Origin of the sequence: Methylobacterium sp. ap11 (assembly GCF_900110515.1) — a bacterium.
GTDB lineage: Bacteria > Pseudomonadota > Alphaproteobacteria > Rhizobiales > Beijerinckiaceae > Methylobacterium > Methylobacterium ajmalii.
On the sequence record NZ_FOEB01000037.1, the window covers coordinates 1 to 40,526 of the forward strand.

34 protein-coding genes, 2 rRNA genes and 2 pseudogenes are annotated in these 40,526 nt (G+C 73.1%); 18 read left to right on the forward strand and 20 right to left on the reverse strand.

Annotation, left to right across the window (positions count from 1 at the left end; genetic code table 11):
• Both BMX97_RS30240 and BMX97_RS30245 read right to left on the reverse strand, forming a co-directional pair.
• Positions 1 to 132: ribosomal RNA gene (locus BMX97_RS30240) — 16S ribosomal RNA — on the reverse strand; the annotation flags it as partial.
• A gap of 445 nt (positions 133 to 577) precedes the next feature.
• Positions 578 to 1,510: a 2-hydroxyacid dehydrogenase gene (locus tag BMX97_RS30245; protein ID WP_091754832.1), complete on the reverse strand. Its 933-nt coding sequence runs from the start codon at positions 1,508 to 1,510 to the stop codon at positions 578 to 580.
• 347 nt (positions 1,511 to 1,857) lie between these two features.
• On the opposite strand from BMX97_RS30245, the gene BMX97_RS30250 reads away from it, so the two are divergent.
• The 3 genes from BMX97_RS30250 (at position 1,858) to BMX97_RS30260 (ending at position 5,263) form a co-directional block, all read left to right on the forward strand.
• Positions 1,858 to 2,526, forward strand: coding sequence for a haloacid dehalogenase type II (locus BMX97_RS30250; protein WP_091754833.1), 669 nt, complete (start codon positions 1,858 to 1,860; stop codon positions 2,524 to 2,526).
• Positions 2,527 to 2,858: 332 nt separating this feature from the next.
• Positions 2,859 to 4,319, forward strand: a complete 1,461-nt coding sequence (locus BMX97_RS30255) for an NAD-dependent succinate-semialdehyde dehydrogenase (protein ID WP_091754834.1) — start codon at positions 2,859 to 2,861, stop codon at positions 4,317 to 4,319.
• An 89-nt stretch (positions 4,320 to 4,408) separates the two neighbouring features.
• A complete protein-coding gene (locus BMX97_RS30260; RefSeq protein WP_091754835.1) occupies positions 4,409 to 5,263 on the forward strand; it encodes a GNAT family N-acetyltransferase in 855 nt (284 codons plus the stop codon).
• Between the two features lie 229 nt (positions 5,264 to 5,492).
• Here BMX97_RS30260 and BMX97_RS30265 read toward each other — a convergent pair whose 3' ends face one another.
• The 5 genes and pseudogenes from BMX97_RS30265 to cynS form a co-directional block, all read right to left on the reverse strand.
• Positions 5,493 to 5,990 carry an Lrp/AsnC family transcriptional regulator gene (locus BMX97_RS30265; RefSeq protein WP_280142829.1) on the reverse strand — a complete coding sequence of 166 codons (498 nt, stop codon included), beginning with the start codon at positions 5,988 to 5,990 and terminating at the stop codon, positions 5,493 to 5,495.
• A 278-nt stretch (positions 5,991 to 6,268) separates the two neighbouring features.
• Positions 6,269 to 6,529: pseudogene (locus BMX97_RS30270) on the reverse strand (CoA-binding protein); the annotation flags it as partial.
• Between the two features lie 72 nt (positions 6,530 to 6,601).
• Complete coding sequence (locus BMX97_RS34040; protein WP_244538725.1) at positions 6,602 to 6,856, reverse strand: hypothetical protein; 255 nt, start codon at positions 6,854 to 6,856, stop codon at positions 6,602 to 6,604.
• Positions 6,853 to 7,701, reverse strand: a pseudogene (locus tag BMX97_RS30275) (ABC transporter substrate-binding protein). The gene BMX97_RS34040 and the pseudogene BMX97_RS30275 overlap by 4 nt, the downstream one beginning before the upstream one ends.
• 345 nt (positions 7,702 to 8,046) lie before the next feature.
• Positions 8,047 to 8,535 carry a cyanase gene (gene cynS, locus BMX97_RS30280; protein WP_060849863.1) on the reverse strand — a complete coding sequence of 163 codons (489 nt, stop codon included), beginning with the start codon at positions 8,533 to 8,535 and terminating at the stop codon, positions 8,047 to 8,049.
• Between the two features lie 238 nt (positions 8,536 to 8,773).
• Here cynS and BMX97_RS30285 point away from each other — a divergent pair, with 238 nt between their 5' ends.
• Positions 8,774 to 9,241: a four-helix bundle copper-binding protein gene (locus tag BMX97_RS30285; RefSeq protein ID WP_091754837.1), complete on the forward strand. Its 468-nt coding sequence runs from the start codon at positions 8,774 to 8,776 to the stop codon at positions 9,239 to 9,241.
• 73 nt (positions 9,242 to 9,314) lie between these two features.
• On the opposite strand, the gene BMX97_RS30290 is transcribed toward BMX97_RS30285, so the two are convergent.
• Genes BMX97_RS30290 through BMX97_RS30315 form a run of 6 tightly spaced genes read right to left on the reverse strand, consistent with a single transcriptional unit; the run spans position 9,315 to position 16,154 of the window.
• Positions 9,315 to 9,992, reverse strand: a complete 678-nt coding sequence (locus BMX97_RS30290; RefSeq protein WP_091754838.1) for a class I SAM-dependent methyltransferase — start codon at positions 9,990 to 9,992, stop codon at positions 9,315 to 9,317.
• On the reverse strand, positions 9,989 to 11,083 hold the full coding sequence (locus tag BMX97_RS30295) for a glycosyltransferase (protein WP_091754839.1): 1,095 nt from the start codon (positions 11,081 to 11,083) through the stop codon (positions 9,989 to 9,991). Before BMX97_RS30295 ends, BMX97_RS30290 begins: the two co-directional genes overlap by 4 nt.
• Complete coding sequence (locus BMX97_RS30300; RefSeq protein ID WP_091754840.1) at positions 11,080 to 12,006, reverse strand: galactosyltransferase-related protein; 927 nt, start codon at positions 12,004 to 12,006, stop codon at positions 11,080 to 11,082. The genes BMX97_RS30295 and BMX97_RS30300 overlap by 4 nt, the downstream gene beginning before the upstream one ends.
• Positions 12,007 to 12,045: 39 nt before the next feature.
• A complete protein-coding gene (locus tag BMX97_RS30305; protein WP_091754841.1) occupies positions 12,046 to 13,194 on the reverse strand; it encodes a glycosyltransferase in 1,149 nt (382 codons plus the stop codon).
• A gap of 13 nt (positions 13,195 to 13,207) precedes the next feature.
• Positions 13,208 to 14,092, reverse strand: a complete 885-nt coding sequence (locus tag BMX97_RS30310; protein WP_177202405.1) for a glycosyltransferase family 2 protein — start codon at positions 14,090 to 14,092, stop codon at positions 13,208 to 13,210.
• Positions 14,082 to 16,154 (reverse strand): HAD-IIB family hydrolase, encoded by a 2,073-nt coding sequence (locus tag BMX97_RS30315; protein ID WP_091754842.1) that lies wholly within the window; start codon positions 16,152 to 16,154, stop codon positions 14,082 to 14,084. Before BMX97_RS30315 ends, BMX97_RS30310 begins: the two co-directional genes overlap by 11 nt.
• An 81-nt stretch (positions 16,155 to 16,235) precedes the next feature.
• On the opposite strand from BMX97_RS30315, the gene BMX97_RS30320 reads away from it, so the two are divergent.
• Entirely contained in the window at positions 16,236 to 17,273 is a 1,038-nt protein-coding gene (locus tag BMX97_RS30320; protein ID WP_348273144.1) for a glycosyltransferase family 4 protein, read from the forward strand.
• Positions 17,273 to 18,469: a glycosyltransferase family 4 protein gene (locus tag BMX97_RS30325; RefSeq protein ID WP_091754843.1), complete on the forward strand. Its 1,197-nt coding sequence runs from the start codon at positions 17,273 to 17,275 to the stop codon at positions 18,467 to 18,469. Before BMX97_RS30320 ends, BMX97_RS30325 begins: the two co-directional genes overlap by 1 nt.
• Here the strand turns inward: BMX97_RS30325 and BMX97_RS30330 are convergent.
• Positions 18,457 to 19,461: a glycosyltransferase family protein gene (locus BMX97_RS30330; RefSeq protein ID WP_091754844.1), complete on the reverse strand. Its 1,005-nt coding sequence runs from the start codon at positions 19,459 to 19,461 to the stop codon at positions 18,457 to 18,459. The genes BMX97_RS30325 and BMX97_RS30330 overlap by 13 nt on opposite strands.
• Positions 19,462 to 19,584: 123 nt before the next feature.
• Between BMX97_RS30330 and BMX97_RS30335 the strand changes: the two genes are divergently transcribed.
• The gene (locus BMX97_RS30335) at positions 19,585 to 20,220 is read left to right on the forward strand and encodes a hypothetical protein (RefSeq protein WP_091754845.1); all 636 of its coding nucleotides are present in this window, start codon (positions 19,585 to 19,587) and stop codon (positions 20,218 to 20,220) included.
• Positions 20,221 to 20,228: 8 nt separating this feature from the next.
• Positions 20,229 to 20,897, forward strand: coding sequence for a hypothetical protein (locus BMX97_RS30340; protein ID WP_091754846.1), 669 nt, complete (start codon positions 20,229 to 20,231; stop codon positions 20,895 to 20,897).
• A 13-nt stretch (positions 20,898 to 20,910) separates the two neighbouring features.
• On the opposite strand, the gene BMX97_RS30345 is transcribed toward BMX97_RS30340, so the two are convergent.
• The 5 genes from BMX97_RS30345 to pxpA form a co-directional block, all read right to left on the reverse strand.
• Positions 20,911 to 21,891, reverse strand: coding sequence for a 5-oxoprolinase subunit C family protein (locus BMX97_RS30345; RefSeq protein ID WP_091754847.1), 981 nt, complete (start codon positions 21,889 to 21,891; stop codon positions 20,911 to 20,913).
• Positions 21,884 to 22,747: a 5-oxoprolinase subunit B family protein gene (locus BMX97_RS30350; RefSeq protein WP_091754848.1), complete on the reverse strand. Its 864-nt coding sequence runs from the start codon at positions 22,745 to 22,747 to the stop codon at positions 21,884 to 21,886. The genes BMX97_RS30345 and BMX97_RS30350 overlap by 8 nt, the downstream gene beginning before the upstream one ends.
• An 18-nt stretch (positions 22,748 to 22,765) precedes the next feature.
• Complete coding sequence (locus tag BMX97_RS30355) at positions 22,766 to 24,127, reverse strand: acetyl-CoA carboxylase biotin carboxylase subunit (RefSeq protein ID WP_091754849.1); 1,362 nt, start codon at positions 24,125 to 24,127, stop codon at positions 22,766 to 22,768.
• Between the two features lie 5 nt (positions 24,128 to 24,132).
• On the reverse strand, positions 24,133 to 24,375 hold the full coding sequence (locus BMX97_RS30360; protein WP_091754850.1) for an acetyl-CoA carboxylase: 243 nt from the start codon (positions 24,373 to 24,375) through the stop codon (positions 24,133 to 24,135).
• A gap of 81 nt (positions 24,376 to 24,456) precedes the next feature.
• Positions 24,457 to 25,191: a 5-oxoprolinase subunit PxpA gene (pxpA, locus tag BMX97_RS30365; RefSeq protein ID WP_091754851.1), complete on the reverse strand. Its 735-nt coding sequence runs from the start codon at positions 25,189 to 25,191 to the stop codon at positions 24,457 to 24,459.
• A 123-nt stretch (positions 25,192 to 25,314) separates the two neighbouring features.
• Here pxpA and BMX97_RS30370 point away from each other — a divergent pair, with 123 nt between their 5' ends.
• On the forward strand, positions 25,315 to 26,220 hold the full coding sequence (locus BMX97_RS30370) for a LysR family transcriptional regulator (RefSeq protein ID WP_091754852.1): 906 nt from the start codon (positions 25,315 to 25,317) through the stop codon (positions 26,218 to 26,220).
• Between the two features lie 92 nt (positions 26,221 to 26,312).
• Here BMX97_RS30370 and BMX97_RS30375 read toward each other — a convergent pair whose 3' ends face one another.
• On the reverse strand, positions 26,313 to 28,517 hold the full coding sequence (locus tag BMX97_RS30375) for a TonB-dependent receptor (protein WP_244538728.1): 2,205 nt from the start codon (positions 28,515 to 28,517) through the stop codon (positions 26,313 to 26,315).
• A gap of 559 nt (positions 28,518 to 29,076) precedes the next feature.
• On the opposite strand from BMX97_RS30375, the gene sbnA reads away from it, so the two are divergent.
• From sbnA to BMX97_RS30420, 9 genes are all read left to right on the forward strand, one after another.
• Entirely contained in the window at positions 29,077 to 30,075 is a 999-nt protein-coding gene (gene sbnA / locus BMX97_RS30380) for a 2,3-diaminopropionate biosynthesis protein SbnA (protein ID WP_091754853.1), read from the forward strand.
• A 45-nt stretch (positions 30,076 to 30,120) separates the two neighbouring features.
• The gene (gene sbnB / locus BMX97_RS30385) at positions 30,121 to 31,131 is read left to right on the forward strand and encodes a 2,3-diaminopropionate biosynthesis protein SbnB (protein WP_091754854.1); all 1,011 of its coding nucleotides are present in this window, start codon (positions 30,121 to 30,123) and stop codon (positions 31,129 to 31,131) included.
• A gap of 21 nt (positions 31,132 to 31,152) precedes the next feature.
• A complete protein-coding gene (locus tag BMX97_RS30390) occupies positions 31,153 to 32,964 on the forward strand; it encodes an IucA/IucC family protein (protein WP_177202406.1) in 1,812 nt (603 codons plus the stop codon).
• Complete coding sequence (locus BMX97_RS30395) at positions 32,961 to 34,172, forward strand: MFS transporter (protein WP_091754856.1); 1,212 nt, start codon at positions 32,961 to 32,963, stop codon at positions 34,170 to 34,172. Before BMX97_RS30390 ends, BMX97_RS30395 begins: the two co-directional genes overlap by 4 nt.
• Positions 34,169 to 37,621: an IucA/IucC family protein gene (locus BMX97_RS30400; RefSeq protein ID WP_091754857.1), complete on the forward strand. Its 3,453-nt coding sequence runs from the start codon at positions 34,169 to 34,171 to the stop codon at positions 37,619 to 37,621. The genes BMX97_RS30395 and BMX97_RS30400 overlap by 4 nt, the downstream gene beginning before the upstream one ends.
• Entirely contained in the window at positions 37,618 to 38,400 is a 783-nt protein-coding gene (locus tag BMX97_RS30405; RefSeq protein ID WP_091754858.1) for an HpcH/HpaI aldolase family protein, read from the forward strand. The genes BMX97_RS30400 and BMX97_RS30405 overlap by 4 nt, the downstream gene beginning before the upstream one ends.
• Positions 38,397 to 39,611: a type III PLP-dependent enzyme gene (locus BMX97_RS30410; RefSeq protein ID WP_091754859.1), complete on the forward strand. Its 1,215-nt coding sequence runs from the start codon at positions 38,397 to 38,399 to the stop codon at positions 39,609 to 39,611. The genes BMX97_RS30405 and BMX97_RS30410 overlap by 4 nt, the downstream gene beginning before the upstream one ends.
• Positions 39,608 to 40,123 carry a ParB N-terminal domain-containing protein gene (locus BMX97_RS30415; RefSeq protein ID WP_177202407.1) on the forward strand — a complete coding sequence of 172 codons (516 nt, stop codon included), beginning with the start codon at positions 39,608 to 39,610 and terminating at the stop codon, positions 40,121 to 40,123. Before BMX97_RS30410 ends, BMX97_RS30415 begins: the two co-directional genes overlap by 4 nt.
• Before the next feature lie 320 nt (positions 40,124 to 40,443).
• A 16S ribosomal RNA gene (locus tag BMX97_RS30420) occupies positions 40,444 to 40,526 on the forward strand; the annotation flags it as partial.

Consider the following 40,526-nt stretch of genomic DNA (forward strand, 5'->3'; position numbering starts at 1 on the left):
ATTCCGAACCGAAGGGCACGTTCCCACGCGTTACTCACCCGTCTGCCGCTGACCCCGAAGGGCCCGCTCGACTTGCATGTGTTAAGCCTGCCGCCAGCGTTCGCTCTGAGCCAGGATCAAACTCTCAAGTTGAAGAGCTGATCATAGCTGATCACAATAGTAACGGAGGCTCACGACCGATCGGCGTTTCCACCTGATCGTGTGAGCACCGAAACGTCGGACCAGCATCATCCTACTCACGACCAGACCCGAAGATCCGATCCGCAGGGACGACGCCGTCCACGCTTCTCTTTCTCGTATGAACTTGTCAAAGAGCCGATCCGGTCGAAGCCGGATCTCGACCTTCTCGGAAACGGAAAGCAGCGCCGGGTTGCCCTGGCCCTTGCTTCGTCGTCTCTGGGGAGGTACGGCGCGGCGGCCAGTTCGTCGGCGCCCCGTCGGTGAGCGGCTGTCTAAGGGTAGCCGGCTCCCCTGTCAACACGGGGCCGGGGGGATCGCCGAGACGACGACGGCCCGGGAACGGGATCGACGGCACCGACGGCGTGCCCGACACCGTGGGGCGTCTCGAGGGCCTGCGCTAATAGCCCTGTCCGCGATCGATCGCATGGGGGATCGGCTCGCCGCGCAGATGTGCGCGCACGCCCTGTATCACCTGCCGGGCGGCGCCGGCGGGCTGGGTGGCGCTCGCGACATGCGGGGTCACCATCACGCGCGGATGCGAGAGGAGCGGATGATCGGCCGGTGCCGGCTCCGCCGCGAGGACGTCGAGGATCGCACCGCCGAGCCGGCCGCGGTCGAGCGCGGCGAGGAGGTCGGCCTCGACGACGTGGCCGCCGCGACCGGTATTCACCAGGCTGGCGCCGTCCGGCAGGCGGTCGAACAGGCGGTGATCGAGGAGCCCTCGCGTCGCCGGCGTGAGCGGCAGCAGGCAGACCAGGATGTCGGTGCCGGCGAGGAAATCGCCCAGGGCGGCGTCCCCCGCGAAGGTCTCGATCCCGGCGAGGTCCTTCGGCGTCGCGCTCCAGCCGCGGACCGGGAAGCCGAAACCCGCCACCGCCCGCGCCGCGGCCTGGCCGAGGACGCCGAGCCCCATGATGCCGACCCGGCGCATCGCCGCCGGCCGCACGGCCCGGGGCGTCCAGCGCCCGGCGGCCTGCTCGGTGCGGTAGAACGGCAGGTCGCGGTGCAGCGCCAGCACCGCCATCGTCACGTATTCGACCATCGAGGCAGTGAGATCCGGGTCGACCATCCGCACCACCGTCACGGCGGGCGGCAAGGCCGCGACGGGGAGGTGGTCGATGCCGGCGCCGATGCAGAAGAGGGCTTCGAGCCGCGGCATCGCCCGCGGCAGGTCCTCGGGCGGCGTCCAGGCGACGAGGAAGCGGGCCTGCGCGGTCTCGCCCTCGGGCGCCCAGTCGACGAGGCGCAGGTCCGGGGCCTCGCGGGAAAAGATGTCGTGCCAGACGGCACCCCGGACCGGGTCCGACTTGTAGGCGATGAGGGTGGTCATGGCGGACCTCGGTGCGTGGGGTGTGGCGGCCGGGAACGGCGCTCCCTCCCGCCACGATACCGGCATCGGGTCGCAGGGAAGGCCGAACGGAACGGGTTCGCAGGGAGAATCGTCGCGCCGGCCGGCTGCGTGGCGGCACAGGCTGCCGCACGAGATCTCCACCCCGGTCCCGGACGCCGCGTCATCGGGGGGGGGCGTTTCCCGCCGTGGCCGCCCCGGCAGGACCTGCCGTGCGGCGGCGGCGAAAGCGCAGGATCGCGGCTTTCGGGACCTCCACAACGGCGTCGCGCCGCCGTCGGGGCGCCGTAGGGTTCCATCACGGCTGAACCCCCGCAGGGAGATCCCCGATGGCCCGCCTGGCGCCCAAGTACATCACCTTCGACTGCTACGGCACACTGATCTATTTCGAGATGGCGCCCGTCGCCCGCCGTCTCTACGCCGACCGGGTGCCGGCGGAGCGGATGGACGCCTTCGTGGAGGATTTCTCCGCCTACCGCCTCGACGAGGTGCTGGGCGCGTGGAAGCCCTACAAGGACGTGGTCGCCAACGCGCTGGTCCGCACCTGCAAGCGCAACGGCGTCGAGTACCGCGACAGCGACGCCGACGCGGTCTACGCCGCCGTGCCGACCTGGGGCCCGCATCCCGACACGGTCGAGGGACTGGCGAAGGTCGCCAAGGAGTTCCCCCTGGTGATCCTGTCGAACTCGATGAAGGACCTGATCCCACACTCGGTCGCCAAGCTCGGCGCGCCGTTCCATGCCGCCTACACCGCCGAGGAGGCCCAGGCCTACAAGCCGCGGATGCAGGCCTTCGAGTACATGCTCGACCAGCTCGGCTGCGGCCCCGAGGACGTGCTGCACTGCTCCTCGAGCTTCCGCTACGACCTGATGACCGCGCACGACATGCGGATCATCAACAAGGTCTTCGTCAACCGCGGCCACGAGCCGGCGAATCCCTATTACGGCTACCACGAGATCAAGGACATTCGCGGCTTGCCGGGGCTGCTCGGCCTGTAACCGCGGCGGCCCGGCTGCCGGCGGCACCGAGCGCGCCCGGAGCCGGATTCTGAACCTCGACGTCCCAGCTACGCCTTGCCGCCGGGACGTCGCCGTCCGGGACCGCCGCGGCTTCGACCGCCCCGGCGCACATCCGCACGACGGACGGCACCGCGTGTTCGCGGGAGCGCCGCGCCGCGACCGCCGAGGTCCGTGCCATCGACCGGCCAGCCCCGACCTTCCACCCGGACGGCCCGGCGTCGCCAGGGTCTTCCCGCCTCGATCGTCGCCGTCCCGCTGGCCCCCGGATCGCGGCCAGCCCCGCTGGCGCGACACCCGCTTCGGAGAGTGCCATGTTCACCAAGGACAGCCTGCGCGATCCCGCGCTCCTGCGCTTCCAGGCCTTCGTCGCCGGCGAGTGGCGCGACGCCGGATCCGGCGGCACCCTGCCGGTCGCCGACCCGGCGACGGGAGAGACCCTCGGCACGGTGCCGGATTGCGGCGCCGACGAGACCCGCGCGGCGATCGCCGCCGCCGAGGCGGCCTTCCCGGCCTGGCGCCGCACCGCGCCGGCGGAGCGGGCGGCGATCCTCGAGCGCTGGAACGCCCTGATCCTCGCGAACGCCGAGGACCTGGCGGCGATCATGACCGCCGAGCAGGGCAAGCCGCTGGCGGAGGCCCGCGGCGAGGTCGCCTACGGGGCGAGCTTCGTGAAGTGGTTCGCGGAAGAGGCCCGCCGCATCACCGGCGACGTCTTCACCGCGCCGGTCGGCGACCGCCGGGTGCTGGTGCTCAAGGAGCCGGTCGGCGTCTGCGCGGCGATCACGCCGTGGAACTTCCCGATCGCGATGATCACCCGCAAGGTGGCCCCGGCCTTCGCCGCCGGCTGCCCGATCGTGGTCAAGCCCGCCGACCTGACCCCGTTCTCGGCGCTCGCGCTCGCGGTGCTGGCCGAGCGGGCCGGGGTGCCGAAGGGCGTGTTCAGCGTCGTCACCGGGCAGGCCGCGCCGATCGGCGCCGAGATGACCGGCAGCGAGACCGTCCGCAAGCTGTCCTTCACCGGATCGACCGGTGTCGGCCGGCTGCTGATGGCCCAGTCGGCCCCGACCATCAAGCGGCTCAGCCTCGAGCTCGGCGGCAACGCTCCGTTCATCGTGTTCGACGACGCCGACCTCGACCTCGCGATCGCCGGCGTGATGGCCTCGAAGTTCCGCAATGCCGGCCAGACCTGCGTCTGCGCCAACCGCATCCTGGTGCAGGACGGCATCCACGACCGCTTCGTCGCCCGCCTCGCCGAGGCCGCCGCCGGGCTTCGGGTCGGCAACGGCTTCGAGGCGGGCGTCGCCATCGGTCCGCTGATCAACGACGCCGCCAGCGCCAAGGTCATGGCCCATCTCGACGACGCGCTTTCCCGGGGGGCACGGCTCGTCGCCGGCGATCCCGACGCCGTGCGCGGCCGCTTCGTGCCGCCACTGGTGCTGACCGGCGCCGATACGGGGATGCGGCTCGCCGTCGAGGAGACCTTCGGGCCGCTCGCCCCGCTGATGCGCTTCTCCCGCGAGGAGGACGCGATCGCCATCGCCAACGCGACGCCGTTCGGCCTCGCCTCCTATTTCTTCACCTCCGACATCCGCCGGGCCTGGCGGGTCGGCGAGGCGCTGGAATTCGGCATGGTCGGGCTCAACACCGGCACCGTCTCGATGGAGGCGGCGCCCTTCGGCGGCGTCAAGCAGTCGGGGCTCGGCCGCGAGGGCTCGGCTTACGGCATCGACGAGTACCTCGAGCTGAAGTCGCTGCACATGGGCGGTCTCTGACCGTCGCCCCTTTGCGGCGCCCCGGTCGCCGGTGCAGAACCGGGGCGTCCTTCCCGTTCGACCGGCCCGCATCACGGAGAGACCGCCCGATGACGAACTCGGCCACGATCGCCCTGACGACGATCCGCCCGCTGACCGAGGCCGACATCGAGGCGGTGCACGGCCTCTCGGTCGAGGTAGGCTGGCCGCACCGGGCGGACGACTGGCGCCTGGTGCTGGAGCTCGGCCACGGCGTCGTCGCCTGCGACGATGCCGGTCGGGTGATGGGCTCGGCGATGTGGTGGCCCTTCGGCGAGGGACTGGCCACGATCGGCATGGTGATCGTCTCGCCGCGCATGCAGGCCAGGGGCACCGGCCGGCGGGTGATGCGGGAGATCTTCTCGGCGGCCGGCTCGCGCGTCCTACGCCTCGTCGCCACCGCCGCGGGCCAGCGCCTCTACGAGTCCGAGGGCTTTCGCGCCACCCGCATGATCGCGCAGTACCAGGGCGTCGCCGACGCGGCCGCGGCGGTCGCCGACGGCCGGGTGCGGGAGGCGCAGGAGGCCGACTGGCCGGCCATCGCGGCCCTCGACGGCGAGGCCTATGGCGGCGACCGCAGCCGGATGCTGGCGGCGCTGCGCCGGGTCGGGCGGACCTTCGTCCTGGAGGAGGGGGGCCGGATCACCGGCTTCTCGATCTGCCGGCCCTTCGGCCGCGGCCACGTCGTCGGTCCGCTCGTCGCGCCCGATGCCGCACAGGCGGTGGCGCTGGCGAGCCCGCACGTGCGCGCCCATGCGGGGAGCTTCCTGCGCCTCGACACCCCGGAGCGCGACGGTCCCCTCGTCGCCTTCGCGGAGGCCTGCGGCCTTGGCAACGTCGACCGGGTCGTGCAGATGACCCGCGGGACGCCGCCCGCGACCGGGCCCGCCCGCGTGTTCGCGCTCACCAGCCAGGCTCTCGGATAGTGCATCTTCCGGCGCAGCGGGGTCGGATTCGTCGAAGGAAAATGCGGCTCCTGCGGACCGTTCGCCGGGGCGGGACGGGCGGGCGACAAATTGGAATTGCCCTGCATCGCCCGTGCCGCGCCGCCGAAGACCTCGCCCGGGTCGCCGGACGAAATACGGGGCCATGCGGGTGGCACCCGGTCACGGCGATCAAGCGCGATATCGGCTCTCGCAGGACGTCGCGCCGGCCTCAGCGTTCCTCGCCGAACAGGGTGGCGAGCGGCAGCTCGGACTTCACGATCGGCGTGCGCAGCACGATGTAGCTGAAATACTTGGCGATGCCGACGTTGCGCTCGAGCAGCGCCTCGATCACGTCCTGGTAGTGCGACAGGCCGCGGGTGACGAACTTCACCAGGTAGTCGTAGCCGCCGCTGACCAGATGCCCCTCCATCGCCTCGTCGACCTTGCGCAGGGCCTGCTCGAAGCGCTGGAAGTATTCCGGCGTATGGCCGTTTAGCGTGATTTCCGTGAATACCGTCACGGTCTCGCCGAGCTTCGGCAGGGCGATATGGGCGCCGTAGCCGGTGATGTAGCCGGCCTGCTCCATCCGTTTGACGCGCAGCAGGCACGGGCTCGCCGACAGACCGACGGCCTCGGCCAGGGTCACGTTGGTCATGCGACCGTTCCTCTGCAGCTCGATCAGGATCTTCATGTCGATCCGGTCGAGCCTGGTCGTCTGCTGGTTCACGAAGGAGCTTCCCGGTTCCAGCCCTGCGGAGGATCGCGCCGGGGAGGACGGCGAGGCCGTAACGGCTCGCGGAAACGGTCGCGCGACGCCTCTGGCCGAGGGCATGCCACCATGTCAGACTCTCCGGCTCTTGTCATGATGCGGCCTCGCGATGGGCGGCAATTCCGGGGGCCTCGGTGCGCGTTCGAGCAAAGACTCGAGTCGCATAAGGTAGGTTATGGAACCGCTGTATGACCGGGCGATGGCCGGTGCATCGGCTCGGCGGCGGGACTCTTGCGTCATTCCCGGCGCAAGGCGACGAATGCACCGGCCGTGAACAGGATGGCAAAGCGCGTGCCCCGCGCGCCCAGCTCCTCGACCGCTTGGAGCGCTGCCGCCCCCGGCACCGCGATCACCGCCACGTCGGGCGCCTGCGGCAGGTCCGCCACGGAGGGGAAGCAGGCGAGTCCCTGCACCTCGGCCCGGTTGGGATTCACCGGTAGGATCGCGCCCCGGAAGCCGGCGCGCAGCATATAGGCGATCGGCCGGCCGCCGATGCGGGTCGGGTCGGCGAGGCACCGACGATCGCGACCGCGCCGGGCCGGACCAGAGCGGCGAGATCGGCGGCGGGCTCAGTTCCGGACATACGGGCACCCGCCTTCATCGAGCGGCCGGAACGCCTCGTCGCCCGGCACCGTGGCGACGAACTCGTAGAGGTCCCAGCGGCTCCCCGACTGGGACGGCGTCTTGAAGCGCATCAGGACCATGTCGTGGACCATGCGGCCGTCGGCCCGGACCTTGCCGCCCTGCGCGAAGAAGTCGTTCACGGGAGTCTCGCGCATCCTCGCCATCAAGGCGGCGGCCTCGGTGTTGCCGGTGGCTTTCACCGCCTCCAGGTAGGGGTGAGCGCCGAGGTCACGCCGGCCTGGTAGGCGGTCGGCATCGCCTTGCGCAGGGCGTAGAACCGCTCGGCATAGGCCCGGGTCTCCGGCGTGCGGTCCCAGTAGAAGCTGGCGGTGAACAGCGCGCCCTGAACCGCTTCGAGGCCGAGGGACGCGACGTCGGTCAAGGTCACCTGCAAGGCCGCGACGGTCTTGTCGGACTGGGTCAGTCCGAATTCGTGCGCCTGCTTGACCGCGTTGGCGAAGTCGCTGCCCGCGTTGGCGAGCGCGATCACCTTGGCGGGCGATCCCTGGGCCTGGAGCAGGAAGGACGAGAAGTCGGGATTGTTGAAGGGGTGGCGGACCTTGCCGAGGACCTGCCCGCCCGCCGTCTCGACCGCCCGGGCCGCGTCGCGCTCCAGCGCATGACCGAAGGCGTCATCGGCGGTGAGGAACTACCAGGATTTTTCGCCCCGGGCGACCAGGGTCTTGGCCGTGGCGTTCGACGAGGCGTAGGTGTCGTGGGTCCAGTGCACGCCGGTCGGCGAGCACGAATTGCCGGTGAGGTCGGAGGAGCCGGCGCCGGAGATCAGGAAGATCTTGCCGCGCTCCCGCGTCACCGCCTGGACCGCGAGCGCGACCGCGGAATTCACGCCCTCCGCCGCCACGTCGACGCCCTTCGTATCGATCCAGTTGCGCACGATGATCGAGGCGATGTCGGGCTTGTTCTGATGATCGGCCGAGATGATCGCGATCCGCCTGCCCAGAACCGTCGGGCCGAAATCCTCGACCGCGAGCCGCGCGGCGGCGACCGAACCCTCGCCGGTGCCCTCGATGTACGGGCCGCTCATGTCGGCGATGATGCCGATCCTGAGCACGTCGCCGTCGGCGCGGGCCGTCACCGGCGCGAGGACCGCGGTCCCGGCGCGTCCACACCATCGCTCCGGCGCCACGCGCCCCCGGAGCCCGTCGGCTGCGTGCCATCCCGGTCCTCCCACGATGTCCGGCCTTGTCCCGGGCCGCGAGCGGATCGGGCGTTATCATTCGGTCCGCTGAACGCTGTCCTGGACCGCAAAAGACGGACGCGGCAAGGGGGCGCCGGGATGGGGGCTGCGCCGGAGCCGCGGCGGCGGGGCGGGCGGCGGCGAGACGCTTCGTGACGGCCGGCGCCCGCTGGGCGCCGGTCGCTTCCCGCCTCAGCTCTCCTTGAAGCCGTATTCGGGCACGCCCTCCTCGTTGCCGTAGTACTTGTAGGGCAGGAACTTGCCCGACAGGTTCATCTTGACCCGGTCGCCCTTGTTGTTGGGCTCGCGCTCCATCGTCATGTTGAAGTCGATCGCCGACATGATGCCGTCGCCGAATTCCTCCTGGATCAGCTCCTTCCAGGTGGTGCCGTAGACCATCACCAGCTCGTAGAAGCGGTAGATCAGCGGGTCGGTCGGGGGCATCGACGGGATCGAGCCGCGATACGGCGCCTCGTTCAGCATCCGCTCCTCGGCCTGGGTCAGGCCGAACAGGGCGGCGGCTTTGGCGGCCTGGGCCTTGGGCAGCTTCATCTGGCCCATGCAGGCGGCGGTGATCAGGATCGGCGAGATGCCGCCGATCTCGTCCTGGATGTGCTTCCAGGTCCAGCCCTTCTCGCGCTTGATGTCGAGCAGCTTCTCGGTGAGGTCTTCGCGCTTCATGGGTCTCTCCCTCGGCGAGTGTCGTAAAGCCTCGAAGGCGACGGCAGCGCGCGGCGTGTCCCCCCTCCTCGGCGTGCCGCCGTGGAGGCAAGCCCCGCGCCATTCGCTACCCGGGATCGGCGTGCCGGGACCGGCGCATGGTGCGCCGACGGGCGGCGGACGAGACCGGTCGCCGCCGCGATGTCGCGCGTGTAGTAGGGCGTGCCCCAGGGGCAGGGACCGAGAAGGACGGATCGACATGGAACGACGGCAATTCATCGCGGCGGGCGCGCTGGCAGGCCTCGCGGGCGGCGCGGCGACGAGGGCCGCGGCGGCCGATCACGCGCACGACCACGATCACGGATCGGCGCCGGCCGGGGCACCGCACGACCATCCGACGCGGTTCGCCGCCCTCGCCGCATCGAGCGCCGAATGCGTCGCCACCGGCAACGACTGCCTGCGGCACTGCTTCGCCATGCTGGCGATGAACGACGCCCGCATGGCGGCGTGCACGCGGTCGACCTACGACCTCGTCCATGCCTGCGCGGCGCTTCAGACGCTGGCCGCCGTCGATTCGCCCCGCACCCCGGCGATGGCCCGGGCCGTGGCCGAAATCTGCACCGCCTGCGAGGCGGAATGCGCCAAGTTCCCCGACATCGCCGAGTGCCGCGCCTGCCGCGACTCCTGCCGCCGCTGCGCGGCCGAGTGCCGGAAGATCGCCGCCTGAGGCGGGGACGGGCACCCCGGCGGAGGCGCGCCAGGCCTCGCCGCCGGGGTGCCCGCGGGACGATCCGCCGGGATCACGCGGCGGCGAGCGGCTTCAGGAACTTGGCCTTGCCCCGCAGCGACCACGGCCCCGCCAGCCCGTGCTCGGCGCAGAACGCGTCGACCGCCCGGGCGACGCCGGGAAATTTCCCGCCCTGGCTGTCGTAATCGTCGGCGATGAACAGGCCGCCGGGGCGCAGGACCGGCCACCATGCCCGCAGGTCGGCCGCCACCGAGGATTCCTCGTGGCCGGCATCGAGGTGGATCACGTCGGCCGACAGCCCGCGCAGGCGCATCAGCTCGACGGCGTTCACCGAATCGAGCGGGAGCGGCACCACCCGATCGCGCATGCCCTCGTGCAGGACGTTGGCCAGGAAGGTGCGGTAGAGGCTCGGATAGCCGTGCTCGGGACTCAGCTCCGCGAACAAGGCCGGGTCGGCCCAGTGGTCGACGGCGCCGAGCCAGGTGTCGACCGCGATCACCGTGCCGGACACGGCGTGCTCGGCCATCGTCCTGGCGAGATAGAGCACGCTCGCCCCCTTCCAGGCGCCGATCTCGACGACCGTGCCGGGCCGCCACTCGCGCACCGCCTCCTCCAGGTAGGGGTGGATGCTGCGCCAACCCTGGAGGTCGAGGGGGCGCAGGGCCTCGGGCGGGTTCGCGAACGGATCGCGGCCGTGCCACAGCGCGTCGATGATCGTCTGGCGGGTCATGGTGCGGCTCGGGATGCGGGAAACGGGGAAGACGCGTCGCCGGCGCGGAGTGCCGCGTAGAGCGCCTCGCAGCGGTCGAGCCAGCGCTCGCGGGTGAACAGGCGCAGCACCCGCTCGCGCGGGATCTCTCGCGGGATGGCGAGCGCCGCCGGGATCGCCCCGGCCAGCGCCGCGGCATCCTCGGACGCGACCAGGCACCCGGCCTCGCCGACGACCTCCGGGGCCGCGCCGCGGACAAAGCCCGCCACCGGCAGGCCGCAGGCCATCGCCTCGATCGCCGCGAGCCCGAACGGCTCGTCCCAGCACGGGGTGAACAGGAACAAGGAGGCGCGGGCCAGTTCGGCGGCGAGCGCCGCTCCGGCGAGATGGCCGCCGTAGCGGATCGCCCCTCCGAGGAGCGGGCGGATCCCCGTCTCCCAGTAATCCGGTTCCTCGATCGGGCCGAACAGGGTCAGGGGCAGGCCGGCGCTCCTCGCCGCCGCGATCGCGTGGTGGGCGCCCTTCACCGGCGTCAGGCGCCCGCTCCACGCGGCGCTGCCGTCCCCCTTCGCGCCGAAGGGCCAGGCGGCGGGATCGATGCCGTTGGGCAGGACGGACGCCTCGGGCGGGGCGCCGTCCGGCCACCAGGCGGCGAGGTGGGCGGCCGAGGTCGCGGTCAGGCGGTGGTGCGGCGACGGGCTATCGTGCACGAACCAGTGGAGCGCGTCGTAGGGCGGCGCGTGCAGGGAGGTGAGCGTCGGGACGGCGTCGGTGCGCCGCCGTTCCAGCGGCAGCCGGCTCAGCGAGTTGTTGTGCACCACGTCGAAGCCGCCGGCGCCGATCCGGTCGAGCGCCGCCGCGTAGGCGGCGTCGACATGGGCGCGTAGCCCGGCATCGCCCCGGTGCTCGAGGCCCGGGAAGCTCTTCTCGTGGTGGACCGGGCTCACCGGGTCGAGGGAAAAGCGCGGGTCGCTGTCGCCGGAGGCGAACAGCACCACGTCGTGGCCCCGCGCGGTCAGCCCCTCGGCGAGGTGCCAGCAATAGGCCTCGAGTCCGCCCGCGAAGGGCGGCGCGATCGGATGGCGCAGATGGGTAAGCAGCGCGATCCTCACGCAGGCACCGCGTCCTGCACCGGCGCCTCGCGGGCCTCGATGGCGCGGATGACGGAAGCGGAATTGGTGTAGGGCTGGTGGCCCTGCTGGCCGGTGAGCGCGAGGTCGCCGGCGTCGGGGCGGCGCAGGATGCGGATCGGCCGGTCGGGGGTGTCGTCGATGAGGCCCATCACCCGGAAGGCGTGGAGCCAGTGCCCCATGGTGCGGTAGCCCCACTTGGCCTCGAACAATTCGGCGTTGCGCACCACGCTGTCGAGGTGGTGGACCGGCGGCATGTGGTGGGGGTGGTACTGGTGATAGGCGAGCCCGCCCTTCATCCAGGCGATCGGCAGGCCGCGCTGGTCGAGGGCCTTGCCGAAATCGGTGTCCTCGCCGCCATAGCCGGTATAGCGCTCGTCGAAGCCCCCGGTGGCCAGGAAGGTGGCGCGGCGGATCGCGAAGTTGAGCGACCAGAAGCAGCGGTAGTCGCGGCAGATCTCGAGTCCCGCGGCCGGGGGCCCGCGGCGGTCGGAGTGCTTTTCCGCGACCCCGGCCAGGCCCTCGTAGGTCCAGGCGCCGAGGGTCGCGGCCTCGGGCAGGTGCAGCACCTCGCCCATCAGCAGGCCGTCGAGGGCGGCGAGCCCCTGCGCGTAGTCGGCGACGAGGTCGGGCGCGGGGATGCAGTCGACGTCGAGGAAGACCACGGCGTCGCCGGTCGCGGCCGCGACGCCGCGGTTGCGCGCGGCGGCGAGCGGCAGGGCCTCGCCCGGCACCCGGATCTGGCGCACGGGCACCGACGACGCGGGCAGGTCGTAGAGGTCGTCCTGCATCACCGCGACGATGAACTCGACGGGGGCTTGCGTCTGGCGCTCCAGGCCGCGCAGGACATTGGCGAGATGCGCCGGCCGGCCCTTGGCCAGGGTCACGACGGAAACGGTGGACATGCGGGCTCCGGGCTCCGGCAAGGGGGGATCGGACGGGTTTTAGCCGGCCGCGACGACGCGCAGCGGGGCGGCGGCCTGCTGGGGCTCGGCGGCGCCCTGCCAGAGCGCGTCGGTCAGCCCCTCGAGCCAGCCGGCAGCGCGCGCGGCGGCGTCCGGCGCGTAGAGGCTCCGCAGCGCCGTCCCGTCGAGGGCGCGGGCGCGCGCGAGGAGGTCGCGCCAACCCTGGAGGTCGCCGGGCCAGACAGGCGCCTGGACGGCGGCGCCGAGGCGCACCAGGGCTTCCGCCTTGCGGGTCTGCTCGCCGAAATAGCGCCATTCCGGCATCACGATCAGCCGTCCGCCGACCCGGGCGACCTCGTGCACCGTGTTGTCGCCGGCCGAGGCCACCACGATGTCGGCCGCCGCCAGGTAGTCGGTGACGGACGGCACCCAGCCGAGCTCGCGCAGGTTCGAGAAATCGGTCTCGTGGCCCTCGCGGTGGGTCGGCCCGAGGGTCAGCCACAGGGCGTCCGGCGCTGCCCGGGCCGCGACCGTGAGGGGCGCGTAGGGCGTGCCGCTGCCCCCTCCCCCGGTCACCGCCACGACGATCTCGCGGTCGGGATCGAGCCCGAGCCGCGCCCGCGCCTCGGCCTGGTCCGGCACCCGGTCGACGCTGGTGCACAGCCCGCCGCAGTAGAAGGTCTTGGCGCGCAAGTGCGCCGGGTAGTCGTCCTGCTCCAGCCTAGGATCGAACGGCGCCAGCATCCCGACGCAGGCCTCGTAGGACCCGACATGGCCGATATCCTGGCGATCGCCGTGCATCCGGATCTGCACCGCCGGCACGCTGGCGATGCGCGACAAGAGCGCGATCTCCGCCGAGACGTCGACGACGAACAGGCCGATCCCGCGTTCGTCGAGGTGGTCGAGGATCTGGCGCATCGTCCGGCGCATCTCGGCGAGGCCGAGGGGCACGCAATGCATCACCTGCGGCGTCGGCTCGGCGTAGAGGCGCGGGGTCGGCACCGCGGCGCCGATCATGTTCGGCAGGGCGACGATCTCGATGTCGCGGGAGAACCCGTCGAACAGGTGGGGGCCGGCCGTCAGCACCGAGACCGGGCGGTCGCGCGCGAACTCGGCCGCCACCGCCATCGTGCGGTTGGCGTGCCCCCGTCCCTGGTGGTGGACGAAGAATGCGATCGGCTTCTTCATGGTCTCTCGGTCGTCAGGAGAACAGGGCGTCGGGCCGCGAGGCGGCGGCGATCTCGGATTCGGTCGGGGCGCGCAGCAGGCGGATCGATTCCGCCTCCTCGTCCCAGGTGATCAGCCCGGCGTCGCGGAACTGGCCGAGCCAGTAGGTCATACACCAGCGCCCGTGCCGGGCCCGGAAGCGCGTCGCGTTGGCGAGGATCGGTTCGAAGTGCTGCAGCGGCGGGACGTGGACCGGGTGGTGCTGGTGATAGGCCCGCGCGCCCCCGACCCAGAAGGTCGGCAGGCCGCTGCCCGCCAGGCGCGCCGCGAGGTCGGTCTCCTCGCCGCCATAGCCCGCATACGTCTCGTCCATGCCGCCGACCGCGTGCCAGGCCCGGGCGGCCAAGGCGAAGGACAGGCCCCAGAGCTGGCCGGCATCCGGCTCCGGGCGGATCCCCGCCGCCGGCACCGGGGGCCGGGCCGGGTGGACGCGGCCGAGCCGGTCGAGGGTCGCGTCGTCGGGCGCGGCGAAGGCCGCCGGCAGGCCGCCGGGCGGCAGGTACAGGACCTCACCGAGGAACAGCCCGTCGGTCCGCGCCGCCGCCGCCGCATAGGCGGCGACGAGGTCGCGGCTCGGGATGCAGTCGACGTCGAGGAAGACCAGGAGGTCGCCGCAAGCCGCCTCCGCCGCCCGGTTGCGGGCACCGGCGAGCGGCATCGGCTCGCCCGGGACGTGCAGGTGGCGGACCGGGCAGCCGGGATCGGGCAGGTCCGGCTCGGCCTCGGGCTGCATCCAGGCGATGACGAATTCGCGCGGAGGGGCCGTCTGGCGGGCGAGCCCGCGCATCAGGTGGCGCAGCCGGTCGGCCCGGCCGCGCACCAGGGTGAGCACGCTCACCGCGCCGGGTTCAGCCGGCATGGGCTTCGAGGACCTGGGACGCGAGCACCCGGCGGAAATGGCCCACGCCCTCGATGATGCCGCGGGCATGCGAAGCGCGGGCAACGTAGGAATGCTGGAGCGCCGCGTGGCCGGCGAGGTCGTCGGAATAGTTCGCCACGATGATGGCTTGCGCGCGGGCGCGCAGCATCTCGACGTCGTTGCCCGAATCGCCCGCGACGAACACCGCCCGCTCGGGCAGGCGGTAGAGCGCGCGGACGTGATCGACGGCGGTGCCCTTCGAGGCCCGCTCCGGCAGCACGTCGAGGTAGCGGCCGTGGCTGTGGATCACGCTCGCCCGCAACCCCGCCAGGGCGAGCCGGGCGCGGACCCGGGCCGCCGCGGCGGCGTCGCCGAAATAGCTCAGCTTGAACGCGCGCTGCTCCAGGGGGCCCTGGGGCGCAATCCCGTCGAGGCCGTCGAGCGCGGCCTGCATCGCCTCCCGCTCCCAACCGGCCGCGACGGTCTCGCGCCAGGCCGCGTCGGCCGTGTAGGTCACGCCGTTCGCGTCGAGATGGTAGATCTCGGAGCCGACCGAGGTGATCATCACCTGCGGGCGCGGGCTGTCCTGCTGCTCCAGGATCGCCATCGCGCTGTGGAACGAGCGCCCGGTCGCGACCCCGAAGGCGAGCGCGGCCTGCCGGCTGCGCCAGCGGCGGAAGGTGCTCAAGCCGGCCCGGCAGCCGACGAGCGTGTTGTCGATGTCGCTGATCAGGAGCTGGCGCGGCGCCCGCATCGGCGGCACGGGGGCGTGCAGCGCCCGCAGCAGCGCGTGGTAGCGCGCGGCGTGCCTGTCCCAGTCGTAGGCCGCCGCCGCCCGTGCCCCACCGGCGACGCAAGCCGCGTAGAAGGCCGGATCGTCGAGGATGCGCAGGGCCGCCGCCGCGATGGCGTCGGGCTGGCGCGGATCGACCAGGATTCCGTTTCCGCAGGTCTCGACGATGTCGTTGGGCCCGCCGCTGTCGGTCGCGACGAGGGGCAGGCCGGCGGCGGAGGCCTCGAGCAGCGTCAGCCCGAACGGCTCGTTCAGCGCCGGGTTGACGAACAGGCCGCCGCGCACGCGGGCATGGGCGTAGAGCGCCGGCACGTCCTCGGGCCGGTGGGTCTTCGGGTAGGCGACCCGGCCGTAGAGGTCGTAGCGGTCGATCAGCACCAGGAGGTCGCGCATCGTCGCGGCCATGTCGCCGTCGAGCGCGTCGATGTCCTGGCGGGTGCCGGCGATCAGGACGAGGTTCGCCCGCGCCTGCAGCTCCGCGCTCTCGCCGTAGGCCCGCACCAGGGCCGCGAGGTTCTTGCGCGCCACCGGGCGGGCGAGCGCCAGCAGCACCGGCTTCCCGGGCTCGTGCAGGAAGCGCGCGAGCGTGGCGTCGACCCGCGGGTCGGGCCGGCTGTCGGCGAAGCGGGCGAGGTCGCTGCCCGGCGGCAGCACCCGGATCCGGCCGGGATCGTAGGCATCGTAGCCGGCGTACTGCACCTCGGCCTCGTCACGCGAGGAGGCGACGACGAGGCTCGCTCGGGACAGCGCCCGCTCCTCGGTGGCGATCCGGCGGGCGAGGTCGGAACGGTTCGCGGCCCCCTCCCCCAGCGTCGCCGCCTTGACCCGGCCGAGGGAGTGGGCGGTGAACACGAACGGGATGCCGAGGCGCTCCTCGACGATCGCCGCCACCGCGGCGGCATCGGCGTAATGGGCGTGGAGAAGGTCGGGCGCGCGCGCCTGCGCGCCGATCCAGGCGATCAGGCTCTCGGCGAGGCTTGCCACCTCCGCGTGCATCTCCTCCTTGGTCCGGTAGCCCGGGGACGCGCTCGCCAGCCGCACGAGCGCGACCTTGTCGCCGAGGCGCTCTTCGGGCACGGCGTAGTCGGGGCCGGGCGGACCGTCGAAGCGCCGCGTCGCCACCACGATCCGGTCGATCCCGGGATCCTGGGCCGAGGCGGCGACGAGATCGAGCAGGTAGCGGATATGGCCGCCGGTATCGGCGGTGAGCCCGTAGACGACATCCCGACCGCGCAGGCAGCCCTGCAGGGCGACGTGCAGAACGAACATCACGCCGCTGCCGCAGCAGAGGCGCCGCAAAGACAGGACGGTTCGCGTGAGGTATCTTTCGTGATCGAAGCCACCCAAAGTATCCGTGTCGCCCAAGTCGCTCCGAACATCTTTCCCATTCCCCCGGAGCATCACGGCGGCACGGAACGGGTCATCCACGACCTCAGCACGGCGCTGCGAAGCTTGGGGGTGGAGGTAACGCTGTTCGCCCCGTCGGACAGTGCGACACACTTACCCCGTATTGGTAATTATCCGAGCCTCGCGGCCCTGGAGCGGCGCCACGGCCCGGTCGCGCCCGGGGTGCCGGCGGCGCTCGACGCGCTGCAGCTCGAGGCCCTGCGCCAGCACCTCGACGCGTTCGACATCGTCCATTGCCACGGCGAGTTCGCCCATGCGGCGCTGCTCGGCGAGCGCCGTCGCCACAGCCTGACGACGATCCACTGGCGGGTCGACGAGCTCGACCGTGCGTTGTTCTTCCAGGGATTTCCGGATCTGCCGGTCGCGGGTATCTCGGCCGCGCAGGCCGCCGGCATCCCGGTGGCGAACCGTGCCGGGGTAATTCATCACGGCATCGACCGCGACCGCTACGCCGCCTCCCCGGCGCCGGGCCGCCACCTCGCCTTCGTCGGCCGGCTGACCGACCAGAAGCGGCCCGACGCCGCGATCCGGGTCGCCCGGGCCGCCGGCCTGCCGATCCGGCTCGGCGGCACGATCGACGTCGGCAATCCGGGTTACTTCGACCGGGCGGTGCGCCCGCTGCTAGGCGAGGACGCGGTCTATCTCGGGCCGGTCGACGATGCGGGCAAGGGCGCGCTCCTTCGCGAGGCGATCGCCCTCCTCTTCCCGATCGACTGGCCGGAGCCGTTCGGCCTCGTGATGATCGAGGCGATGGCCTGCGGCACGCCGGTGATCGCCTGGAACCGCGGCTCGGTGCCGGAGATCGTCGAGGACGGGGTGACGGGCTTCGTCGTCTCCTCCGAGGAGGAAGCCGTCGCGGCGCTCGCCCGGATCGGCACCATCGACCGGGCGGGCGTGCGCCGCCGCTTCGAGGAGCGGTTCACCGCCGAGCGCATGGCGCGGGACTACCTCGCCCTCTACCGGCGCCTCCTCGGCCGCTGATGCGCACCGCCCTCCTGACCTGGGACTACCCGCCGGCCCCGAGCGGCCTCTCGACCGCGGCCCGGGAAATCGCCGAGAGCCTGGCCGAAGCCGGCGCCGACGTGACGGTGTTCACCCTCGACCGCGCCGGCACCGCGCAGGCCGGCGGCGTCCGGGTCGTCGGCCTCGCCCTGCCGCCGCGGGGCGCCCTGGCGCGGCTGCGCCGCTGGGGCTCGCTCGGCCATCTCGCGGCACCCCTCGCCTTTCGCCGCGCGGTGCTGGCCGCCCATCGCGAGGCACCCTTCGACGTCGTCGAGGCGACGAACTGGTACGCCCCGGCCGTGCTGCTCGCCGAGCGCCGGGATCTTCCGCTGGTCACCCGCTCCTCGACGCCGGCCGCCTTCACCCGGGGCCCGGCGCCCAACCTGCGCGACCACCTGGATGGGAGGAGCGCCGACGCCCTCGAACGGCGCCAGGCACGGGGCAGCGCCGGCCTCATCGCCAACACCGCCGCGCACGCCGCGGTGATCGACGCCGCCTACCGGCTCTCGGGCGGCCAACCGGCCGCGGTGATCGGGCTGAGCCTGCCGCCCGAGATCGCGGCAGGCGCCCTGGCCGCCGCCTACCCGGGGACGCAAGGCCCGGTGCGGCTCCTCTTCGTCGGCCGGGCGGAAGCGCGCAAGGGCTTCGACGCGCTCATGGCCGCTCTCGCGATCCTCGCCGACGAGCAGGAGCGGGGCGCCCTGCCGCCGTTCCGGCTCGACCTCGTCGGGGTGCCGCCGGAGGACCTGCCCACCGACCTCGCCGCCCCGGCCCGCGCCCGGGTCGAGGCCCGCGGCCGGATCGGTGCGGCGGGGCTCGACGACGCCTATCGACACGCCCACGTCGTCCTCGCGCCCTCGCGCTACGAGAGCTTCGGCCTCGTCTACCAGGAGGCGTTGGCGTATGGCCGCCCGGTGGTGGCCTGCGCGCAGGATGCCAGCGCCCGCGCCTTCGTGGGCGCGCCCGGGGCGGGACCGCTCGCCGCGGAGGCGACCGGCCCGGCACTCGCCGACGCCCTGCGGCCGCTCCTGCGCGATCCGGCCCTGCGCCTCGCCTACCGCGCCCGGGCGCTGGCGGCGGCCGGGCGGTTCGACCGGGCGCGCCTGGGGGTCGAGACGCTCGACCTGTACCGCAGGGCGATCGCGGCGGCGCGAGGTGGTCCTCACCCCCGATAGGGCCGCAGCAGCGCCTCCTCCTCCTCGGGCCGCCCGCGCCCGGGATCGAGGCTCTCGTAGGTCCGCGAGCGCGCCCGGACATGGGCGAGGCTTAAGCCGTGATCGATCGCCCCGGTGAGGGCGAGGAGGCTGCGGGGCCAGCCCCCATGGAGGACCGGCCGCTCGTGGACGCGGCCGGTATAGCGGGTCTCGGCCCGGTTCAGCCGGTACTGCACGTCCGGGTAGACATCCGAGAAGATCCCGTCGACCCGGTTGCGCCGGGGCAGCCCAATCGAGACGACGTCGCCGTCCTCGGCCAGCGCCGCGAGCGCGGGCAACGCCCGGCCGAGGGCGGGATCGATCGTTTCGTCGGCGTCGAGCTGCAGCATCCAGGGGTGGCGCGCCTGAGCTTGAAGGGCGTTGCGCTGGGCCGCGAAATCGCCCGAGAGCGGCCGGGTCGCGACCCGCACGGCGCCGTCGGCGAATCCCGGGACCGCGACCGGGCGGGGCGGCGAGGCCGCGGCGTCGAGGAGCAGGACGACGTCGTCGGTCCAGGCGGCGTGGGGTGCAAGACCGGCCAGCACCGCGTCGCGCTCGGCCGCCCGGGCAATCAGCCCGAGGGAGACGGGGCGTCCCGGTCCCGCGGCGAGGTCGTACAGGACGGCCTCGGCAGCGCGCACCGCGTGGGGCTGCATCAGGGCGGCCCGGTCGTCGGGACCGCGCGGGCGCAGGCCGCGGCCGAGCTGGGTCGCCGCGCTGCGCAGGGTGTAGATGTCGAGGCCGTAGGCGGCGTCCGGATCGGGAACGAAGACCGCCTCGCGGAGGCGCCGGGCCAGGTCGTCCCGGCAGCGGGCCGGGTCCGCGCCCGGCGCCGTCAGCACGCCGCAGGAGCCGCAGGCGATCGAAAAAGCGCGCTCGCGGCCGTTCGGATAGGCGAGGCGTCGCGTGCTCGGCGCCAGCATGGCGGCGGCGCAGAGGAAGCAGCGGCGGGCAGGTCCGCTCTCGGCGGTCATCGCGGGGGCTCCGGGACGGTCGGGGCTGGTCGCCCCGGGCCGGGCGCCATACTTCCCCGTCCTATCCGCGAAAGCGTGGCCGCACGACGGCGCACTTCGCCACCCCGGGACCGTCACCGCCCCATGCCCGCCCCCGATCCCCTCCGCGCCGCGTGGCCGGGTCCGTCCCTTCACGGCCCGGTCGTGGTGGTGGGCAACGCGCCGGGCGTCGACGCTGCAGTTGCGATCGACGCGGGCGCGAGCGTCGTGCGCTTCAACAACGCCGCGGGCTTCGGCGGGCGAGCGGGCTCGCGCATCACCCATCTCGTTCTCGTCAATCGCGGCGGGCAGATGCGCGAGTGGCTGGACGATCCGGGGTTTTGCGACCGCCCGGTCGTGCGCCGGGCCCAAGCCTTCATCCTGCCCTTTCCGATGCTGCCCGAGGCCCATAACCGCCCCGAGCCGATCTGCTTCACCCGCGAGGCGCTGGCGATGCTGGGTCCCCTCGGCAAGCCGGTCCACATCCTGCCCGAGGCGCTGCACGACGCGGCCCGGGCCGACCTCGGGCCGCTCGCGGGCGAGCGCCCGAACCCGAGCACCGGCTTCCTGACGGTGCTCGCCCTCCTCGCCGGGCGCCCCGCCGCGGCGGACCCGGTCGAGGCGCACGGCTTCGGCTTCGCTGGCTGGCCCGGCCACCCTTGGGCGGCCGAGCGGGCCTGGTGCGCCTGCGCCGCCGCGGCGGGCCGGTTGCGCCTGCACCCTCCCCCGACCGACGCGTGAGACCCCGCATGGCGACCCTGATCACCGTCCTCAAGAGCGGCGGCCGCTACGACGCGACCTGGGTCGAGCGCCTCGCCCGCGGCGTGCGCCGCCACGCGCCGGGCTTCACCCGGATCCTCTGCCTCACCGATACGCCGCTCGCCCTCGCCTCCCTGGCGGCGGCGGGCGTCGAGGCGGTGGGCCTTCGCCACGACTGGCCGGCCTGGTGGGCGAAGATGGAGGCGTTCCGGCCCGACCTCGCGGTCGAGGGCCCGGTGCTTCTCTGCGACCTCGACACCGTGTTCACCGGGCCGGCCGACGCGCTGGCCGAGCCCGGCCTCGCCGCCATGGAGGATTACTTCCACAAGGGGCGGGTCTCGAGCGCGCTGCTGCGCTGGCAGGGCGACGAACTCGCCTTCCTGTACGAGGCGTTCGCGGCCGAGCCGGAACGCTGGATGACCGCCGGCGCCTGCGGCCCGGTGCCGAACGCGGTCCACGGCGACCAGGTCGTCATCGACCACCTGATGTGCCGGCAGGGCCTGCGGCCGGACTTCCTCCAGCACCGCGACCCGCACCTCCTCGACTTCTACGACCCCCGCCGCGACGCGCACGGCCCGGTCGTGATCTTCATCGGCGAGGCCAAGCCCGATACCGCCTCCGGCGCGGTCCACGCGGCGTGGACCGGTGCCGGGGGGTGAGGCCGGGCGCGGGTCACGCGAGCGCCGCGCGAATCCGCGCGAGGCGGTCCGCACCCTCTTTCCGCGCCGCGAGCGCGCCCGCCATATCGGTGCGGACGAAATGCACCGGCTGGTGCGGCTGGAACTGCCCGATCACGTCCATGTCGGCGGAGATCACCGTGCCGATCATGAAGTAGCCGCCGCCCGAGACCGCGTCGCGGTGCAGCACGATCGGCTCCGTGCCGCCCGGCACCTGGATCGAGCCGTACGGGTAGCCGCTGTCGACGATGTTCGAGGGGTCGGAGCCGGCGCCGAACGGCGGCTTGCGCGGCACGAAAGCGAGGGGCTGCCCGCCGCGGAAGCGGTAGCCGATCCGGTCGGCCTCCGGGGCGACCTTCCAGGTATCGGCGAGGAACCGCTCGACGGCCTCCGGGGTGACCCGGTGGTCGTAGAGGCCGGGCAGCATCCGCAGCACCGGCTCGGGGATGCGCCGCAGGTCCGCCGGCAGGGCGCGGCCCGCCGGCGCCGGGCGCGCGGGCCCGAGGGTGAGACGGTCGCCGGCCTTGAGCGGCCGTCCCTCGTGGCCGCCGAGGGCGCCCAGCGCGTAGGTCGACCGCGAGCCCAGCACCACCGGCACGTCGAGGCCGCCCGCGACCGCGATGTAGGCCCGCGCGCCCGCCTTCAGGAAGCCGAAGGACAGGACCTGGCCGGCCCGGACCGGAAAGGCGGTCCATCCCGGCTGCTCGATCCCGTCGACCTTGGGCGGCATCTCGGCTCCCGTCACCGCCACCACGGCGTCGGCGGCGAACCGGATCTCCGGCCCGAGGAAGACCGCCTCCAGGGCGGCCGCGCCCTCGTCGTTGCCGACGAGGAGGTTGGCGGCGATCAGGGCCTCCCGGTCCATCGCTCCGGAGAGCGGGATGCCGAGATGGTAGTAGCCGGGCCGGCCGAGGTCCTGCACCGTCGTCGACAGGCCGGGCTTGACGATCTCGATCATGGATGCGGCCTCAGCCATGGAGCCCCTCCAGCAGCGCGGCGTTGGTGCCCGCCGGATCGGCCTGGAACGCGGCGAGCGAGAAATCGGCCGGTCGGATCACCGGGCTGAACCGCCCGGCCGCGACATCCTCGACCGTCGCGTCGTACTCGTCGCGCCCGATGGATCGGAACTTCACGATGTCGCCGGGCCGGAACAGGATCATGAATTCGCGCAGGTAGCTGATGGTCTGCGCCGGGTCGTAGATCGGCATCGGGGTGATGCCGAACATCTGGTAGCCGCCCGCCCCCCGCACCGAGTAGATCGCGCCGAAGCAGCCTCCGTGGCCGACCGTCAGCTTCGGCGTGTCGGTGCGCGGGCGGAGGTATTTCGGCACCTGGATCTGCTTGTCGCGCGGGACCATCTGGGTGAGGAACGGCAGCCCCGCCACGAATCCGACCATCGAGACGAACCACGGCGAGCCGGCATGCGCCGCGACGAGGGCCGGCACGTCCGGGTAGCCGTTGATCCGCGCGGCGTATTCGAGGTCGGTGGCCTGCGGGTCCTGGTGGCGCTCGCGGAAGCGCATCAGGGTCTCGCGGGTCCAGGGGTCGTCGTAGAAGACCGGCATCTCGATGATCCGGGTCTTCAGCTCGGCCCCGCCGCCGCCGGCGCCCTCGAGGCTCCTCAGCTCCCTGAGAAGGTCGTCCGGGGCGATGACGTCGGGATCGAACCGGATCTGGAACGAGGCGTTCGCCGGGCAGATCTCGGTGACGCCGCGGATGCGGCTGTCGCGCACCGCGTTGGTGATCGAGAGGCTGCGGAAGAAGGCGTCGAGGGACATCGCCTCGTCGACCTCGACGAAGACGTGCTCGTCGCCACCGAACGTGTAGCGCATGATCGCGGGGCCCCTTTGTCAGGTGTCGAGCGGATGGGCGTCGAGCCAGGCTTCGAGCCAGCGGGTATGGGTGTCGCCCGCCCGCACGGCCGGGTCGGCGAGGAGCGCCCGGTGCAGCGCGAGGGTGGTCGGCAGGCCCTCGACGGCGCATTCCCCGAGCGCCCGGCCGAGGCGGGCGAGCGCGGCCTCCCGGGTCTCGTCGTGGACGACGAGCTTGGCGAGCAGCGAATCGTAGAACGGCGGCACGGCGTAGCCGGGATAGAGCGCGGTATCGACCCGCACGCCCGGGCCGCCAGGCAGGCTCAGGGCCTTGATCGTGCCGGGCGCCGGCCGGAAGCCGTCGGCCGGATCCTCGGCGTTGATCCGCACCTCGATCGCGTGGCCGCGCGGGCGGATGTCCGCTTGCGACAGCCGCAAGGGCTCGCCCCCGGCGATCCGGATCATCTCGCGCACGAGATCGATGCCGGTGATCATCTCGGTGACGGGGTGCTCGACCTGGATCCGGGTGTTCATCTCGATGAAGAAGAACTCGCCGGTCTCGGCATCGTACAGGTATTCGAGGGTGCCGGCGCCGCGATAGCCGACGGCCCTGGCGAGCCATACGGCCGAGGTGCAGAGCGCCTCGCGGGCATCCGCCGGCAGGCAGGCGGCGGGCGCCTCCTCCCACACCTTCTGGCGGCGGCGCTGGAGCGAGCATTCGCGCTCGTAGAGGTGGATCGCGTCGCGCCCGTCGCCGAGCACCTGCACCTCGACGTGGCGGGCGCGCGCGACGAAGCGCTCCAGGTAGAGCCCGCCATCGCCGAAGGCGGCCTTGGCCTCGGCCGCGGCCTGCGGGATCAGGACGTCGAGGTCGTCCGGCCCCTGCGCCACCCGGATGCCGCGCCCGCCGCCACCGGCCGCCGCCTTGATCATCACCGGAAAGCCGATCGCCTCGGCGGCCGCCCTCGCCGCGTCCAGCCCCTCGACCCGGCCCTCGCTGCCCGGCACGGTCGGCACCCCGGCCCCCGCGGCGACCGCCCGGGCGGTCGCCTTGTCGCCCATCCGGCGGATCGTCTCCGGCGCCGGCCCGATGAAGATCAGGCCGGCCGCCTCGACCATGGCGGCGAAATCGGCGTTCTCGGCGAGGAAGCCGTAGCCGGGATGGACCGCGTCGCAGCCGCTCTCGACCGCGGCCCGCAGCATCGCCTCCTTGTTCAGGTAGGATTTTCCGGCATGGGCCGGCCCGACCTCGACGACCGCGTCGGCGAGGCGGGCGGGCAGCATCTCCCGGTCGGCCGCGCTCACCGCCTGCACGGTCTCGATCCCGAGTTCGCGGGCGGCGCGCCCGATCCGCAGGGCGATTTCGCCCCGGTTGGCGACGAAGATCCGGCGGAGCGCCATGGGGCTCAGGCCTCGATGTCGTAGAGCGGCTGGCCGGCCATGACGGCGTCCTCGTTCCCGACGTGGAACGCCCGCAGGGTGCCGGCCTCCTCGGCGATCACCGGCGTGAAGGTCTTCATCACCTCGATGAGCCCGACCGTGTCGCCGACGGCGACCGCGTCGCCCTCGGCCTTGAACGGCGGGTCGCCCGGATTGGCCGCGCGGTAGAAGGTGCCGGGAATCGGGGCCTGGATGGTCTTGAGGGCCATGGTCGTCCTTGATCGCGGTCTCGGGGGTCGTCCTGCAGGGGAAAAAATCGGTCCTGCCCGCCTCGGTCGGCGACGGCGCGGTCAGGCCGCGCCGTCGCGCCCGTTCCGGTCGAGGGCCCGGCGCAGCGCACGGGCGAGGTCGGCCGCGCCCGGCGTGTCGGAATGGATGCAGACGCTGTCGCCGCCGGCCGGCACGTCGCGCCCGCCCACCGTCGCCACCACCCCCTCGCGCAGCGCCCGCAGGGCCCGCGCAGTGCCGGCCTCGGGATCGATCGGCGGATGCTCGCGGGTGATGATCAGGCCGCCGTCGTCGGCATAGTCGAGATCGGCGTAGAACTCGGCCACCAGGGCATGGCCGCGGGCCCCGTAGACGCGCTCGTGCTGCGTGCCGCGCAGGCCGAGGATCGGCACCCGGTAGACGTCGGCGGCGTCGCAGACCGCCGCGGCGATCTCGGGGTCGCGCGCCGCCATGCCGTAGAGCGATCCGTGCGGCTTGATGTGGTTGAGGGCGAGCCCTTCCGCGTCGAGGAAGCCCTTGAGCGCGCCGATCTGGTAGATCAGGCAGTTCGCCAGCTCCTCGCGGCCGATCTTCATCTCGCGCCGGCCGAAGCCCTGTAGGTCGGGCAGGGACGGGTGGGCCCCGACCGCGACGCCGTGGGTCCGCGCCAGCCGCACCGTCGTCCGCATGTGGTTGAAGTCGGAGGCGTGGAAGCCGCAGGCGACGTTGGCGATGTGGATGTGCGGCATCAGCGCGGCGTCGTCGCCCAGCCGCCAGATGCCGAAGCTCTCGCCCATGTCGCAGTTGATCGAGACCATCGGGGGTGCCTCCGACCGGATCGTGCCGGCAGAGTTGCAGCCGCCCCGTCCATTGTAAAATCGGAAATCTGCGTGGCGGCATTCGAAAAATCCGATACCCTCGAGCGGTCGGGGGCCCCGGGCATGACGATCTCCCTCAAGCAGATCCGCTACTTCATCGCGGCGGCGGAATCGGGCCGCATCTCGCAGGCCGCGGTCGAGCTGAACGTGTCGCAATCCGCCGTGACCGCGGCGGTGCAGCAGCTCGAGGCCCTGCTCGGGGTTCGCCTGTTCGAGCGCCACGCCGCCGGCGTCGCGCTGACGCGGGAGGGCAGCCGCTTCCTGCTCCACGGCCGCAACATCATGGCGGCGGTGGCGGAGGCCGTGCGCGAGCCGCGCGCGGCGGGGGCGGCGGTCGCCGGCACTGTCCGGGTCGGGGTGACCTACACGGTGGCGGGCTACTTCCTGCCGCGCCACCACGCCCGCTTCGCGTCGAGCTTCCCGTGCGTGACCCTGAGCCTCCACGAAGCGCCGCGGGACGTGATCGAGCAGGGGCTCCTCGACGGCGCCCTCGACGTCGCCGTGATGCTGGTCTCGAACCTCCAGGCCCGGGAGGCGCTGGCCTGCGAGACCCTGATCCGGTCGCGGCGCCGGCTCTGGCTGCCCGCCGAGCACCCGCTCCTGCGCGAGGACCGGGTCGGCCTCGCCGAGGTCGCGCGCAACCCCTACATCCTGCTCACCGTCGACGAGGCCGGCCACACCGCCGGGCGCTACTGGGCGCTGACCCCGCACCGCCCGGAGGTGATCTTCAGGACCTCCTCGGTCGAATCGGTGCGCAGTATGGTGGCGGCCGGGATGGGGGTGACGATCCTCTCGGACCTCGTCTATCGGCCCTGGTCGCTGGAGGGCCAGCGCCTGGAGCGGCGCGAGCTCGCCGACGAGGTCCCGACCATGGATGTCGGCCTCGCCTGGCGGGCCGAGACCGAGCTCACCCCGGCAGCCCGGGCGTTCCGCGAGTTCCTGAACCTCGCCTGCGCCGGGCAGGGCTGATCGACCCTCGCTCGCGTGAGAAACGCTCCTCCTCCAGCCGCCGCTCGCGCCCGCCCCCGGAGCCGGAGCGTCGCGGCAGATACCGTGTTCGGTCAGAAATCCACCGAGGCCGACAGGAGGAACGTCCGCGGCGCGCCCTGGCTCAGGATGCCGCGCCCGGTCGAGGCCCAGTAGTTGGTGCCGGTGACGTTGGCGACGGTGGCCCGCAGGGTCAGCGGCCGCTCCTGGAACGTCGTGGCGTAGCGCAGCCCCACGTCCAGGGTCGCCCAGTCGGGGATCTTCTGGCTGTTGGCGAGGTCGTAGTACTGCGCCGAGGTGTAGATCACGCGGCCGGTCAGGGTCAGGCCGGGGACGAGGCTCGGCGGCAGGTCGTACTCGCCGTAGAGGTTCAGCTGCACGTCCGGCACGCCGATCGCGGTCCGCCCGACGTTGCGAGGATCCTGCGCGCGCACCTGCACCCCGTCGAGCAGGGTGATGCCGCCGAGGAGCCGCACGCCCGGCACCGGCTCGCCGAACACGGTCAGCTCGACGCCGCTGTTGCGCTGGCGGCCGTCGACCGAGAAGACCAGGGTGCGCGAATCGAGGAAGCCGGAAGGCTGCTCGATCTCGAAGGCCGCGAAGCCGACGCCGACCGTGCCGAAATCGTACTTGGCGCCGACCTCGGTCTGGCGCGAGACGAAGGCCGGGAAGGCCGCGGTGGCGTTGACGGCGTTCACCGGCGCGGCGGGCGAGGTCAGGCCCTCGATGTAGTTGGCGTAGAGCGACAGGCGCTCCCACGGCTTCACCACGAGGCCGACGCCCGGCGAGAAGGCGCCGCTCTCGCTCGCCCCCGTCCGGTACCCGGTGGTCGCACTGTAGGAATTGACGTCGAGGCTCTGCCAGCGGCCGCCGAGCGTGAGGAGCACCCGGTCGTCGAGGATCGACAGCGTGTCGGCGACGGCGATGCTGCGGTTGATCCGGCTCGAGGTGCGCGGCGTCGCGTTCGACAGCCCGAAGGTCGAGCGCGGGGCGACGTAGGTCGGATCGTAGAGGTTCGAGGTGATCGTCGACCCGACGGTCTGGGCCGGGGGCTGGGCGAGGTCCTGCCAGAACCCGACCGCGGCGAGGCCGAAGCTGTGCTTGACCGGGCCGGTCTCGACCGTGCCGCGCAGGCCCGCCTCGGCGGTCTGGTTGACGATGTGGAACGGTAGGTAGCTGATGGGATCGCGGTAGTCGCCCCGCGCGTTGAAGATCGTCAGCACGCCGCCGAAGTATTCCTGACGGAAGTTCGACACGCCGTAGGCGCCGTAGAGCGTCAGGTCCGGGGTCAGGTCGTACTCGACCCGGGTGGCGAGTTGCTGGTTGGCGCTGTCGCGGTATTCCCAGGGCTGATGCTGGTTGAGCGTCAGGTCGGGCGCGCGGGGGATCCGCACGCCCGCCGCCACGCTGCGGTTGCGCAGCGGCGAGGTGAAGTCGAGCTCCTGGTAGCCGAGGTCGAGGCTCGCCCGCAGCCGCTCGCCGCGATAGTCGAGGGCGAGCGCGGCGGTGCCGAAATGGACGCTCTGGTTGTCGATCGGCGTCGCGCCGTTGTTGAAGGCGCCGTTGAAGCGGACGCCCCATTCCTTGTCGTCGCCGAAGCGGCGGCTGACGTCGATCGCCTTGTAGATCGTCGCATTGGAGGCGTAGCCGATCGTCGCGCGGGTCAAAGGCTCGTCGAGGGCCCGCTTCGGGATCAGGTTGATGCCGCCGCCGATATTGCCGAAGGGCGGCACGCCCGAGAGCAGGGTCGAGGGGCCGCGCAGCACCTCGACGCGCTCGATCGGCTCGATCGCCGGGTTGAAGGCGTCGGCGACGCCGTAGAGCCCGTTGAACGCGATGTCCTGGGCGAAGACCGGGAAACCGCGGATGAAGAAGCCGAGAATCCCCGAGAAGGCCGGCACGTTGGTGCGGATCGACGGGTCGTTGTTGACCACGTCCTGGACGCTGCGGGCCTGCTGGTCGCGGATCAGCTTCTCGGTGTAGCTCGTCGCGCTGAACGGCTGGTCGAAGACGTTGCGGTTGCCGAGGAAGCCGAGGCGCGAGCCGGAGCCGACGACACCGCCCGCATAGGCCGGGGGCGGCGGCCCGACCACGCCGGTCGGCGGAGCCGGCCGGGCCGCGGGCGTGGCGCCGCCGCCGCCCGCCACGGTGATCTCGTCGAGGCGGATCTCGCCCTCGGCGAGCGCGCCCTGCACGAGGCACGGCAGCACCAGCGTGGCCAGGCCGAGGCCGGCTTCGAGGCGGCGGTTCCTGGGACGGGGGCGTCGGGCGTGCCGCATGCGATGACGATCCAGCAGAGAGTGGTCTGAGCGCCGGCGCGCCGCCGGGTCGTTTTTTCTATTCGGTGTCTCCCCGCGGCTTGCAACGGTTTCGCGATCGATCTTTGCGGTTATCCGCATGATTGTGGCCGTTCGGGCACAAAACTTAAAATATAATATCTCTAAACTGCGGTCTCAGTCAGGACATCGGTCTTATGAATGCTGCCGGGATCCGGCGCGACATCGATCCGACTCCTGCGGCATCGTGACCGATCGGGTGTTCCAGGCGGCCGCGCCGGCCCCGCCGAGAGCCGGCCCCCCATCGCAATCCCCTGTTCTCTCTCGAAAAATCCCGCCCCCTCGAATTTGTCGAATTCCGATACGGCCGTTCTCTCGCGACGATCGCGATCTGGAATAAGAACAGCTTACGAATAGTGCGAACAAAATCGTTTGAATGCTGCGCCGTCATGGCTATCTACGCCGCACATCGGACCGGCACCTCACGAAGACGGGCAAACATCCTGTCTCGTCTGCCGAGATCATGGCCGATGTCGAACGAACGCCAGACGGGGAGTTGTCCATGAAGCCGGCGCTTGAAATCCGTGTCGGAGACACGCCGCTCGTCGCTCTCGACAGGTTGTTCCCGCCGGATGTCGTCCCGGTCTTCGCCAAGCTCGAGATGCTGAACATCGGCGGCAGCGTAAAGGACCGCACCGCCCACTACATGGTCACGCAGGCGCTGGCCGCCGGCCGGGTGACGGCGGACAGCCACCTCGTCGAGAGCTCGTCGGGCAACCTTGCCATCGCGCTCGCGATGATCGCGCAGCGCGTCGGCATCCCGTTCACCGCGGTCGTCGACCCGAACATCGCGCCGACCAATTGCCGCCTGATCGAGGCCTTCGGCGGCCGGGTCGACATGGTGCGGGAGAAGGACGAGGGCGGCGGCTACCTCCACACCCGGGTGCGGCGGGTGGCGGAGCTCTCGCGCACCATCCCGGGGGCGGTCTGGCTCAACCAGTACGCCAATCCCGACAACTGGCGGGCGCATTACCACGGCATCGGCGCCGAGATCGTGCGCGAGATGCCGGCGGAGCCGACCCACCTCGTCGCCGCGGTCTCGACCTGCGGCACCCTGATGGGAATGGCGCGCCGCCTGCGCGAGCGCTGGCCGCGGATCGAGGTCGTCGCCGTCGACCTCGACGGCTCGGTCATCTTCGGCGGGCCGGGCGGACGGCGCGACATCCCGGGCATCGGGGCGAGCCGGGTGCCCGAACAGCTCTCGCTGCCCGAGGTCGACGCCGTCATCCACGCCACCGACTGGGAATCGACCCTCGGCTGCCGGGCGCTGGTGGCGCGCCAGGGCATCCTGGCGGGCGGCTCCTCCGGCACGGTCGTCGCGGCGATCCAGAAGCTGATCCCGCATCTCGGCCGCGGCGCGCGGATCGTCACGCTGCTGCCCGATCGCGGCGAGCGCTACCTCGACACGGTCTACGACCCGAGCTGGCCGGCGGCGGAGCGGCGCCTGACGAGGCCGTTCGAGGCTTCCTACCGCCGGATCGCGACCCGCTCCGCGGCCTGAGCCGCCCGCGACGCCCCCCATCCCGCACCAACAAGGACCGTCACCATGGCTTCGACCAGCCTGCGCTACCTCTCGCGTTCCGACATCGTCGGGATCGGGGGCGACCGCTCCGACCTCTACATGGCGGCGATCGAGGAGGGGTTTCGCCTCCACGCCGCGCGCGACTTCGTCCAGCCGCTGAAGCCCTACCTGCGCAGCCCGCGCGCCACCCACATCGCCGACCGCATCATCGCGATGCCGGCCTGGATCGGCGGCGACCGGCCGGTCGCCGGCCTCAAGTGGATCGGCTCGAAGCACGACAATCCCTCCGCGCGCGGCCTCGATCGCGCCAGCGCGGTGATCGTCCTCAACGATCCCGAGACCAACCACCCGGTCGCCGTCATGGAGGCGGCGCTCATCAGCGCCATGCGTACCGCCGCGGTCACCGGTCTCGCCGTGCGCCACCTCGCCCGGGCGGGCTTCTCGGAGGCCGCGCTGATCGGCTGCGGCCCGATCGCCGCCCGGCAGGCCCAGACGCTCGCCGAGCAGTTCCCGACGCTCGACCGGGTCCGCCTGTTCGACCTGCGCCCGGAGGCGGCCGAGGACCTGGCGGCCCGGCTGCGCGACCGCTTCCCGCGGCTGCGCACGCTCATCGCCCCGAGCGCCGAGGCGGCGGTGCGCGACTGCCCGGTCGTCGTCACCTGCACCGTCACCGACACCCCCTACCTGCCCTATCGCTGGCTCGGCCCGGGCACGCTGCTCGCCAACGTCTCGATCATGGACGTCGAGCGCGAGGTGTTCCTGAAGGCCGACAAGGTCGTGGTCGACGACTGGGACCAGTGCAATCGCGAGAAGAAGATCATCAACCTCCTGGTCGAGGCCGGCGAATTCTCCCGCGACAAGCTCCATGCCGAGCTCGGCGAGATCGTGGTCGGGCGCCGGCCGGGCCGCGAGAGCGACGACGAGATCATCCTGCTCAACCCGATGGGGATGGCGATCGACGACATCGCCTGCGCCCGCGCGGTCCTGCGCCGCGCCGAGGAGGCGGGGGCCGGCACCGTGCTGCCGCTGTTCTGAGGGGGCACCGCGATGAACGCCGTGCCGTCGATCCCCACCCCTTCCGGCGACATCGCCCAGGATCGCCCCCGCGCGCCAGCGATGCATGGCGCCGTCCGGGAGATCCTGGCCGAACTCTTCGACGCGCTCTGGATCGAGGACGTCGCGGGCCTGCGCAGCCGCGGAATCCTCGGGGCCCCGGGCGAGGACGGGACCCGCGACTACGCCCTGGCCCTCGGGCCGGGCCACCTGCGGGCCCGGGTGCGGCCGGACGGGTGGCGCGACGGCGTGCGGCTCGCCGGCGGCGCCCGGTTCGAGACCGCGCGCGGGACACGGGACCTCGACGCGGCGGGGCTCCTCGCGCTCGCCCTCGACGCGCTGCCCGACCTCCCGCCCGCCATCCGCCAGCGGACCCTCGCGGCGATGGACGGCGTCCTCGACGCGCTGCCCGACCGCGAGGCCGCGACCGACCCTCTGGTGGCGCAGGCGCTGTCGGGCGATGCGGTGGCCGCGCCGCTCGCCTGGGAGCGCCTCGCGGCCTGGCGCGACCGGCCGTTCCATCCGCTCGCCCGCGCCCGCGGCGGCTTCGACCGGGCCGAGAGCCTCGCCTACGGCGCCGAGTCCGGGCGCTACTTCGCCCTGTCCTGGTGCGCGCTCGCCCGCGACCGCCTCGACCGCTCGCCCGGCGCGGGGCCGCAGGATCCCGCCGCCTGGCTCCTCGATCCGTCGCAACGGGCGCTGCTCGCGCAGGAGATGGAGGCGCGCGGCCTCGACGGCTCGCACGTCGCCCTGCCGCTCCATCCCTGGCAGGCCGCGCACGTTCTCCCCGAGCGCTTCGCCCCCGAGATCCGGGGCGGGCGCCTCGTGACCCTCGAGTTCCGCGGGCCGCTCGTCGCCGCGACCTCGTCGTTGCGCACCGTGGCGCTGCCGGCGCGGCCGGGGCTCCACCTCAAGCTGCCCCTCGACGTTCGGACCCTCGGGGTGCGCCGCCTGCTGCCGCCGCAATCGATGCATAACGGTCTGCACGGCGCGGCGCTCCTCGCTGCCGGGATCGCCCGCAACCCTGACCTCGCCCGCACGGTCCTGATCGCCGACGAAACCGCGTTCTGGCACTTCGCGGAGGCCGACGGCGACCTCTACGCCGAGCGTCCCGGCCTTCTCGGCTGCGCCTTGCGCCGCTTGCCCGCAGCCCCGGCGGTACCGCTCGCGAGCCTCGCGGTCGCGCCGCGCGGCGGCGTGCCGCCGGCCCTGCGGGCGGTCGCCGGGGACGCGCCCGATCTCGCGGCCCTGTTCACGGACATCGCCGGCCTCGTCCTCGGCACGGCCCTGCGCTGCGCCTGCCTCGGCTTCGTGCCGGAGCTGCACGGCCAGAACGCCCTCGTGGCCTTCGAGGCCGGACGGCCCCGCCGCCTGATCCTGCGCGACCACGACACGGTCCGCACCGCCCCCGACTGGCTCGCCGGCGTCGGCCTGCCGGTCCCGGCCTATCTGGTCACCGATCCGCGCCGCAATTCCCTGCTGCTGCGCCGGCCCGAGGACCTGATCGCCTACGCCCAGACCCTGGCGCTCGACGTGGCGCTCCGGGCGGTGGCCGAGACCTTCGCGGCGGCGGGCCGCGGCTTCACCCTGGCCCAGGCGCGCCAGATCCTGATCGCCACGGTCGAGGCCGCGCTCGACGGGGTGGAGGCTCCGGCGGCGCGCAAGGCGCTCGTCGCGTCCTGCCTGCTCGCCCGCCCGGACGCGCCGTTCAAGGAGGTGCTGGCGCCGCTGCTCGCCGCGCCGGCGCTCACCACCTCGATGCCGAGCCGCCTCGGCCGGGCGCCGAACCCGCTCGCCCCCGGGGTGGGCCGGTGACGGCGGGGGCGGGCCGGCCCGCCATCGGCCGCGCCGGGCTCGCCGTCCTGGTGCTGCTCCAGCTCGCGGTGACGGCGGCCCCGCTCGCGCTGCTGCCGGTGCTCGGGCTCCATGTCGTCAGGATGGAAGCCGACAGGATGGAGGCGGCCCGGATGGGCGCGACCCCGGCCTTCTGGACCGCATTGGTGCTGGCCGCGCCGGCCGTCACCACCCTGGCGATGACGCCGGCCTGGACGGTCCTGTCGCGGCGCCTGTCGCTCTCCTCCCTGGTCGTCTGGACCGGCCTCCTGTCGGCGGCGAGCTGCGGGCTGATCGCGCTCGCGACCGATCCGCTGCTCCTCGTGGTCGGCCGGCTTGTCCAGGGCCTCGCCGGCGGCGGCGTCGTGCTGGCCCTCGCCTTCCGGGCGACGGGCGGCAGCGCGGGGCGCGGCTTCGCGCTGATGCAGCAGGCGGTCTCGGCAGGCTGCCTCCTCGGACCGCTCGCCGGCGGGCTCGCCTTCGAGCGCGGCGGGATCGGCGGGCTGATGCTCGCCTGCGCCGGGCTGATCCTCGTCCTGACCCTGGCGGCGGCCCGCGCCGCCCGGGGGCTGGCGGCCGAGCCGGAGGCCGCGCACGCCTCCTCCGGCACCCGCGATGCCCCGACGCTCCTGCCCCTGCTGCTCGCCGGGACTTGCGGCAGCGCCGGCGCCTTCGCGTTCGTCGCCTTCTTCCCGACCTGGGCGAGCGCGCACGATGCCGTCCTCTACACACCCGGCCTGATCGGCCTCCTGCACAGCCTGAGCTGGGCCGTCGCCCTCCTGATCCTGCCGCTCTGGGCGCGGGGTCTCGACGGCGCCGCGCCGGTCCTCGCGCTCGGCCTGTCGCTCGTCGGCTGCAGCCTCGCCTATGCCGGCGTCCCGCTCGGCCTCGGGCTCGCCGGCATCGTCGCCCTGCGCCTCCTCCAGGGGGCGGTGTTCGCCGGGCAGGCGCCCGCCCTGTTCGCGGCGGCGGAAAAGGCGGGGTCGAGCCGCACCACCGCCCTCGCCCGGGCCCGGGCCGGGCTCACCGTCGGCCAGCTCCTCGGTCCCGTCGCGGCGGGCCTCGCCCTCGCGCCCCTCGGCCCGTCGGGCCCGCTCCTCGTGGCGGCGGGGCTGTCGCTCGCCGGCGCCCTCGCCCTCGTTCCCGTCCTACTCGCCCCTCACCCCGTCACCCGGAGCCGCGCCCCATGATGCCCTCGCCCCTCGCCCGGCCGGCCCCGGAGGCCGTCGATGCCGTCCAGGCCGGCCTCGCCGTCGAGCGCCTGATCAACACCTGGCTGCGCGAGCACGCCCCCGACCTCGTGCCCCTGGAGGGCGAGACCTGCACGATCCCCCTCGGCGACGCGACGCTGCTGGCAGCCTGCCGGCGTGCCTCGCCCGGCGGGTTCCACGCCTGGGGAGCGTCCCGGCTTCGGCTGCCCGACGGCCGCCTCGTCGACCTCGACGATCCCGCCGACCTCGCCCGGCGGATGATCGACGCCGCGGTGCCGGAGGCGACGCCGGTGCGGGAGGCGATGAAGCGCCGCCTCCTCGACGGCCTGCGCCGCTCGCGCGACCATGCCCGGGCCTGCGCCGCCCGGCCCTTCGCGCCGACGCCGACCGGCCTCGAGCAGGGCCTCTGGCACGGTCACCCGTTCCATCCCCTCGCCAAGAGCGTCGACGGCTTCTCCGAGGCGGATTCGGACCTCTACGCCCCCGAGCGCGCGGCGTCGTTCCGCCTGCGCTGGCTCGTCGCCGATCCCGCCCTCGCCGCGACCCTGTGGCGCGAGCCCGAGGCCGAGGCGCGGATCGGCGCGGCGCTCGCGCGCCTGTCGGGGCTGCCGCGGGAGACGATGGCGGGCCGGGTCGTGATCCCGAGCCATCCCTGGCAGGCCGCCCGGCTCGAAGCCGATCCGGCGATCCGGGCCCTCGTGGCGCAAAGCCGCCTCGCGATCACCCCGCCCTCCGGCACGCCGGTCACGCCGACCTCCTCCGTGCGCACGGTGTTTTCCGCCACCGAGAACCTGTTTCTCAAGCTGCCGATCGCGGCCCGCATCACCAACTTCGCCCGCACCAACAGCCGCGAGCACCTCGCCCGCAGCCTGTCCGCCGCCCGCGCGCTCGCGGCCCTGCCCGAGACGGTGGCGGCCTGCGGCCTCGACATCCTCGGCGAGCCCGGCGCCCTCGCCCTCGCCGATCCCGCCCTCGAGGCGGTCACCGGCGTCCTGGTACGGGAGGGCCCCGCGGGCCCGGCCCTGGTGGTGGCGGGGCTCCTCGAACCCTCGCCCCGCGACGGCCGCCCGATCCTCGCCGCGATCGGGGCGTCGCTCGCCACGGCCGAGGACGCCGCGGCGTGGCTGCGCGCCTATGCCCGCGCGGCGATCCTGCCGCCGTTGCGCCTGTTCGCCCGCAGCGGCATCAGCCTCGAGGCGCACGCCCAGAACAGCCTGCTCGTCCTCGACGGCGGCCTGCCGGCCCGCCTGGTGGTGCGCGACCTCGAAGGTGCGAGCATCGACGGCGCGCGTTTCCGCCGCCGCGTGCCCGACCTCGCCCTCGACCCGGCCGTCCTCTATGGCGCCGAGGAGGCCTGGCAGCGCCTCCTCTACTACCTCGTCGTCAACCAGGTCGCCCATGTGGTCGCGACGGTGGCCCGGACCGCCGACATCGCCGAGGCGCCGCTCTGGCAGGTCGTCGCGCACAGCCTCGCGGCCTGCGACGAGGACGACGCGACGACGGCCCTCATCGAGCGGCTCCTCGCCGCCCCGACGCTCCCGGCCAAGGCCAACCTCGCGAGCTGCCTCGCCGGCCGGGGCGAGCGCCCCGACTACGTCGCCCTCGCCAACCCGCTGAGAGCGGCCCGCGCGCAAGGCGAGGCACAGGCCTGGCACGAGGCCGGCGTCCGGGTCACCGGGCAGCTCCTCGGCGCCCTCCTGCACGAGGACCTGCTGCCCGCTTGCGTGGCCACCCTGTCCGGGCCGGACGCGGACCTGTCGATCACCCTCGTCCCGTCGCACGGCCGGACGCGCTACCGCGCGCGGGGCCGGCGCATGCGAGGATACGAGCGCGTCCTGATCATCCCCGGCAGCCTCGTGGCGGAGACCGATCCGGCCTCCACCGCCGAGTCCGTCCGCGACGCCCCGTTGGTCGACGCCTCGTCGGTTCACGACGCTTCGGCCTTCCTCGCCGACCTGCTGCCGGACCTGCCCGGCACGGCCGGCGACCACGCCCGCTTCGCCGAGGAACTGGCGCGCACGCAGGCAAACCACGCCGCGAGCCTTCTCCACGGCGCCGGTACGGCCCTCGCCGGCCTCTCCTACGAGGCCCTGGAGGGCGCGCTGCCGGACGGGCACCGCTACCATCCCTGCTTCAAGTCCCGGATCGGCTTCACCCCGCGGGACAACCGCGCCTTCGGGCCGGAATTCGGGCGGCCCCTGCGCCCGGTCTGGATCGCCGTCCACCGGTCGCTCGCGGTCGCCGGCTCCCTGGCCGAGGCCGGCGGGCAGGACGACGCGCTGCTGGCGCAGAACCTCGGTCCGGAGATCCTGGCGGAGTTCCGGGGCCGGCTCGACGGGCGGGCGGACGAGTTCGTGCTCCTCCCGGTCCATCCCTGGCAGTGGCGCCAAGTCGGCGAGGCCGCGACCGAGGCCGAACGGCGGGCCGGCCGCGTGGTGGCGCTCGGCGAAAGTCCCCACCTCTACGGCGCGCAGCAATCGATCCGCACGCTCGCCGACCGCACGGCGCCGGACGCGCCGTCGCTGAAGCTCGCACTCTCGATCCGCAACACCTCGACGGCGCGCACCCTCGCCCCCCACACGGTGCTCAACGCCCCGATCGTCAGCGGCTGGCTCGCCGAGGTGGCGGCCGCGAGCCCCTACCTGCGCGACAGCGGCGTGGTGCTGCTCGCCGAGCGGATGGGCGTCGCGGTCACCGCGCTCCCGCCTCACGACCGGGACGGCACGACGCGGGGCGCGCTCTCGGCGATCTGGCGCGATCCCCTGACGCCGCACCTGCGCGACGGGGAGGCGGCGGTGCCGTTCACGGCGCTCACCCACCATGACCGGGGCGCCCCCTTCATCGCCGGCTGGATCGCCCGGCACGGGATCGAACCCTGGCTCGACCGGCTGCTCGCCGTCGCGATGCTGCCGGTGGTGCACCTCCTCCTGGCCGAGGGCATCGCGGTCGAGAGCCACCAGCAGAACATGGCGCTCCTCCACCGCGACGGCTGGCCGACCCGCGTCGCCCTCAAGGACTTCCACGACGGAGTCCGGTTCATCCCCGACCACGTCGCCCGGCGCCCGCTTCTGACCCCGACGCCGCCCGAGCACGCCCGCGTCAACGCCAATTCCTACGTCGAGGCCCGGGACGTCGAGGACGTGCGCGACTTCATGGTCGACGCCCTGTTCGGCGTGAACCTCGCCGAGCTCGGCTACGGCCTCGACCTCTGGTTCGGCTATCCCGAGGCGCGGTTCTGGGATCGGGTCGTCGCGGCTCTGGCCGGGCATTGCGCGGCCCATCCGGCGGCCCGGGCCGGGGCGCTGCGCTACCGCCTGGCCGCCAACACCCTGGTGGTCGAGGACCTGGCGCGCCGCCGCCTCGATCCCGCCCACGCCAGCGGCCGGCGCCGGCCCAACCCCCTGGCCGGCCTGGGGCCGCTGCTGTGAGCGCGCGCCTCCGCCTGAAGCGCCTCATCGAGGCCGGGGGGACGGCCGGCGGCCTGTTCGTATCGATTCCCGCGCCCGAGATCGTCGAGATCGCCGCGGTGGCGGGCTTCGACTTCGTGCTCGTCGACCTCGAGCACACGCTCATCGACGGCGCGGACCTGGAGCGGATGATCGCGGCGGCCGACCGGGCCGGCCTCAGCGCCCTCGTGCGGGTCCCGGGGGCCAGCTCCGAGCGCATCCTCCAGAGCCTCGATGCGGGGGCGGCCGGCATCGTGGTACCGCGGGTCTCCTCCCTGTCAGAAGCCGCCGAGGCGGTCCGGCGCGCCCGCCACGCTCCGCTCGGGATCCGCGGCCTCAATGCCGGGCGGCTCGGCCGCTACGGCGACGCCGACCTTCCCGCCATGCCGGCCCGCCTTGACGCCGAGACCCTGGTGATCGCGATGATCGAGGATTCGGCGGGCCTCGAGGCGGCCCCGGCCATCGCCCGGCTTGAGGGCGTCGACGGGCTGCTCTTCGGGGCGGCCGACTATTCGCAGGCGATCGGCCTGCCCTGGCAGACCGGCGCCCCGGCCGTCGCCGCCGCCGGCTCGGCGGTGGTCCGCGCCTGCCGGGAGGCCGGCATCCACGCCTTTGCCTTCACCCGCACCGAGGCGGACCTGCCGCGCCTGCGCGAGGAGGGCGTGCGCGGCCTCCTCGTCGCCAACGACCGCGGCCTGCTGCGCCGCGCCCTCACCGACGCCGACCGTACCTGGCGCAACCTTCCGGGAGCCTCCCGATGACCCTGTATCGCCCCACGGCCGGGACCGTCGCCGCCGTCACGCGCGCGGACCGGCCGGTCTGCGCCTTCCTGCACGACCTCGACGCCCTGCGGCGCCAGGCGCGGAGCCTCACGGCACCGCTTCCGCCCGGCACGTCGTTCCTCTACGCCGTCAAGGCCAACAGCGACCCGCACGTCCTGCGCGCGCTGGAGCCCTGCGTGAGCGGCTTCGAGGTCGCCTCCGCCGGCGAGGTGCTGCGGGTGCGCGAGGCGGTCGGGCCCGAGGCCCGCATCGTGATGGGCGGGCCCGCCCGCACCGAGGAGGACATGCGGGTGATCCTCGCCCACGGGGTCGAGCGGCTGCACGTCGAGAGCCCGCACGCGCTGCACCTCGCGAACGCCGCGGCGGCGCGGGCCGGCGTGACCCTGCCGATCCTGCTGCGGGTCAACCTCGCCGGGCCGGTCCCGGGCGCGACCCTGACCATGGGGGGCGCCGCCACCCAGTTCGGCATCGAGCAGGCGGCGATCCCCGACGCCATCGCGCTCGCGCGCGACTGCCGGTCCCTGCGCCTCGACGGCTTCCACTTCCACACCGTCTCGAACAACCGCGACGCCATCGGCCACGCCGCCCTCTGCGCCGCCGAACTCGCCCTCGCCCGCTCCCTCGCCGCGGAGCACGGGGTGGACCTGCGCGTCGTCAATCTCGGCGGCGGCTGGGGCGTGGATTACGCCGACCCCGACTGGCGCTTCGACGTCGCCGCCTTCGCGCAGGCGCTGCGCCCCCATCTCGACGCGGGCGGTCCCGCGCTCCAGTTCGAGTGCGGGCGCATCGTGGCGGCCTACCACGCGGCCTACCTGTGCGAGGTCCTCGACGTGAAGCGCAGCCACGGCCGCGCCTTCGCGCTCCTGCGCGGCGGCACCCACCACTTCCGCCTTCCGAGTTCCTGGGCGCACGACCACCCGTTCAGCATCCTCCCGCGGGAGGCCTGGACCCATCCCTGGCCCCGGCCGGAACTGGCCGACACCGCCGTCACCCTGGCGGGCGAGCTGTGCACGCCCAAGGACGTGCTCGCCCGCGACGTCTCGGTGCGGCGGATCCGGGTCGGCGACCTCGTCCGCTTCGAGATGGCTGGCGCCTATGGCTGGGACATCTCGCATCACGACTTCCTGCGCCACGCCCATCCGGAGCGGCTGTTTCTCGACCAGGGCCGGGTGGCGCGGGCATGCCCATGAGCGAGCTGTCCCTGATCCCGCCGCGCCTGCTGCGCCCGACCGAGGAGACGGTGCGGGGCCGGATCGGCGAGGTGATCGCCCTGATCCTCACCGAGCAGGCCTGGACCCAGCCGATCTGCGTCGAGCGCGACACCCTCGCGGTGCTCGACGGCCATCATCGCCTCGCCGCCGCGATCCAGCTCGGCCTCGCCCGGGTGCCGGTGCGGCTCTACGCCTACGCCACGGTGCCCCTCGCCTCCTGGCGCCCCGGGATCGTCCCGACCCGCGGCGAGGTCCTGCGCCGGGCCCTCGCCGGGCACCTCTACCCGCCCAAGACCACCCGTCACCGCTTCGCGCCCGAGCCGCCCATCTCTGTGGCGCTAGCTCAGTTGCTCGGCGAACCGGTCGGCGCGTCCACGATGCCCGACGGAACCGACCCGCCTCCAGGGCGTTTCATACTCTTGCTCAACGCCGGAAAAACCAACCATCTCCCGTTCCGGCCCCGTGTTGACAGGGGAGCCGGCTACCCTTAGACAGCCGCTCACCGACGGGGCGCCGACGAACTGGCCGCCTCGCCGCACCTCCCCAGAGACGAGCGAGCAAGGGCCAGGGCAACCCGGCGCTGCTTTCCGTGTCCGAGGAGGTCGAGATCCGGCTTCGACCGGATCGGCTCTTTGACAAGTTCATACGAGAAAGAGAAGCGTGGACGGCGTCGTCCCTGCGGATCGGATCTTCGGGTCTGGTCGTGAGTAGGATGATGCTGGTCCGACGTTTCGGTGCTCACACGATCAGGTGGAAACGCCGGTCGGTCGTGAGCCTCCGTTACTATTGTGATCAGCTATGATCAGCTCTTCAACTTGAGAGTTTGATCCTGGCTCAGAGCGAACGCTGGCGGCAGGCTTAACACATGCAAGTCGAGCGGGCCCTTCGGGGTCA

Excerpts from the sequence above, each read along its gene's own strand:
- BMX97_RS30245 (WP_091754832.1), bottom strand. The coding sequence starts at position 1,510 with ATGACCACCCTCATCGCCTACAAGTCGGACCCGGTCCGGGGTGCCGTC.
- BMX97_RS30250 (WP_091754833.1), top strand. The coding sequence starts at position 1,858 with ATGGCCCGCCTGGCGCCCAAGTACATCACCTTCGACTGCTACGGCACA.
- BMX97_RS30255 (WP_091754834.1), top strand. The coding sequence starts at position 2,859 with ATGTTCACCAAGGACAGCCTGCGCGATCCCGCGCTCCTGCGCTTCCAG.
- BMX97_RS30260 (WP_091754835.1), top strand. The coding sequence starts at position 4,409 with ATGACGAACTCGGCCACGATCGCCCTGACGACGATCCGCCCGCTGACC.
- cynS (WP_060849863.1), bottom strand. The coding sequence starts at position 8,535 with ATGAAGCGCGAAGACCTCACCGAGAAGCTGCTCGACATCAAGCGCGAG.
- BMX97_RS30285 (WP_091754837.1), top strand. The coding sequence starts at position 8,774 with ATGGAACGACGGCAATTCATCGCGGCGGGCGCGCTGGCAGGCCTCGCG.
- BMX97_RS30290 (WP_091754838.1), bottom strand. The coding sequence starts at position 9,992 with ATGACCCGCCAGACGATCATCGACGCGCTGTGGCACGGCCGCGATCCG.
- BMX97_RS30300 (WP_091754840.1), bottom strand. The coding sequence starts at position 12,006 with ATGTCCACCGTTTCCGTCGTGACCCTGGCCAAGGGCCGGCCGGCGCAT.
- BMX97_RS30305 (WP_091754841.1), bottom strand. The coding sequence starts at position 13,194 with ATGAAGAAGCCGATCGCATTCTTCGTCCACCACCAGGGACGGGGGCAC.
- BMX97_RS30310 (WP_177202405.1), bottom strand. The coding sequence starts at position 14,092 with ATGCCGGCTGAACCCGGCGCGGTGAGCGTGCTCACCCTGGTGCGCGGC.
- BMX97_RS30315 (WP_091754842.1), bottom strand. The coding sequence starts at position 16,154 with ATGTTCGTTCTGCACGTCGCCCTGCAGGGCTGCCTGCGCGGTCGGGAT.
- BMX97_RS30325 (WP_091754843.1), top strand. The coding sequence starts at position 17,273 with ATGCGCACCGCCCTCCTGACCTGGGACTACCCGCCGGCCCCGAGCGGC.
- BMX97_RS30330 (WP_091754844.1), bottom strand. The coding sequence starts at position 19,461 with ATGACCGCCGAGAGCGGACCTGCCCGCCGCTGCTTCCTCTGCGCCGCC.
- BMX97_RS30335 (WP_091754845.1), top strand. The coding sequence starts at position 19,585 with ATGCCCGCCCCCGATCCCCTCCGCGCCGCGTGGCCGGGTCCGTCCCTT.
- BMX97_RS30340 (WP_091754846.1), top strand. The coding sequence starts at position 20,229 with ATGGCGACCCTGATCACCGTCCTCAAGAGCGGCGGCCGCTACGACGCG.
- BMX97_RS30345 (WP_091754847.1), bottom strand. The coding sequence starts at position 21,891 with ATGGCTGAGGCCGCATCCATGATCGAGATCGTCAAGCCCGGCCTGTCG.
- BMX97_RS30350 (WP_091754848.1), bottom strand. The coding sequence starts at position 22,747 with ATGCGCTACACGTTCGGTGGCGACGAGCACGTCTTCGTCGAGGTCGAC.
- BMX97_RS30355 (WP_091754849.1), bottom strand. The coding sequence starts at position 24,127 with ATGGCGCTCCGCCGGATCTTCGTCGCCAACCGGGGCGAAATCGCCCTG.
- BMX97_RS30360 (WP_091754850.1), bottom strand. The coding sequence starts at position 24,375 with ATGGCCCTCAAGACCATCCAGGCCCCGATTCCCGGCACCTTCTACCGC.
- pxpA (WP_091754851.1), bottom strand. The coding sequence starts at position 25,191 with ATGGTCTCGATCAACTGCGACATGGGCGAGAGCTTCGGCATCTGGCGG.
- BMX97_RS30370 (WP_091754852.1), top strand. The coding sequence starts at position 25,315 with ATGACGATCTCCCTCAAGCAGATCCGCTACTTCATCGCGGCGGCGGAA.
- BMX97_RS30375 (WP_244538728.1), bottom strand. The coding sequence starts at position 28,517 with ATGCGGCACGCCCGACGCCCCCGTCCCAGGAACCGCCGCCTCGAAGCC.
- sbnA (WP_091754853.1), top strand. The coding sequence starts at position 29,077 with ATGAAGCCGGCGCTTGAAATCCGTGTCGGAGACACGCCGCTCGTCGCT.
- sbnB (WP_091754854.1), top strand. The coding sequence starts at position 30,121 with ATGGCTTCGACCAGCCTGCGCTACCTCTCGCGTTCCGACATCGTCGGG.
- BMX97_RS30400 (WP_091754857.1), top strand. The coding sequence starts at position 34,169 with ATGATGCCCTCGCCCCTCGCCCGGCCGGCCCCGGAGGCCGTCGATGCC.
- BMX97_RS30410 (WP_091754859.1), top strand. The coding sequence starts at position 38,397 with ATGACCCTGTATCGCCCCACGGCCGGGACCGTCGCCGCCGTCACGCGC.
- BMX97_RS30415 (WP_177202407.1), top strand. The coding sequence starts at position 39,608 with ATGAGCGAGCTGTCCCTGATCCCGCCGCGCCTGCTGCGCCCGACCGAG.